This is a genomic window from Streptosporangium sp. NPDC002607, from assembly GCF_053592655.1.
Window position 1 is genome coordinate 1 of record NZ_JBSFWD010000044.1, and the last position, 57,192, is coordinate 57,192.

53 protein-coding genes (1 of these 53 only partly in view) are annotated in these 57,192 nt (G+C 69.3%); 27 read left to right on the top strand and 26 right to left on the bottom strand.

Translation table 11 applies throughout. The annotated features are described in order from the left end of the window. On the bottom strand, positions 1 to 982 hold a 982-nt coding region (locus ACWD3H_RS35825; protein ID WP_451958163.1), incomplete at its 3' end, for a transposase. 13 nt (positions 983 to 995) lie between these two features. Between ACWD3H_RS35825 and tnpA the strand changes: the two genes are divergently transcribed. The 3 genes from tnpA (at position 996) to ACWD3H_RS35840 (ending at position 3,439) form a co-directional block, all read left to right on the top strand. After that, on the top strand, positions 996 to 1,424 hold the full coding sequence (gene tnpA, locus ACWD3H_RS35830; protein WP_451958164.1) for an IS200/IS605 family transposase: 429 nt from the start codon (positions 996 to 998) through the stop codon (positions 1,422 to 1,424). A 423-nt stretch (positions 1,425 to 1,847) separates the two neighbouring features. Next, the gene (locus tag ACWD3H_RS35835) at positions 1,848 to 2,279 is read left to right on the top strand and encodes a hypothetical protein (protein ID WP_451958165.1); all 432 of its coding nucleotides are present in this window, start codon (positions 1,848 to 1,850) and stop codon (positions 2,277 to 2,279) included. Then, positions 2,276 to 3,439, top strand: a complete 1,164-nt coding sequence (locus ACWD3H_RS35840; RefSeq protein ID WP_451958166.1) for an epoxide hydrolase family protein — start codon at positions 2,276 to 2,278, stop codon at positions 3,437 to 3,439. Before ACWD3H_RS35835 ends, ACWD3H_RS35840 begins: the two co-directional genes overlap by 4 nt. Before the next feature lie 476 nt (positions 3,440 to 3,915). Here ACWD3H_RS35840 and ACWD3H_RS35845 read toward each other — a convergent pair whose 3' ends face one another. Continuing rightward, entirely contained in the window at positions 3,916 to 5,136 is a 1,221-nt protein-coding gene (locus ACWD3H_RS35845; RefSeq protein WP_451958216.1) for a helix-turn-helix domain-containing protein, read from the bottom strand. Positions 5,137 to 5,362: 226 nt separating this feature from the next. On the opposite strand from ACWD3H_RS35845, the gene ACWD3H_RS35850 reads away from it, so the two are divergent. From ACWD3H_RS35850 to ACWD3H_RS35860, 3 genes are all read left to right on the top strand, one after another. Then, a complete protein-coding gene (locus ACWD3H_RS35850; RefSeq protein ID WP_350926383.1) occupies positions 5,363 to 5,710 on the top strand; it encodes a bifunctional 3-phenylpropionate/cinnamic acid dioxygenase ferredoxin subunit in 348 nt (115 codons plus the stop codon). Positions 5,711 to 5,825: 115 nt separating this feature from the next. Continuing rightward, positions 5,826 to 6,956, top strand: a complete 1,131-nt coding sequence (locus ACWD3H_RS35855; protein ID WP_451958167.1) for an aromatic ring-hydroxylating oxygenase subunit alpha — start codon at positions 5,826 to 5,828, stop codon at positions 6,954 to 6,956. A 71-nt stretch (positions 6,957 to 7,027) separates the two neighbouring features. Continuing rightward, entirely contained in the window at positions 7,028 to 9,316 is a 2,289-nt protein-coding gene (locus ACWD3H_RS35860; RefSeq protein WP_451958168.1) for an FdhF/YdeP family oxidoreductase, read from the top strand. Here the strand turns inward: ACWD3H_RS35860 and ACWD3H_RS35865 are convergent. Then, positions 9,282 to 10,079, bottom strand: coding sequence for an IclR family transcriptional regulator (locus ACWD3H_RS35865; protein ID WP_451958169.1), 798 nt, complete (start codon positions 10,077 to 10,079; stop codon positions 9,282 to 9,284). The genes ACWD3H_RS35860 and ACWD3H_RS35865 overlap by 35 nt on opposite strands. Positions 10,080 to 10,211: 132 nt before the next feature. On the opposite strand from ACWD3H_RS35865, the gene betA reads away from it, so the two are divergent. The 6 genes from betA (at position 10,212) to ACWD3H_RS35895 (ending at position 19,498) form a co-directional block, all read left to right on the top strand. Further along, positions 10,212 to 11,852: a choline dehydrogenase gene (betA, locus tag ACWD3H_RS35870; RefSeq protein ID WP_451958170.1), complete on the top strand. Its 1,641-nt coding sequence runs from the start codon at positions 10,212 to 10,214 to the stop codon at positions 11,850 to 11,852. Positions 11,853 to 12,128: 276 nt separating this feature from the next. After that, positions 12,129 to 13,301, top strand: coding sequence for a quaternary amine ABC transporter ATP-binding protein (locus ACWD3H_RS35875; RefSeq protein ID WP_451958171.1), 1,173 nt, complete (start codon positions 12,129 to 12,131; stop codon positions 13,299 to 13,301). Beyond that, positions 13,298 to 15,295: an ABC transporter permease gene (locus ACWD3H_RS35880; RefSeq protein WP_451958172.1), complete on the top strand. Its 1,998-nt coding sequence runs from the start codon at positions 13,298 to 13,300 to the stop codon at positions 15,293 to 15,295. The genes ACWD3H_RS35875 and ACWD3H_RS35880 overlap by 4 nt, the downstream gene beginning before the upstream one ends. Before the next feature lie 68 nt (positions 15,296 to 15,363). Beyond that, positions 15,364 to 16,362 (top strand): ABC transporter substrate-binding protein, encoded by a 999-nt coding sequence (locus ACWD3H_RS35885; protein WP_350926371.1) that lies wholly within the window; start codon positions 15,364 to 15,366, stop codon positions 16,360 to 16,362. Positions 16,363 to 16,664: 302 nt separating this feature from the next. Then, complete coding sequence (locus ACWD3H_RS35890; RefSeq protein WP_451958173.1) at positions 16,665 to 19,091, top strand: GcvT family protein; 2,427 nt, start codon at positions 16,665 to 16,667, stop codon at positions 19,089 to 19,091. Next, on the top strand, positions 19,091 to 19,498 hold the full coding sequence (locus tag ACWD3H_RS35895; protein ID WP_451958174.1) for a zinc ribbon domain-containing protein: 408 nt from the start codon (positions 19,091 to 19,093) through the stop codon (positions 19,496 to 19,498). The genes ACWD3H_RS35890 and ACWD3H_RS35895 overlap by 1 nt, the downstream gene beginning before the upstream one ends. Before the next feature lie 136 nt (positions 19,499 to 19,634). Here ACWD3H_RS35895 and ACWD3H_RS35900 read toward each other — a convergent pair whose 3' ends face one another. From ACWD3H_RS35900 to ACWD3H_RS35970, 15 genes are all read right to left on the bottom strand, one after another. Further along, the gene (locus tag ACWD3H_RS35900) at positions 19,635 to 20,378 is read right to left on the bottom strand and encodes a S1 family peptidase (protein WP_451958175.1); all 744 of its coding nucleotides are present in this window, start codon (positions 20,376 to 20,378) and stop codon (positions 19,635 to 19,637) included. An 85-nt stretch (positions 20,379 to 20,463) separates the two neighbouring features. Continuing rightward, positions 20,464 to 20,775: a transposase family protein gene (locus ACWD3H_RS35905; RefSeq protein ID WP_355562939.1), complete on the bottom strand. Its 312-nt coding sequence runs from the start codon at positions 20,773 to 20,775 to the stop codon at positions 20,464 to 20,466. An 84-nt stretch (positions 20,776 to 20,859) separates the two neighbouring features. Next, positions 20,860 to 21,381, bottom strand: coding sequence for a GNAT family N-acetyltransferase (locus ACWD3H_RS35910; RefSeq protein ID WP_451958176.1), 522 nt, complete (start codon positions 21,379 to 21,381; stop codon positions 20,860 to 20,862). A gap of 247 nt (positions 21,382 to 21,628) precedes the next feature. Further along, positions 21,629 to 22,093, bottom strand: a complete 465-nt coding sequence (locus ACWD3H_RS35915; protein ID WP_451958177.1) for a BP74-related protein — start codon at positions 22,091 to 22,093, stop codon at positions 21,629 to 21,631. A 462-nt stretch (positions 22,094 to 22,555) separates the two neighbouring features. After that, complete coding sequence (locus ACWD3H_RS35920) at positions 22,556 to 23,359, bottom strand: SDR family NAD(P)-dependent oxidoreductase (RefSeq protein WP_355564521.1); 804 nt, start codon at positions 23,357 to 23,359, stop codon at positions 22,556 to 22,558. Between the two features lie 24 nt (positions 23,360 to 23,383). Then, the gene (locus tag ACWD3H_RS35925; protein WP_451958178.1) at positions 23,384 to 24,328 is read right to left on the bottom strand and encodes a carbohydrate ABC transporter permease; all 945 of its coding nucleotides are present in this window, start codon (positions 24,326 to 24,328) and stop codon (positions 23,384 to 23,386) included. Further along, the gene (locus ACWD3H_RS35930; RefSeq protein WP_451958179.1) at positions 24,312 to 25,190 is read right to left on the bottom strand and encodes a carbohydrate ABC transporter permease; all 879 of its coding nucleotides are present in this window, start codon (positions 25,188 to 25,190) and stop codon (positions 24,312 to 24,314) included. The genes ACWD3H_RS35925 and ACWD3H_RS35930 overlap by 17 nt, the downstream gene beginning before the upstream one ends. A gap of 80 nt (positions 25,191 to 25,270) precedes the next feature. Next, positions 25,271 to 26,629: an ABC transporter substrate-binding protein gene (locus tag ACWD3H_RS35935; RefSeq protein WP_451958180.1), complete on the bottom strand. Its 1,359-nt coding sequence runs from the start codon at positions 26,627 to 26,629 to the stop codon at positions 25,271 to 25,273. 46 nt (positions 26,630 to 26,675) lie between these two features. After that, positions 26,676 to 27,686, bottom strand: coding sequence for a dihydrodipicolinate synthase family protein (locus ACWD3H_RS35940; RefSeq protein WP_451958181.1), 1,011 nt, complete (start codon positions 27,684 to 27,686; stop codon positions 26,676 to 26,678). A gap of 118 nt (positions 27,687 to 27,804) precedes the next feature. Then, positions 27,805 to 28,548, bottom strand: a complete 744-nt coding sequence (locus tag ACWD3H_RS35945) for an amidohydrolase family protein (protein ID WP_355564536.1) — start codon at positions 28,546 to 28,548, stop codon at positions 27,805 to 27,807. After that, positions 28,538 to 29,425, bottom strand: a complete 888-nt coding sequence (locus ACWD3H_RS35950; RefSeq protein WP_350926348.1) for an amidohydrolase family protein — start codon at positions 29,423 to 29,425, stop codon at positions 28,538 to 28,540. Before ACWD3H_RS35950 ends, ACWD3H_RS35945 begins: the two co-directional genes overlap by 11 nt. After that, positions 29,422 to 30,528, bottom strand: a complete 1,107-nt coding sequence (locus ACWD3H_RS35955; protein ID WP_451958182.1) for a mandelate racemase/muconate lactonizing enzyme family protein — start codon at positions 30,526 to 30,528, stop codon at positions 29,422 to 29,424. Before ACWD3H_RS35955 ends, ACWD3H_RS35950 begins: the two co-directional genes overlap by 4 nt. Then, positions 30,525 to 31,283 carry an amidohydrolase family protein gene (locus tag ACWD3H_RS35960; RefSeq protein ID WP_355564543.1) on the bottom strand — a complete coding sequence of 253 codons (759 nt, stop codon included), beginning with the start codon at positions 31,281 to 31,283 and terminating at the stop codon, positions 30,525 to 30,527. The genes ACWD3H_RS35955 and ACWD3H_RS35960 overlap by 4 nt, the downstream gene beginning before the upstream one ends. Next, positions 31,280 to 32,014, bottom strand: a complete 735-nt coding sequence (locus tag ACWD3H_RS35965; protein WP_451958183.1) for a creatininase family protein — start codon at positions 32,012 to 32,014, stop codon at positions 31,280 to 31,282. Before ACWD3H_RS35965 ends, ACWD3H_RS35960 begins: the two co-directional genes overlap by 4 nt. Positions 32,015 to 32,061: 47 nt before the next feature. After that, positions 32,062 to 32,883, bottom strand: a complete 822-nt coding sequence (locus ACWD3H_RS35970) for an IclR family transcriptional regulator (protein ID WP_350926340.1) — start codon at positions 32,881 to 32,883, stop codon at positions 32,062 to 32,064. Between the two features lie 130 nt (positions 32,884 to 33,013). On the opposite strand from ACWD3H_RS35970, the gene ACWD3H_RS35975 reads away from it, so the two are divergent. From ACWD3H_RS35975 to ACWD3H_RS35995, 5 genes are all read left to right on the top strand, one after another. After that, complete coding sequence (locus tag ACWD3H_RS35975; RefSeq protein WP_451958184.1) at positions 33,014 to 33,667, top strand: bifunctional 4-hydroxy-2-oxoglutarate aldolase/2-dehydro-3-deoxy-phosphogluconate aldolase; 654 nt, start codon at positions 33,014 to 33,016, stop codon at positions 33,665 to 33,667. Beyond that, a complete protein-coding gene (locus ACWD3H_RS35980; RefSeq protein WP_355564554.1) occupies positions 33,660 to 34,607 on the top strand; it encodes a sugar kinase in 948 nt (315 codons plus the stop codon). The genes ACWD3H_RS35975 and ACWD3H_RS35980 overlap by 8 nt, the downstream gene beginning before the upstream one ends. Positions 34,608 to 35,007: 400 nt before the next feature. Then, complete coding sequence (locus tag ACWD3H_RS35985) at positions 35,008 to 37,518, top strand: hypothetical protein (protein ID WP_451958185.1); 2,511 nt, start codon at positions 35,008 to 35,010, stop codon at positions 37,516 to 37,518. Further along, positions 37,518 to 39,401, top strand: coding sequence for an FG-GAP-like repeat-containing protein (locus tag ACWD3H_RS35990; protein WP_451958186.1), 1,884 nt, complete (start codon positions 37,518 to 37,520; stop codon positions 39,399 to 39,401). The genes ACWD3H_RS35985 and ACWD3H_RS35990 overlap by 1 nt, the downstream gene beginning before the upstream one ends. Positions 39,402 to 39,493: 92 nt before the next feature. Beyond that, a complete protein-coding gene (locus ACWD3H_RS35995; protein ID WP_350926329.1) occupies positions 39,494 to 39,898 on the top strand; it encodes a RidA family protein in 405 nt (134 codons plus the stop codon). A 3-nt stretch (positions 39,899 to 39,901) separates the two neighbouring features. Here ACWD3H_RS35995 and ACWD3H_RS36000 read toward each other — a convergent pair whose 3' ends face one another. Continuing rightward, positions 39,902 to 40,075, bottom strand: coding sequence for a hypothetical protein (locus ACWD3H_RS36000; protein ID WP_451958187.1), 174 nt, complete (start codon positions 40,073 to 40,075; stop codon positions 39,902 to 39,904). A gap of 341 nt (positions 40,076 to 40,416) precedes the next feature. On the opposite strand from ACWD3H_RS36000, the gene ACWD3H_RS36005 reads away from it, so the two are divergent. Both ACWD3H_RS36005 and ligA read left to right on the top strand, forming a co-directional pair. Continuing rightward, a complete protein-coding gene (locus ACWD3H_RS36005) occupies positions 40,417 to 41,235 on the top strand; it encodes an HPP family protein (RefSeq protein ID WP_451958188.1) in 819 nt (272 codons plus the stop codon). 203 nt (positions 41,236 to 41,438) lie between these two features. Further along, positions 41,439 to 43,517, top strand: coding sequence for an NAD-dependent DNA ligase LigA (gene ligA / locus ACWD3H_RS36010; RefSeq protein ID WP_451958189.1), 2,079 nt, complete (start codon positions 41,439 to 41,441; stop codon positions 43,515 to 43,517). A 525-nt stretch (positions 43,518 to 44,042) separates the two neighbouring features. Here the strand turns inward: ligA and ACWD3H_RS36015 are convergent. After that, positions 44,043 to 46,670 (bottom strand): DUF7825 domain-containing protein, encoded by a 2,628-nt coding sequence (locus ACWD3H_RS36015; protein WP_451958190.1) that lies wholly within the window; start codon positions 46,668 to 46,670, stop codon positions 44,043 to 44,045. Between the two features lie 370 nt (positions 46,671 to 47,040). Continuing rightward, positions 47,041 to 47,259, bottom strand: coding sequence for a hypothetical protein (locus ACWD3H_RS36020; RefSeq protein WP_451958191.1), 219 nt, complete (start codon positions 47,257 to 47,259; stop codon positions 47,041 to 47,043). Between the two features lie 141 nt (positions 47,260 to 47,400). On the opposite strand from ACWD3H_RS36020, the gene ACWD3H_RS36025 reads away from it, so the two are divergent. Further along, positions 47,401 to 48,060: a tyrosine-type recombinase/integrase gene (locus ACWD3H_RS36025; protein WP_451958192.1), complete on the top strand. Its 660-nt coding sequence runs from the start codon at positions 47,401 to 47,403 to the stop codon at positions 48,058 to 48,060. After that, positions 47,991 to 49,031 carry a hypothetical protein gene (locus tag ACWD3H_RS36030; protein WP_451958193.1) on the top strand — a complete coding sequence of 347 codons (1,041 nt, stop codon included), beginning with the start codon at positions 47,991 to 47,993 and terminating at the stop codon, positions 49,029 to 49,031. Before ACWD3H_RS36025 ends, ACWD3H_RS36030 begins: the two co-directional genes overlap by 70 nt. Positions 49,032 to 49,093: 62 nt before the next feature. Here the strand turns inward: ACWD3H_RS36030 and ACWD3H_RS36035 are convergent, their stop codons facing one another. Beyond that, positions 49,094 to 49,627 (bottom strand): hypothetical protein, encoded by a 534-nt coding sequence (locus ACWD3H_RS36035; RefSeq protein ID WP_451958194.1) that lies wholly within the window; start codon positions 49,625 to 49,627, stop codon positions 49,094 to 49,096. 575 nt (positions 49,628 to 50,202) lie between these two features. Between ACWD3H_RS36035 and ACWD3H_RS36040 the strand changes: the two genes are divergently transcribed. Beyond that, positions 50,203 to 52,320, top strand: coding sequence for a ricin-type beta-trefoil lectin domain protein (locus ACWD3H_RS36040; RefSeq protein WP_451958195.1), 2,118 nt, complete (start codon positions 50,203 to 50,205; stop codon positions 52,318 to 52,320). Between the two features lie 77 nt (positions 52,321 to 52,397). Here ACWD3H_RS36040 and ACWD3H_RS36045 read toward each other — a convergent pair whose 3' ends face one another. Together ACWD3H_RS36045 and ACWD3H_RS36050 are read right to left on the bottom strand one after the other, a co-directional pair. After that, complete coding sequence (locus ACWD3H_RS36045; protein WP_451958196.1) at positions 52,398 to 52,562, bottom strand: 2-oxo acid dehydrogenase subunit E2; 165 nt, start codon at positions 52,560 to 52,562, stop codon at positions 52,398 to 52,400. Beyond that, positions 52,529 to 52,633 carry a hypothetical protein gene (locus ACWD3H_RS36050; protein WP_355564734.1) on the bottom strand — a complete coding sequence of 35 codons (105 nt, stop codon included), beginning with the start codon at positions 52,631 to 52,633 and terminating at the stop codon, positions 52,529 to 52,531. The genes ACWD3H_RS36045 and ACWD3H_RS36050 overlap by 34 nt, the downstream gene beginning before the upstream one ends. On the opposite strand from ACWD3H_RS36050, the gene ACWD3H_RS36055 reads away from it, so the two are divergent. After that, positions 52,584 to 52,730, top strand: coding sequence for a hypothetical protein (locus tag ACWD3H_RS36055; protein WP_451958217.1), 147 nt, complete (start codon positions 52,584 to 52,586; stop codon positions 52,728 to 52,730). The two genes, ACWD3H_RS36050 and ACWD3H_RS36055, sit on opposite strands and share 50 nt — an antisense overlap. A gap of 54 nt (positions 52,731 to 52,784) precedes the next feature. On the opposite strand, the gene ACWD3H_RS36060 is transcribed toward ACWD3H_RS36055, so the two are convergent. Then, positions 52,785 to 53,066: a hypothetical protein gene (locus tag ACWD3H_RS36060; protein ID WP_451958197.1), complete on the bottom strand. Its 282-nt coding sequence runs from the start codon at positions 53,064 to 53,066 to the stop codon at positions 52,785 to 52,787. Between the two features lie 108 nt (positions 53,067 to 53,174). On the opposite strand from ACWD3H_RS36060, the gene ACWD3H_RS36065 reads away from it, so the two are divergent. From ACWD3H_RS36065 to ACWD3H_RS36080, 4 genes are all read left to right on the top strand, one after another. Further along, a complete protein-coding gene (locus tag ACWD3H_RS36065) occupies positions 53,175 to 54,290 on the top strand; it encodes a MerR family transcriptional regulator (protein ID WP_451958198.1) in 1,116 nt (371 codons plus the stop codon). 379 nt (positions 54,291 to 54,669) lie between these two features. Beyond that, the gene (locus ACWD3H_RS36070) at positions 54,670 to 55,653 is read left to right on the top strand and encodes an alpha/beta fold hydrolase (RefSeq protein ID WP_451958199.1); all 984 of its coding nucleotides are present in this window, start codon (positions 54,670 to 54,672) and stop codon (positions 55,651 to 55,653) included. A gap of 55 nt (positions 55,654 to 55,708) precedes the next feature. Beyond that, entirely contained in the window at positions 55,709 to 56,251 is a 543-nt protein-coding gene (locus ACWD3H_RS36075) for a BRCT domain-containing protein (protein WP_451958200.1), read from the top strand. A gap of 129 nt (positions 56,252 to 56,380) precedes the next feature. Continuing rightward, complete coding sequence (locus tag ACWD3H_RS36080; protein WP_451958201.1) at positions 56,381 to 56,587, top strand: hypothetical protein; 207 nt, start codon at positions 56,381 to 56,383, stop codon at positions 56,585 to 56,587. A 56-nt stretch (positions 56,588 to 56,643) separates the two neighbouring features. Here the strand turns inward: ACWD3H_RS36080 and ACWD3H_RS36085 are convergent, their stop codons facing one another. Beyond that, on the bottom strand, positions 56,644 to 57,192 hold the 3' portion of the coding sequence (locus tag ACWD3H_RS36085) for an alpha/beta hydrolase (RefSeq protein ID WP_451958202.1). Its footprint extends 348 nt past the window's final position; the window shows 549 of its 897 coding nt (coding positions 349-897); its start codon lies beyond the right edge, outside the window; the stop codon is at positions 56,644 to 56,646.

A 57,192-nucleotide genomic window follows, 5' to 3' on the forward strand; every position in this document is an offset into this window, starting at 1 on the left:
TGCGAGGTGTAGGCCGGGTCCACGTGTACCAGAGCGACACCGGCACGGGCCGCCTTGTAGGCGATGAACCGGCCGAGCTGGTGGAAGCTCCATGAATGCAACGTGACCCGCTGGGGCTTGCGGAGCCGTACGTACCCGCTCGCGGATGCCCTGGAGGTCTTCGTCCGGTGCGTGCAGCCTCGGCCACGATGCTTTTGGAGATGCGGTGGTTGGTGTCGGCGGCGAAGCGCGCTTCTTTGCGGCGGCGTTTCTTCAGCAGCCGTTTCGCGGACTTGGTCTGCTTGGCCTGCAGGCGGCGGCGCAGCTCGCGGTGGCGGTGGCGGACCGCGTTCAGGCCCTTGCCGCTGTGGCGAACCCCGCCACTGGTGGTCGCGAGGTTCGCGATCCCCAAATCCACCCCCAGGAACCCGTCCGGGGTGGCGACCGGCCGGTCGGGAACGTCGCAGGTGGCGATGAGGAACCACATGCCATCGCGGTACAGAAGGTCCGATTCGCCCTTGCGGTAGGCGGCCAACGTCGTGAGCTGATCGGCCGAGGCGCTGAACGCCACGCTCTTCATCCGCCCGCACGTGGTCCAGATCGACACCGTCCGCGCGCCCATCTGCCAGGACAGACAGCGGTCGTCGAACGGCTGGGCCGCGCCGGGGCGAAAGACGATCGGCGTGGCCAAGGCCCGCTCGCGCCGCGCGGAGCCGGGCCTGCCCAGACTGCCGTTGCGGAGATTGGCGTGCAGCGTGGCGTAGGCGTCGGTGACCTTCTTGATGACATGCTGCGCGGCCTGAGCCGCCAGCCCGTAGTTGTCCTTGATCTGCCCGTAGGCGTGCTTACGCAGGTGGTAATTGCGAAATACCCGCTGGTGGTGGGCGAGCGCCGAGACCCAGGTGGCCGCGTCGTTGGCCGCGCGCAGGGTCGCCTCCAGCGCCGCCGCCTGCTCAGGCGTCGGCAGGAGTCTCACCTGCACCACCAGCTTCACATCGAACACTAGCGTTAGGTCCATGTCACCGAGATGGGAACCGAACCCCGACATAAGAAGAGGCCGAAGCGTTGTTTGCGCGCTTCACGTGCATTTGGTCTTCATCCCAAGGTCTCGGCGGGGTGTGTTCACCGACGAGGTTCTGCGTCGCTGCGAGGACGTCATGATCGAGGTGTGCGACAGCTTCGGGGCGGAGCTGGTCGAGTTCAACGGCGAGGAAGATCACGTGCACCTGCTCGTGCACTACCCGCCCAAGGTCGCCCTCTCGACGCTGGTGAACAGCCTCAAGGGCGTGTCCGCCCGGCTACTTCGCAAGGAGTATCCGGCACATATCGGCAAGTATCTGTGGGGCGGGCATTTCTGGTCGCCGTCGTACTTCGCCGCCTCCTGCGGCGGCGCACCCCTATCGATCATCAAGGAGTACATCGAAAGCCAGAGGCGCCCGGGCTGAGCCGCTCGACGGCCTACCGGTCACCGCACCGCTCGGGCCTTGGCGGCCCTGCCGCGCTGTCGTTTCCTCCCGGGCGTGAACGCTCGGGGTTCCACGCCAGATCACGCTGAACACCAGCAGCACCAACCGCCTGGCGAGCCCTGCAACCCCGCACACCGCGCCCGCAGAAAGGACAAGCCATTCCACACAACGTGCAGACTTCCACGGCCTGCGCGGCACTGGCGCTCATCGTGACCGCCGGGTGCGCCACAGTTCCACGGCCCTCCACCACCGCCCTCGCACCCCCAGCCGGCCGCAACGCGGACGATGGTGCAGCCGACCGCGTCCCGCCGGAGCTGATCAGGGTGGGGAACCCCGATATGTCAGGCCACCTTGACGTCAAGAAGGCTTGACGTCAAGGTAGCCTGACGAAATACTCGAACCATGTCCACTCCTGACGAGCTTGAACGCCGGTTCACGCTGCTGACCGCAGCCGCGCGCTACGACGCGCTACGCACCCGTGACGCCCTGGCCGCACCGGCCGACGAGGACGACTCCGTGCTCACGCCGCCCGACCCCGACGCGGAGCCCCTGACCTGGGGCGAGGCGCTGGAGCTTCTCGCGCTGGGCGAGGTGATCGCGCGGAAGGCGGGCTACGGACGCCAGCTCTCCGTGCGCTCCGCCCGCCAGGCCGGCGCTTCGTGGTCGCAGATCGGTGCCGCCCTGGGAACCAGCAAGCAGGCGGCGTGGGAGGCCCACAACCGATGGATCGACGAACAGGCCGGGGGACGCGACGGTCACTGGGGCTGGGACGAGAACGACGTGGCGGCCGCTCGCGTACTCGCCGGCGACCCCGAAGGCGAGAACACGGGATGAGCGAGCGTGCCGAGACCGCCGTCCGCCCTTTCGTCCTCGACATCGCGCAGGCCGACCTGGACGACCTGGCCGGCCGCCTGGCCGCGACCAGGTGGCCGGATGAGCCGGCCGGTGCCGACTGGTCCCAGGGCGTGTCGATGGCCTACCTCAAGGAGCTGACCGCATACTGGCGCACCGGCTACGACTGGCGGGAACACGAGGCACATCTCAACCGGTTCCCGCAGTTCACCACCACCATCGACAAGACCAACGTCCACTTCCTGCATATCCGTTCCGTTCGGGACGATGCGCTGCCACTGCTGATCACCCATGGCTGGCCAGGATCCATTGTGGAGTTCCTCGACGTCATCGGGCCCCTGACCGACCCCTGGGCTTACGGTGGCGACCCGGCCGATGCCTTCCACCTGGTGATCCCCTCCATTCCGGGATACGGACTGTCCGGTCCGACCCGCGAAGGCGGCTGGGATGTGCACCGGGTCGCCAAGGCCTGGGCCGAGCTGATGTGGCGCCTGGAGTACCCCCGCTACGGCGCGCAAGGCGGCGACTGGGGCCACGCGATCACCCGGGAGCTGGCCGCCATCGACCCTGACCATGTCGTCGGAATCCACCTCAACACCCTGCTCACGCCTCCTCCCAGCGACCCCGCCGAGGTCGCTGGGCTCACCGACGATGACAGGGGGCGGCTTGACCGGCTGGTCGGTGCGGAACCGGAGATGTCGGGCTATGCGAAGATCCAAGGCACCCGGCCGCAGACACTGGCCTACGCGCTCACCGACTCCCCGGTCGGGCAGCTCGCCTGGATCGTCGAGAAGTTCAGGGAGTGGACGGACTGCGTCGACGTGCCCGAGGACGCGGTCTCCCGCGACCGGCTCCTGACCAACGTGATGCTCTACTGGCTCACCGCGACCGCCGGGTCGTCGGCCCGCCATTACTGGGAGGCCTTCCATCCCTCCCGGCCGCCGCGTACCGGGCCGTTGGCGACGCCCACCGCGGTGGCGGTCTTCGCCGCCGACCTGGCCCGCCCCGTCCGGCAGCTCGCCGAACGCGACAACAACATCGTCCACTGGTCGGAGTTCGACCGAGGCGGCCACTTCGCCGCGATGGAGGAACCCGACCTGTTCACCGACGACGTCCGCGCGTTCTTCCGGCGGTTCCGCTGACGGACTCCGGGACAGGTCCGATTCCAGTGTCTCTGAAAGGTTGGCTGCGGGCGGGCCCGGCGGCCCGCTGCCGCGCCTGTCGTGCGATGGTCTCCTGCCGGTCGGTCTCGGCGCGCAGGGCCTCAAGGCTGTCGGCGTCGACCGTCCGTTCGGCTCCGGCGTGAAACGCCAGGGCGCAGAAGGGCCTCTCCCGGCTGGCCCACAGCCGACCGGCGTCACTGAGGATCAGCCGCCAGCCGGGAATGGTGGTGGATTCAGCATCGGTCATTGATTGGACCTCCATCCGATCAAGGGTCCGTCCGGTCGTTCGCATGGTTGAACAGGCCCGTTTTGTGAGGTGAGAAGGGTATGGAGGGGTGCGCCGTACGGGCCGGGCGGCCGGTACGAAGGCGGGGTGATCGCTGCGCGGTGCATGCGGACAGCGTGGCCGCCGCGGTGGACGGCGAAGTATCACAGGTTCGTGAAACCCGGATTCGCTACGGCAGGCCGAGCCAGCTCGCGAAGCCGCTGAGGCTTCGGGGGCGTCGCCGTTCGAGGTTGACGAGCATCCGGACGGTTTCGCGGACCATCGGATGGTTGCGGGTCTGTTGAGGGGCAGCCCGGCGGGCGGCGAGCAGTGTCTCCAGGGCCTTCTGGCGGTTGCCGTGGTAGAGCCAGCCGCGGGCCAGGTCGATGTAGTGGTGGCCGAGCCGGACCGGTGCGACCGATGGAGAGAGCACTGCGCGCTGAGCGCGGCGGATCGCTTCGCCACCGTCGTACATCTCCACGGCGGCCGCGACCTCGTGCATGATCACATTGGAGGGGCCGAATTCGAGGCCGTAGTGATTCTCGTTCCGGCCCAGCACGCCGGCGGCCTCGCGTGCGTGCTCGATGTGGTCGAACGCGGTCTGCCGGTCAGCCGCACGGGCAGCGAAGATCGCGGATCGGAGATGAGCCGCGCCGTACACGCTCAGTTCGGCGGCGGTCAGCCGGCCGAGGTCCTCGCCGATGTTCCGCCGCACCCGATCCAGGAGAATCAGGCCCTTGTCGTAGGTGGCCGTGGCCAGGAAGAGCGTCGAACGCTGCCACTGCGTGCGGGCGACACGCAGCGGGTCCTGTGACGCCTGGGCCGCCCATGCCACGCGATCCATGGCGAGGCCGCGCAGGTCGAAGTAGCCCAGCGTGTAGGCGATCGCCGTCACCCCGGTGTACGCCTCGGAGAGCAGCCCGAAAAGTTCGTCACGTCGGGCTCCCTCGCTGGCGTGAACGGCTCGCGTCAGCTCTTCCAGCAGGCCCGGAAGCATCTCCCCGAGCTGGATGTACCGGGCCTGCCTGCCCAGTGCGGACGCGCGCCGCACGTCCGCGCGGAGCTGCTCTGTCGGCGGCGGTGGGACGTCCTCGTCGGGAAGGTCCCAGGACAGGAGTGCTCGTCGGATCTCAGGGACGCACTCGTGGATTCGGTCCTCGCGCGTGCCGGGGTCACGGTACGGCTGGCCGGTCAGCTCACCGAGCTCGATCCGCAGGGTCCGCGCCACAGCGGTGATAAGGGCCTGCGTGGCCGGTTTGTGTCCCCGTTCGACCTGGGCGATCAGGCTCTTGGAACAGGGCACCCGGTCAGCGAGCTGCTGTTGCGTCAGACCGCGCAGCTTACGAGCCTGGGCAATTCGCCGCCCGATAGCCTCTTCGGCGGCTGGGCCATTCGTACTGCCGTCGCGCATGAGCAGGCCCCGCACGTATTCGTAATGGTCCTTACGACCTCAGGCTACGTGCGGAGCCTTTGGTGTGTCAGGGGAACGTCGTGCGGATCGGTTGAGCGGCGATGGCGGGTGCGCCATTCGGCCTTCGCGTGACCATGGGGAAGACCCTTGACAGTGGGATTTCCGGGGGTCACGCTGTTGCGTATAGCGCTGCTTGTTCTGCTTTACGAAACCGGGGTTTGTTGCGATGATCCCTGTCTGCCCCCTCACGGCCCTTCCTCCGGGTGAGGCCCATCGGCTCGACGTCGACCCGCCCATCGCTGTCTTCCACACCGAGGACGGCGAGATCTACGCCGTGGACGACACCTGCACCCACCAGGACGCCTCGCTCTCCGACGGGTGGCTGGAGGGGTGTGAGATCGAGTGCCCCCTGCACGCCTCCAGCTTCGACCTGCGGACGGGACGTCCGAGCAGCCCCCCTGCCAAGCTGCCGCTGCGCACCCACCGGGTGGTGGTCTCCGACGACACCGTCTACGTGGTGCCCTCCGAGGAGCCGCCGAACCTGCCGCCCGGCGTCCGCGCGGGTACGGCATGACGCCGATCGCCGTCGCCTCGCCGGCGCCGCCGACCCGCGTACCGTGCGGCGGGGAGTCCGCCGGGAAACCGGTGTCGCGCCGTGCCCCGTCGACACGGCACACCAAGGAGCGATCGTGACCGCGAGAAGCCTGCCGCCCAGCGTGATCGCCACCCTGCCCGGCGGCTACTACACCGACGAGAACGTCTTCGCCCTGGAGCAGGCCCGCGTCTTCGAGTCGATGTGGTTCTGCGTCGCCCGCGCCTCCGATCTGGGAAAGCCGGGGGCCTTCAGAACCGTCCAGGTGGGCCGGGAGAGCGTCCTGGTCACCCGGGCCAGGGACGGCTCGATCCGGGCCTTCCTCAACGTGTGCCGTCACCGCGGCGCCCGGATCCGCACCGAGGAGTCCGGCGAGGTCAAGCGGGCCTTCCAGTGCCCGTACCATGCCTGGACCTACGACCTCGAGGGCAGGCTGATCGCCGCGCCGAACCTGACGAAGATGCCCGACCTCGACCGGGTCGAGTACGGGCTGGTCAACGTGGCCGTGCGCGAGTGGATCGGGTATGTGTGGGTCTGCCTGGCCGACGAGCCGCCGTCGTTCGAGGCGGAGGTGATCGGCGAGGCGACGGCCCGGCTGGGTGACGAGCGGGCCATCGAGAGCTACGACATCGCCAACCTGGCGGTGGGCCGCAGGATCGTCTACGACGTGCGGGCGAACTGGAAGCTCATCGTGGAGAACTTCATGGAGTGCTACCACTGCGCCACCATCCACCCCGAGCTCACCGAGGTGCTGCCGGAGTTCGCCGACGGGTACGCGGCGCAGTCCTTCGTCGGGCACGGGGCGGAGTTCGGCGAGGAGGTCCAGGGGTTCACCGTCGACGGCTCGGCGGGGGTGGACCGCATCCCCGGAGTCGGCGAGGAGCAGGACCGCCGCTACTACGCGATCACCATCAAGCCGCAGGTCTTCGTCAACCTGGTGCCCGACCACGTGATCCTGCACCGGATGTTCCCGCTGGCGGCCGACCGGACGATCGTGGAGTGCGACTGGCTCTTCCTCAAGGACGTCGTGGACGCGGGCACCGATCTCGGCCCGTCCGTGGAGCTCTTCCACCGGGTCAACGAGCAGGACTTCGCGGCCTGTGAGAGGTGCCAGCCCGCGATGAACTCCCGCGCGTACGCCCGGGGCGGGGTCCTGGTGCCCAGCGAGCACCACATCGGAGCCTTCCACGACTGGGTGATCGGCAAGCTGGGGACCGGGTCCGGCTGACGGCGGGGAGGCGCCTATAGTGTGCCCGACCCGCAATTCACGGGGTCAGGGTGAGGGAAGGAGACGCGAGGATGGCCAGGAAGGCTCCGCGCGACGACGTCAACGAGGACGGCATTGAGATCGGGCCCCCCAAGGAGTGGGCAGCGGGCATACCCGGGGTGACCCGATCGCTACTGACCGCCAACGCCCAGATGGGCGTCGGCCGCACCCTTCTCACCCTGGCCGGGGTCAACCAGAAGGAAGGCTTCGACTGCCCGGGCTGCGCCTGGCCCGAGGGCGAGCACCGCAGCCCGTTCGAGTTCTGCGAGAACGGCGCGAAGGCGGTGGCCGAGGAGGCCACGGTCCGCAGGGTCACCCGTGACTTCTTCGCCCGGCACACCGTCGACGATCTGGCCGGGCACACCGAATACTGGCTGGGCCAGCAGGGGCGGCTCACCGAGCCGATGCACAAGCCCGAGGGCTCCGACCACTACGTGCCGGTGAGCTGGGATGACGCGTTCTCCCTGATCGCGCGAGAGCTGCGCGCGCTGGACAGCCCGGACGAGGCGCTCTTCTACACCTCGGGGCGCACCTCGAACGAGGCCGCGTTCGCCTACCAGCTCCTGGTGCGCAGGTTCGGTACCAACAACCTGCCCGACTGCTCCAACATGTGCCACGAGTCCAGCGGCTCGGCGCTCAACGAGACCTTGGGCATCGGCAAGGGCACGGTCTCGCTGGAGGACCTGTACCGGGCCGACCTGATCTTCGTGGTCGGTCAGAACCCCGGCACCAACCACCCGCGCATGCTCTCGGCGTTGGAACGGGCCAAGCGTGAAGGCGCCCGGATCGTCGCGGTCAACCCGCTGCCCGAGGCCGGACTGCTCCGCTTCAAGAACCCGCAGCGGCCGTCGGGGTTGGTGGGCAAGGGTACGACGCTGTCCGATCGGTTCCTGCAGATCCGGCTCAACGGTGACCTCGCGCTCTTCAAGGCGATGTCGCTGCTGCTGCTCGAAGCCGAGGAGGCCGCCCCCGGCACCGTGATCGACCGCGACTTCGTCGAGGCGCACACCCACGGCTTCGACGAATGGGCCAAGGACCTGCGTTCCCTGGACTGGGCGGAGGTCGAGGAGGCGACCGGGCTGGACCGCCCGGCCATCGAGGAGGTCGTACGGGAGGTGCTGGGTGCGAAGTCGGTGATCGTGTGCTGGGCGATGGGGCTCACCCAGCACAAGAACTCCGTCGCCACCATCAGGGAGGTCGTCAACTTCCTGCTGCTCCGTGGCAACGTGGGCCGCGCGGGCGCGGGGGTCTGCCCGGTCAGGGGCCACTCCAACGTCCAGGGCGACCGCACCATGGGCATCTACGAGAAACCGCCGGCCCGGTTCCTGGACGCGCTGCGCGACGAGTTCGGCTTCGAGCCGCCCCGCGAGCACGGCTTCGACACCGTGGAGGCGATCAGGGCGCTCCGCTCCGAGCAGGCGAAGGTCTTCATCGCGATGGGCGGCAACTTCGTGTCCGCCACCCCCGACACGGCGGCGACCGAGGAGGCGATGCGCCGGGCCAGGCTGACGGTGCAGGTCTCCACCAAGCTGAACCGCTCGCACGCCGTGTGCGGGCGTGAGGCGCTCATCCTCCCCACGCTGGGGCGCACCGAACGTGACGGCGATCGTTTCGTCACGGTCGAGGACTCCATGGGCATGGTGCACGCCTCGCGGGGCAGGCTGCGGCCCGCCTCCGACGACCTGCTCTCCGAGGTGGAGATCGTCTGCCGGCTGGCCGTGGAGCTGTTCGGCGACGACCCGCACGTGCCGTGGCAGGAGTTCGCGGCCGACTACGACGCGATCCGCGACCGCGTCTCCCGGGTGGTGCCCGGATTCGACGACTTCAACGTCCGGGTCCGCGCTCCCGGCGGCTTCGCGCTGCCCAACGCGCCCCGCGACGAGCGCCGCTTCCCGACCGTGACGGGCAAGGCCAACTTCACGGTCAACGACCTGGAGGTGTTGCGGGTGCCGCCGGGGCGGCTGCTGCTCCAGACGGTCCGCAGCCACGACCAGTACAACACCACGATCTACGGCATGGACGACCGCTACCGGGGCGTGCGCAACGGCCGCCGGGTGGTCTTCGTGCACGCCGACGACCTGGCCGAGCGGGATCTGGCCGACGGGGACATGGTGGACCTGGTCAGCGAGTGGCCCGACGGGGAGCGCAGGGCGGAGTCCTTCCGCGCGGTCGCCTACCCGACCGCGCGCGGCTGCTGCGCCGCGTACTTCCCGGAGACCAACGTGCTCGTGCCCCTCGACTCGGTCGCGGAGACCTCCAACACTCCCACCTCCAAGAGCGTGGTGGTCAGGCTCGTCCGGCGTACCCCAGGCGATGGCTGATGTCGCGGGCGCCGGCGATCACGAGCGGTGCCAGCTCGTGCAGCCGGTCCTCGCCGAAGCGGTACGCGGGGCCTGACGCGCTGACCGCGGCGACGATCTCACCGTCGTAGGAGCGGATGGGCGCGGCGATGGCGTTCAGGCCGATCTCGTACTCCTCGACGGTGACCGCGTAACCCCGCTCGCGGGCCTGGAGAAGCTGCTTCTCCAGGGCGGCGGCGGAGGTGATCGTGCTCGGGGTGTAGCGCTCCAGGCCGGCCGCGGTGACCAGCCGGGTCCGGTGCGCCTCGTCGAGGTAGGCCAGCAGGACCTTCCCGCTGGAGGTGGCGTGCAGCGGGGTGAGCTGGCCGACCCAGTTGTGCGTGGTGACCGCCGCGGGCCCGCGTACCTGGTCCAGGTTGACCGCGTAGTGGGAGCGCAGCACCGCCAGGTTGACCGTCTCGCCGAGTTCCTCGGCGAGACGGCGGCAGACCGGGCGGCTCTGCTGGGTCAGGTCGAGCCGGGAGGCCACCCCGCCCGCGAGGCGGATGAGGCCGAAGCTGAGGCGATATTTTCCCCGGTCCTCCGCCTGCTCGACCAGGCCGCGCGCCTCCAGCGCGCCCAGCAGCCGGAACGCCGTCGACTTGTGCACCGATATCTCCTGGGCTATCTCGCTCACCCCGGCCTCGCGGCGCTCGGCGAGGATCTCCAGGATGGTGATGGCCCGGTCGACGGACTGGACTCCACCGCTGCTGTCGGTGCGACCGCCGAGAGGATCGTTGCCCATAGCGCAACTGTAGGTGCTGGAAAGGGAACGAACGTCATCGGGGATGACAATATCCGTTGCGAATAGTGCACCTTATTGCGCCATTAGCTACAATTTCGAACACTGTTCCTGCTTGAGCGAGGCGAGGCGGACATGTACGACTTTGTCATCGTTGGAGGTGGCTCGGCCGGAAGCGCCCTCGCCAACCGGCTCTCCGCCGACCCCGCCAACCGGGTGCTGGTGCTGGAGGCGGGTCGCCCGGACTACCCGTGGGACGTCTTCATCCACATGCCGGCCGCGCTGCCCTTCCCCATCGGGAACCGCCGCTACGACTGGAAGTACGCCTCCGAGCCCGAGCCGCACATGAACGGCCGCCGCATTTACCACGCCCGGGGCAAGGTGCTGGGTGGCTCAAGCAGCATCAACGGCATGATCTTCCAGCGGGGCAACCCGCTGGACTACCAGCGCTGGGGCGCCGACCCCGGCATGGAGACCTGGGACTTCGCCCACTGCCTGCCGTATTTCAAGCGCATGGAGAACTGCCTGGCCGCCGACCCCGCCGACCCGATGCGCGGGCGGGGCGGGCCCCTCGTGCTGGAACGCGGACCGGTGCGCAATCCGCTGTTCGGGGCCTTCTTCGAGGCGGTGCAGCAGGCCGGATACCCGCTGACCGACGACGTCAACGGCTACCGCCAGGAGGGCTTCGCCCGGTTCGACCGCAACATCAGCAGGGGGCGCCGGCTGTCCGCCGCCCGCGCCTATCTGCACCCGGTCGCCAACCGCCCCAACCTGGAGGTCAGAACGCGGGCGTTCGTCACCGGAATCCTCTTCGAGGGAAAGCGCGCCGTCGGCGTCGAGTACGACGGCCGGACGGTCCGCGCGGGCGAGGTCATCCTCTGCGGCGGCGCGATCAACTCACCGCAGCTGCTCCAGCTCTCCGGGGTGGGCGACGCCGCCGAGCTGGGCGCCCTCGGCGTCGACGTCGTGCACGACCTGCCGGGCGTCGGCGAGAACCTCCAGGACCACCTGGAGGTCTACATCCAGTACGGCTGCAGGCGGCCGGTCTCCATGCAGCCCGCGATGAAGTGGCGCAACCGGCCGTGGATCGGCGCACGCTGGCTGTTCGCGCGGAGTGGTCCCGGTGCGACCAACCACTTCGAGGCGGGCGGCTTCACCCGGAGCAACGACGATGTCGACTACCCCAACCTGATGTTCCACTTCCTGCCCATCGCGGTCCGCTACGACGGCTCGGCTCCGGCGGGCGGGCACGGCTACCAGGTGCACATCGGGCCGATGTACTCGGACTCCCGAGGCTCGGTGAAGATCAGGAGCACCGACCCCCGGGTCCACCCGGCGCTCCGTTTCAACTACCTGTCCACCGCGCAGGACCGGCGCGAGTGGGTGGAGGCGGTCCGCGTCGCCCGAGACATCCTCAACCAGCCGGCCATGGACGAGTTCAACGCGGGGGAGCTGTCGCCGGGGCCCGGGGTCGAGACCGACGAGGAGATCCTCGACTGGGTGGCCAGGGACGGCGAGACCGCGCTGCACCCCTCGTGCACCGCGCGGATGGGCGTCGACGACATGTCCGTGGTGGACCCGCTCTCCATGCGGGTGCACGGCCTCGAGGGACTGCGTGTGGTGGACGCCTCGGTGATGCCGTACGTGACCAACGGCAACATCTACGCGCCGGTCATGATGGTGGCGGAGAAGGCGGCGGACCTGATCCTGGGCAACACCCCGCTCGCCGCCGAGCACGTCGACTTCTACCGGCATCGCGACGGCTCCGCCCGCTGACCGTAAGCCCGTTCGGTCCGCTTTCACCTGGCATGTCGGACTCTCGCTGGGGTGCCGCTCGCCCGCGCCCTGAAGAAGTCGTTCGGGTAGCCGGCCGTCGCGCCCGTTCACCGATCAGGTAATGGCGGGGGTGGGTTTCTTACGATTGGGCTGGCATGGTAACGAAGCTCGTAAAGCCTTGACTGAGTGAAGGAAAAGGGTCGATTCTGTTCCTCGCTAAGCGTTCCGATGCGCCATACGCAACGAGCTACGCGATGACCGGAAGGATGTCCCTTCGTGTCAGATCTCCACCTCGACGGCGACAGGAGAGATCTCGTCGCGGAGGATCAGCGGGCCGTCCTCGACGTGCGCGGTCTCTGGAAGGTCTTCGGCCCGCGTGCCGGCAAGGTCGTCGGAACCCCGCTCCAGGAGCTCTCGCGGAGCGAGCTGAGGGCCAGGACGGGCTGCGTGACCGCGATCCGCGACGTCTCCTTCACCGTGCGGCCCCAGGAGGTCTTCGTCGTCATGGGCCTGTCCGGCTCGGGCAAGTCCACCCTCGTACGCTGCCTGACCCGGCTCATCGAGCCGACAGCCGGTGAGGTGCTGTTCGACGGTGCGGACATCCGCAAGGCCGGTGACAGGCAGCTGCGCGAGCTGCGCCGCCACCGCTTCGCCATGGTCTTCCAGAACTTCGGGCTGCTGCCGCACCGGCGGGTCCTGGACAACGTGGCCTACGGGCTGGAGATCCGCGGGACCCGGAAGGAGGCCCGCTACGAGCGGGCCAGGCAGATGGTCGAGCTCGTCGGGCTCTCCGGCTCCGAGGACTCCTACCCCGACCAGCTCTCCGGCGGCATGCAGCAGCGCGTCGGGCTGGCCAGGGCGCTCGCGGTGGATCCCGACGTGCTCTTCTTCGACGAGCCGTTCTCCGCGCTCGACCCGCTGATCAGGCGGGACATGCAGAACGAGGTCATCCGGCTGCACCGCGAGGTGGGCAAGACGATGATCTTCATCACGCACGACCTGAGCGAGGCGCTCAAGCTCGGCGACCGCATCCTCATCATGCGCGACGGCGAGCTCGTCCAGCTGGGCACGCCTGAGGAGGTCGTCGGGGCGCCCGTGGACGACTACGTGCGCGAGTTCGTCAGGGACGTGCCCCGCTCGCACGTGCTCACCACCCGCTGGATCGCGCGCCCACCCCGGCCGGACGAGCCCCTGGACGGGCCACAGGTCGGGCCGGACGTCGTGGTGCGCGACGCCGTGCACACGGTCCTGCGCGCGACGAGCCCGGTCAGGGTCGTCGACGGTGGCGAGCTGCTGGGCGTCATCACCGCGGAGGAACTCCTGGGAGTACTCACCGAACCCTCTCCCGACGAGACCCCCGCGGCACCCCCGCGGGAGACCCCCGCGGTGCTCACCGAGGAGATTTCCGGCAGGCCCGCCGCGCCGGCCAGGTCAGGGGAGCAGGGGTGACGGCCACCCGGGCCACCCCTGCCGGTGGTCTGCGGCGCCTGCCCGCCTGGCCGCGCCGCTACCTGCTGGCCGCCGTCGTCGCGGCCTGGGTGCTGGTCTGGGTGTTCGTCCAGGGGCGCGACACCTTCCAGCTCGGCGGCGCGGAGCTGACGCCGCTGCACGTGCGGATCAACGAGGCGAGCGAGGTCGTCGACAACAGCAGGAACGACAGTCCGTTCTTCCTGTACTTCGTCAACTACATCCGGCTCTTCCTTGACGAGGCCGTCACGTTCGTCCAGGCGCTGATCAGCCGGCCGTCCTTCGGGCGGCCACTGCCGGTCATCGGCTGGCTGGGCGTGGTCACCGTCGCCACGGCGGTCGCGCTGCTCTGGGGCAACCTCAGGGTCGCGGTGCTGACCGCGGCCGGTTTCGCCTCCTTCGGCCTGCTGGGCCTGTGGGAGGAGAGCATGGACACCCTCGCCCTCACCCTGGCCGCGGTCGTGATCTCGCTGCTGATCGGCATCCCGCTCGGCGTCTGGGCCGGGGTGAACGACCGGTTCAACCGCCTGGTCACCCCGGTGCTCGACTTCATGCAGACGATGCCGACGTTCGTCTACCTCGCGCCGCTCACCCTGTTCTTCCTCATCGGCCCGGCGAGTGCCACCGTGGCGACGGTCATCTACGCCGCACCGCCCGCGATCCGCATCACCGCGCACGGCATCCGCGAGGTGCGCCCCGCGATCCTGGAGGCCGGCACCTCGCTGGGCTCCACCGCCTGGCAGCTGCTGAGCAAGGTACGGCTGCCGCTGGCCAAGCGGACCATCATCGTCGGTGTCAACCAGACCATCATGGCCGCGCTCTGCATGGTCACCATCGCCGCGCTGATCGACGCCCCGGGGCTGGGCAAGACGGTCATCAAGGCGCTGGAGACCCTCGACGTCGGCAGCGCCTTCAACGCGGGCCTGGCCATCGTCATCATGGCCATCGTGCTCGACCGGGTCACCTCCGCCGCCGGCAGGCGTGTCGAGATCCGGTACCGGGCCGGCCGCTCGCGGGGGCCCGGCCGCCGCCGTGCCGGGATCGGCGCCGTCCTGGCGGGCACCGGCGTGCTGGTCTATCTCTCCCACACCTACGTGTGGGCCGCGGAGTTCCCGAGCGAGGCGAACCTGGGGCCGTACGTCCGCCGGGGCGTCGACGCGGCGACCCTGTGGGTGCAGGACAACCTGGCCGCCTACACCGGCGCGTTCAAGAACGCCGTCTCCTACGGCCTGCTCAACCCGTTCGAGGCACTGCTCACCGACTCGCCGTGGTGGCTGGTCGCCGCGGTGGTGATCGCGTTCGCCGCCATCCTGGCGAACGTCAGGGTCGTGCTGGTCACCGCGGCCTGCCTCGCCCTGCTGGTGCTGCTCGGCCTGTGGCAGGACAGTATGGTGACGCTGGCCTCGACGCTCGTGGCCACGGTCCTGGTGATGATCCTCGGGGTGGCGTTCGGCGTCTGGATGGGGCGCAGCGACCGCGTCGACCAGCTGGTGCGGCCCGTCCTGGACGCCGGGCAGACCATGCCGCCGTTCGTCTACCTGGTGCCGATCCTCGGTCTGTTCGGCGCGACCCGGGTCACCGCGATCATCGCCGCGGTCGTCTACGCCGCGCCGGTCGCGATCAAGCTCACCGCGGACGGCATCCGCGGCGTCTCCCCGAGCGCGGTGGAGGCCGCCACGGCGGCGGGCTCGAACACCTGGCAGCTCATCACCAAGGTGCAGCTGCCGATGGCACGCAGCGCGGTGACCCTCGCGGCCTGCCAGGGACTCATCTACGTGCTGGCCATGGTCGTCGTCGGCGGCCTGGTCGGCGCGGGCGCGCTCGGCTACGACGTGGTGGCGGGCTTCTCCCAGCTGCAGTTACGAGGCAAGGGGCTCGCGGCGGGCGTGGCGATCGTGGTACTCGGGATCATGCTGGAGCGCATCACCAGGACGGCGGCGCGGCGGGCGGACGCCGAGGCGCACGGCGTCCACTGAACACGACGGACAGCGATCCCGTCGCCCCGACACGGTGGCGGGCGGACTCGTATACAGGAGGACCTGTGGTGACAGTTTCGAGGATCGGGCGACCACGGGCGGTGGCGCTCCTGGTGGCCGGCGGCCTCCTCGTCTCCGCGTGCGGCGGGGCGAAGGTCGGCGAGAGCAGCGAGGGCACAGCCGCCCCCGCCGCCTCCGGCGCGGAGGGTAAGAAGCCCTGCGGCGCGGTCAACATCGCCATCAACCCGTGGGTCGGGTACGAGGCGACCGCGGCGGTCATCGCCCACGTGGCCGAGAAGGAACTCGGCTGCGCGGTCACCAAGAAGGACCTCAAGGAGGAGGTCGCCTGGCAGGGGTTCGCCACCGGTCAGGTCGACGCCATCGTGGAGAACTGGGCGCACGACGACCTGAAGAAGAAGTACATCGAGGAGCAGAAGGTCGCCGTCGCGGCGGGTTCGACGGGCAACAAGGGAGTCATCGGCTGGTACGTGCCGCCGTGGATGGCCGAGAAGTACCCCGACATCACCGACTGGAAGAACCTCAACAAGTACGCCGAGCTGTTCAAGACCTCGGAGTCGGGTGGCAAGGGGCAACTGCTCGACGGCGACCCGTCCTTCGTGACCAACGACGCGGCCCTGGTGAAGAACCTGAAGCTGGACTACAAGGTCGTCTACGCGGGCAGCGAGGCGGCGCTCATCACCGGCTTCCGGAAGGCCGAGAAGGAGAAGACCCCGCTGCTCGGCTACTTCTACGAGCCGCAGTGGTTCCTGGCGGAGGTCAAGCTCGTCAAGGTCAACCTGCCCGAGTACACCGAGGGCTGCGACGCCGATGCCGAGAAGGTGGCCTGCGACTACCCGCTCTACGACCTCGACAAGATCGTGAGCAAGAAGTTCGCCGACTCCGGCAGCCCGGCGTACGAGCTGGTCAAGAACTTCTCCTGGACGAACGAGGACCAGAACCTGGTGGCCAAGTACATCTCCGAGGACAAGATGACGGCCGAGGAGGCCGCGGAGAAGTGGGTCGGCGACAATCCCGACAAGGTGAAGGCCTGGCTCCCCACCGGCTGAGCGGGCGGCGGTCCCGGCGGCTCGACGGCCCGCTCGCACCGGGCGACACCGGGCGACAGGGATCGGTGCCGGCGGAGTGCGACAGGCATCGGGCGCCGCGCGAAGTGACATGGCGCCGCGTCACGCGGAGCGGCGCGGATCGGGCACGGCGCGGACGGCGACAGCGTCCGCGGCGTGCTCCGATGCCGTGCCCGGACCCTTCACCGGCGGGTACGGCCCGTTCTTGACAGCGCCACCCGCAAAGGGAGAATCTGTTGCGGGAAGCGCACCGCGTTCCGGACTGTGCAACGACGGAGGTGTGTATGGCGGGCCAACGCGTTGTCATCATCGGAGCAGGTGTCGTCGGGGCGGCCCTGGCCGACGAGCTCTCGGCGAAGGGCTGGGACGACATCACGGTCGTCGACCAGGGCGCCGTGCCCGCCACCGGAGGGTCGTCCTCCCACGCGCCGGGGCTGGTGTTCCAGACCAACCCGTCCAAGACCATGACCGAGCTGGCCCGCTACACGGTCGAAAAGCTCGTCGCGCTCGACTGCTTCCTCCAGGTGGGCGGCCTGGAGGTGGCCACCACGCCCGAGAGGCTCGCCGAACTGCACCGCCGCCACGGCTGGGCCACCGCCTGGGGGGTCGAGGCGCGCCTGCTCACCCCCGAGGAGTGCGTGGAGCGCCACTCCCTGCTCGACAAGGCCAGGGTCCTCGGCGGGCTGTTCGTCCCGACCGACGGCCTGGCCAGGGCCGTACGCGCCGTCGAGGTCCAGCTGGAGCGAGCACGGGAGCGGGGCGTGCGCGTGCTGGACCGGCACGAGGTGCGAGACATCCGGGTCGAGGACGACCGGGTGGCGGCCGTCGTCACCGACCGGGGTGAGATCCCCGCCGACCTCGTGGTCTGCTGCGCCGGCATCTGGGGCCCCAAGATCGCGGGCATGGTCGGCATGGCGTTGCCGCTGACCCCGCTGGCCCACCAGCTCGCCTGGACCGGCCCCGTCCCCGCGCTCAGCGGGCAGAGCGCGGAGGCCGTCCGGCCGATCCTGCGCCACCAGGACGCCGACCTGTACTACCGGGAGCGGTTCGAGCGGCTCGGCATCGGCTACTACGGTCACCGCCCGATGCCGATCGCCCCGGAGGAGATCCTCCCGGTCGCCGACGCCGAGGTCATGCCCTCGGTGCTGCCGTTCACCGGCGACGACTTCGCCCCCGCCTGGGCCGAGACGCGGGCGCTGCTGCCCGCCACCGAGCAGGCAGCGCTCGAAGAGGGCGTCAACGGCCTGTTCTCCTTCACCACCGACAACATGCCGCTGCTCGGCCGGTCGCGCGACGTGCGAGGCTTCTGGGTGGCCGAGGCCGTGTGGGTCACCCACTCGGCGGGGGTGGGCCGGGCCATGGCCGAATGGCTGGCCGACGGCCACTGCTCCTCCTTCGACCTGCACGAGTGCGACGTCAACCGGTTCGAGGCCCACCAGCTGGCCCCCGAGTACGTGCGCACCCGCGACTGCCAGAACTTCGTCGAGGTCTACGACATCATCCACCCGCTCCAGCCGGCCGAGAACCTGCGCCCGCTGCGCACCAGCCCCTTCCACGCCCGCCAGCGCGAGCTGGGCGCGTACTTCCTGGAGGCCGCCGGCTGGGAGCGCCCCCAGTGGTACGAGGCCAACGCCTCCCTGCTCGAAGGCCGCGACATCCCCCGGCCGAACGACTGGGCCGCCCGTTACTGGTCACCGATCGTCGGCGCCGAGGCCCAGGCCTCGCGCGAGGCCGTCGCGCTCTACGACATGAGCGCGCTCAAGCGGATCGAGGTCGCGGGCCGGGGGGCCGCCGCCTTCCTCCAGCGGATCTCCACCGGCGACGTCGACAAGTCCGTCGGCTCTGTCACGTACTGCCTGCTGCTCGACCACGACGGCGGTATCCGCAGCGACATCACCGTGGCCAGGCTGGGCCGCGACCTGTTCCAGGTCGGCGCCAACGGCAACCTCGACCTCGACTGGCTCCACCGTCACCTGCCCGCCGACGGATCGGTCACCGTCACCGACGTCACGCCGGGCACCTGCTGCGTCGGGGTCTGGGGCCCGCGGGCCCGCGACGTCGTGGCCCCGCTGGCCGGTCCCGGGTTCGGTCCCGGTGGCTTCCGCTACTTCCGCGGCGCGCGCGCCCACGTCGGCACCGTGCCCGTCACCGCGCTGCGGCTCTCCTATATCGGGGAGCTGGGCTGGGAGCTCTACACGACCGCCGACATGGGCGCCAAGCTGTGGGACACCCTCTGGGAGGCCGGCCAGGCGCACGGGATCATCGCCGGGGGCCGGGGCGCCTTCAACAGCCTGCGGCTGGAGAAGGGCTACCGTTCCTTCGGCACCGACATGACCTACGAGCACGACCCCTACGAGGCCGGCCTCGGCTTCGCCGTGCGCAAGGCCGACAGGGGTGACTTCATCGGCCGCGCGGCCCTGGCCGAGCGCGGCGCGGCGACCCGGCGCCGGCTGACCTGCCTCACCGTCGACGACCCCGCGGCCGTCGTCATGGGCAAGGAGCCGGTGTACGACGGCGCGTCCTGCGCCGGATACGTCACCAGCGCCGCCTACGGCTACACGATAGGCAGGGGCATCGCCTATGCCTGGCTGCCCGCCGAGCTGTCCGTGCCGGGGCGAGAGCTGCATATCGGCTACTTCGACCGGCGGGTGAGTGCCGTCGTCGCCGAGGAGCCGCTCTACGACCCGGCGATGGAGCGGCTGCGTGGTTAGTGCGCCGACCGGGAACTCCCCGGCGCTCGAACGCGACGGGGCATGCCTGCAACGCCGCCGCGACCAGGGCCACCGAGGTCGCGTTCGCCCTGGAAGACCTCTCGGGCATCCGGGAGCCGGTCACGGTTCGCAAGGCTCAGCGTGCCGACCTGCACTCCTGGGGTTTCCACCAGCTACGGACGTTCGTGACGTACAAGGCCGCCCTGGCCGGGGTAGCGGTGCGGCTGGTGGATCCGCGTAACACCTCCCGCACCTGCCCTGAGTGCGGTCACATCGACAGGCGGAATCGTCCTACCCGGGATGAGTTTCGGCGTGTTTCGTGTGGGCTCGTCGGCCCGGTGGATTACTTTGCGGCGATCAACATCGGTCGCCGGGCAGTGCGTCACGCCGCCGACGACGCGGCCTGAACCGTACCTGCCAGGTACGGCGAGAAGCTGACAACGTCGGAGTCACACCGCCGTCATCCTGCATCGTGTGACTCACCGTCACCACCGATTTCACGCCAGAGCCGTTTACTGGTCAGGCCCGGTCCGCCTCACCCGTTCAGGGAAGCGTGACGAACTTTCCGAGGAAAGCCCGGGCCGAAGGGGTGTCCAGGCGGTAGTTGTAGTTGGTCGCCCTGCACGCCTCGTCGTCTCCGCTGATCGTCGTGGCCACGAGCAGGTCCGAGGTGGACCCTCCCAGGAAGTTCGGGCCGCCCGAGTCGCCGAAGCAGGTTCCGCCGTCGCCTTTGGAGAGGTTCGGTGACAGTTCAAGCCATCTGCGGGTGAGGTCCTCAAAGGAGATGGATGTCTGGTTGCGGGTGTCGGTGTAGGTCAGCCGCATCCCGTGCTTCCCCTTGGTCGAGGCCAGGGCGCCGTACCCGACCGGGGTGAATCGCGTCGCCTTCAGGCCGCTGCCGGCTTCGAGGCGGTTGAGCAGACCCTCGGTGGGCAGCCTGGCGGGCTTGATGTCCGGGACGGCCGTGTCGAAGACGACGACGGCCAGGTCATGAAGGGCGGACTCGTCTTTGTATCGCGAGTCGAGGACGTAGCGGCCGGTGTAGACCTTGTCCCCGGGCCGGTAGTGGCTGGAGAACGAGACCCGAGCGGTCTTCTGCCCCGGTTCCGCGCAGTGGGCGGCGGTGAGGAAGACGGTCGGCGAGATGAGCGTGCCGGTGCAGTAGGACCACGTGCCATCGCCGTTCGGTTTGTCGCCGATGACGGCTCCCACCTGCGGGTGGGCTGTCAAGTCGGGCGAGCCGTTCGTGATGGCCCACGCGGGGGACATGGCGGTCGCGATCAGCATGACAGGAATCATGACAAAAGGTATAAAACGCACAGGGGAACTGTAGCCACTCGAGGGTTGTACTTGACGCAAAGCGCGAAGAGATCTACTCGACGCTTGCCGAGCCGCCGTCGGCGGAGCCGTCCCGGTGCTGCTGGACGGGGGTGTCCGGCGCGGCCTGGGTGATCTTTCCGATACGCCAGGGATCGAGGCTCACCCGGCGTAGGGCCTTGAATGTGACGGTGAGCAGGGCGTTCGCCCGTTCGCCGACTCCTCGCAGGCCGCGGAGCAGCTTGTTGTAGGTGTGCTGGTCATGGTCGAGTTTGGGCTGGCCGGCCTTCTTCTTGATCGGGTCGACAGAACCAGCTACAAAGCCACAATCAACATCGACATCCTGACCACCCGCACCCCTTGACACTGAACACCCGCCCCTAACTACACGGCGTTGTGGCTAGTACTCCAGCCGTTGAGTTCGTGCCGGCCCCGCCAGTAAGATCACAAACTAGATCTTGATCCAGTAGCGCCGTGCGGGACCGTACTCGGTGTCCCGTACGCTTTCGAGGACGCCGCCGTTGTGCTCGATCGTCCTCACCGAGGCGAGGTTGTCGACTTCGCAGACGATCAGCACCCGGTCCAGAGCGAGTGCCCGCGCCTCGTCGAGCATCCGGCCCAGTGCCCAGGTGGCCAGCCCACGCTGACGTGAAGAGGGTCGGACACCGTACCCGATGTGGCCGAACTGCAGCACGTAGTCGTTGAGCCCGTGCCGCAGTGCGATCCCGCCGTGCACCCGGTCGCCCTCGACGATCCACCGATACACGCACCTCATTCGGCCGGCCTCCACCGGCTTCGCCGGATTCGACTCCTCGGCCAGTCGTGCCACCCAGGCCGCGAATCCGTCCGGCGAGTCGACCTCGTCGGACGGCCCCAGCCCGAATCCGTCCTCGTGGAGGCCGGGACCCCACTCGTGATGCGCCTCAAGCCAGGCGGAGTGCAAGCGTGTGGTGGGCGCGATCAGTTCTGGCATACGGCGACGGTACTCATTCAGACCGTCACGATCTACGGCTGGAGTACTGGGCGGTGGTTCCCGGGCCCCGGTCCTGAATCTGGCTGGAGCGACCACGGATCCGGCCGGGAGTCGCGGTCACCGCGACGGCGGACGTAACGCCTGCCGTTCGTGGGCGGCCGGGCGAGGAGGCGGGCCACTGTCCGTCCCGTGGACGTGGCCCTCGCGCCTCTCCCCGGGCGGTGACCACCCGGCAGTGCGGACGCCGTTACGGCGCGGGGACCTCCTTCACCAGCTTCGAGCTCCAGGGGCACCAGAGATTTCCGGGCAGGAACGCGCCGCCCGCCTCGTCGAGGTGGTCCTCGACGTATGTCATCGTGGCGTCGCACACCTCGATGGCCACGTCGAAGAAGCCCAGCGTGGCCGGGTCGAAGTGGTAGCTCCAGCCGGGGTTGAACGGAGCGGGACGCTTGATGATCCGGCCCAGCAGGTGGGGCCTCTCCCTGTCCGCGCCGCTCACCAGGTCCCTGGCGTGCTTGATGTCCACCTCTTTGTCGATCTTGACGATGAACGACCTCCTGCTGATGTCGGTCATCTCGAAGTAGGCCGGTGGGTCGGCGGCGCCGCGCCGCGCCGCACCGTCGAACTGCTCGGCCTGGGCGGGCTGGATCCCGGCGAGGGCGAGCATCGCGACCGCCGCGCAACTGCCGATCTTGGTGAATACGCGTCGCATGGAGCATCCTCCTGTGTCGGTTGGGCCGTGATCACAATCACTGGTTGCGCAGTGTATTGAATCAATGACCCATGGTCACAGAAGGCTCTCGGTGTGCCCGCCTCCTCGACGTCGGGCACGAGGAGGCGGCCGACATGCTTTGCCCCCTCGCCCGAACCGTCAGGTCCCCTGTATCGACCTGCCCGACATCGCCCGCCTGTAGCGTGGTCCGCTCGGGTTCCTCCGAGCCGACGATCCGCACGCCCGGGCTCTCGGCCTTGGCCCGCCTGGAGCCCGCCGGCCACCAGCGGTGACGTCTTCGCCGAGACGCTGGAGGAGGCATCGCCTTCTCTGAACCGACACCTGTCTCCGGGGCGTCCGTCCACCGGACAGCAGGATCCAGCCGGGAACCGCTGGACGCTGACGAGACGACCAGCGGTTCACGACCCTCACCGGCCTCCTCGCGAACGAGGCGTTCTCGTGTTACCCGGCGTCGACGACGGCCGCGCCGATGTCCACGGCCATGGCCCGGCTTCCGGCCAGGAGACCGCCGTCCACGGGCAGGTCGATCCCGTTGATCCACGATGCGCGGTCGCCCGCCAGGAACGCGACGGCCTCGGCGACGTCGTCCACGGTGCCGACCCGTCCCATCGGATACCACGAGGCGGCCTTGTCCAGGGCGTGCGGATCGGTCGCGAGCCGCTCCTCCCAGATCGGGGTGGCGATCGTGCCCGGCGACACCGAGTTGACGCGCACGCCGTACGGTCCGTACTGGGCGGCCAGGCCGCGGGTGAGGTTGAGCAGCCCGGCCTTGGCCGCGCTGTAGGTGTCGTTGCCGAAGTAGCGATGGCCGTTGACCGAGGCCACGTTGACCACGGCTCCCCGCCGGGCCTCGCGCATGCCGGGCAGGACCGCCTGGCACAGGCGGATCGCCCCGCCGAGGACGACGTCCACGTCGACCGACCAGACCGGTTCGGGCACGGACTCGAACCCGAGGTTGCTGCAGACGGCGGCGTTGTTGACCAGGACGTCCACCGGGCCGTGGCGCGAGGTGATCGAGCCGATCGCCGAGCGGACGGACTTCTCCGAGCGCACGTCGAGGTGGACCGGCTCGGCGCCCTCGATGGTGTCCGCGGTCGCGCGCGCCGCGTCCAGGTCGACGTCGGTGACGATCACCGTGGCGCCGCCGCTGTGCAGGACCCGCGCGATCGCCGCCCCGATTCCCCCGCCGGCGCCGGTGATCAGCGCGCGGCGCGGTGAAGTCGCGTCCCGAGGACCAGATGACATGGATCTCCCTTTCTCCGCTGTGGCTCAGCCCTTGAGCGCGCCGGCCGTCAGCCCCTTGGTGATCTGCTTCTGCAGTACGGCGAATCCCAACAGGACGGGGGTGACCGTGATCATCATCCCGGCGAACAGGGTGGCCCAGTTGGTGCCGTAGTCGGCGGCCTGGCCCAGCTGGAACAGCCCGAGCGGCAGGGGCATCTTCTCCGGCGAGTGGATCAGCAGCAAGGCGTAGAAGAACTCGTTCCAGTTCTGCAGGAAGCTGATGATGGCGACCGACGCCAGTCCGGGCCCCATGAGGGGGAGGATCACCGAGATGAACGTGCGGGCCGGGCCGGCCCCGTCCATCGCCGCCGCCTCCTCCAGGTCGTACGGCAGGGTCTTCATGAAGCCGACCAGGACGAAGACGTTGAACGGCAGGTTGTAGGTGGCGTAGACGAGAACGAGCCCGAGCCGGCTGTCGAGGAGACCGAGATCCTGCATGATCAGGTAGAGCGGCGCGAAGGTGACCATCCACGGGATCATCAGCCCGAGCAGGAACGTGCTGAGCACCACGCCGCTGAACCTGAAGGTGATCCGGGCCAGCGGGTAGGCGGCGAACACGGCCAGCACGACGCCGATCGCGGTGGAGGCGACGCTGATGACCACGCTGTTGCCGAAGAACAGGCCGATGTTGGCCTGGTTCCAGGCGTTGACGTAGTTGTCCCAGCGCCAGGCGTCGGCGATCTGCCAGGGGGGTGAGGAGATGAACTCGCGGTTGGTCTTCATCGACACGTTGAAGACCCAGGCGTAGGCACTGATCGAGGACAGCGCGACCCCGCCGAGCAGCAGGTAGAAGAAGAGGTGGTGCGGGCGGAAAGGGGCGCGGGGCCGGGATGGGCCACCCCTGCGCCTCGGGGTGGGGACGGGCGGGCGGGGTGTGGCCGCGGGGCCGGCCGGGGCGGGGCGCTCGGTCAGATCAGTACTGGAGGTCATCGCGCTTCATCACCTTGTTGAGGAGCTTGGCCACCGTCAGCATGACCACCACGAGTACGACGCCGATGGCCGCGGCATAGCCGAAGTCGGCCCGGTCGAAGGCGACGCGGTACATCAGGGTGCCGACGGTGTCGGTCGAGCCGAAGGGACCGCCTCCGGTCATGATGTAGACGAAGGCGAACGTCTGCAGGCTCTGAACCACCCACAAGATGGCGAGCATGCGCATGAGGTCGAGCATCATCGGCAGCATGATGCTCCAGAACACCCGCCACTCGCCCGCCCCGTCGATGCGCGCGGCCTGCAGGACGTCGACAGGCAGTCGTTCGAAGCCGGCGCACAGCAGGACGATCCAGATGCCGATGCCGTGCCACACGGACACGAACGTCACGGCGGCCAGCGCGGTGGAGGGGTCGCCGAGCCAGATCTTGGCCAGGGCGCCCAGTCCCATGGACTCCAGCGCGGGATTGATCAGGCCGAGGGTGGGGTGGTAGAGGAACTTCCACATCAGCGAGACGACGGCGACCGACAGGACCACCGGGGCGAACACCACGAACCTGAAGAAGCGCTCACCGTGGATCCGCTGCGACAGGGCCCAGGCGATCGCCATGGCGGGCGGGAACAGCATGCCGCTGCCGATGAGGGTGAGCAGGAACGTGTTCTTGAGCGAGTTGAAGAAGGCGGGATCGCCTGTCAGCAGGCGATACTGGTCGAGCCCGACGAATCGCATCGTTCCCGTGCGGGAGAACTCGTTCAGCGACAGGTCCACCGTCTTGATCAACGGGTAGAGGAAGAAGACCCCCAGCAGTGCGAGCGCGGGTATCAGGAATGGGATGATGATGCGTCGCTGGGCCGCCTTGAGCATGTGGCCTCCCGGGGTTCACACCCGTCCCGCGGGCTCCGGCGCGGGAGCGGGGCACGTGGGACGGGTTCGGTTGAGGGGTTTCAGTTGCCGTGGACCCGGCGCAGTCCCTTGTCGAGGTTGTCGAGGGTCTGCTGGGCGTCCTGCTTGCCGAACAGCAGCTTGGCGATCTCGGGATAGACGATGTCCTTGGCCTTGGACTCCATCAGGCCGTAGTGCCTCGCCTGGAGCCGGTCGGCCTTGGCCACGATGTCGGAGATGCCCGGCAGCCCGGGAGGGCTCGCCACTCCCTTGACCCCGGAGACCTCGCCGATCTCGTTGGCCCTGCGGGTCTGGGTCTCCACGCTGGTGACCCGGCGGATCCACTCCAGCGAGAGCGGGATGTTCTCGCTCTTGGCGGACACCGACATCAGCTGGGCGCCGGCGAGCATGCTCGCCTGGTCGCCGGTCCCGCCGGTCACGGTCGGGAACTGCAGGACGCCCAGCTCGAAGTCCTTGGGGATCACGTCGGCCATCTCGCTGACGAGCCAGCTGCCCATGAGGATCATGCCGGCTTTGCCCTGGAAGAACTGGGCCTGGGCGGCGGTGAAGTCGGTGCCCTCGAACCCCTTGAGGAAGCCCTTCCTGTCACGTAGGTCCTGGAGCATCTGGAGTCCCTTGAGGAACCCGGGGTCGTCGGTGATGTTCCCCTTGCCCTCGGTGAGGACCTGGTTGGTCTTGTCGTATCCGACGGTGCGCAGCCAGATGTTGTCGCTCCACATGCCCATGTAGGGCTCGAACAGGCCGGTGACCGCGATCGGGTCCACACCGGCGGTCTTGAGCCCGTCAGCGGCCTGGATCAGTTCGTCCCAGGTGGCGGGCGGGGTGATGTTGTGCTTCTTGAAGAGCCCCGCGTTGTAGAACAGCACCTGCAGGGACAGCTCGGAGGGGACGCCGTAGATCTTCTTGGTCTCCGGGTGCTGCATGAACTGCATGACCGCCGGGCTGAACTGGTCCAGCCAGGGCTTGCCGGTGGCCGGGTCGACCTGGTCCAGGTAGGGCTTGAGGTCGAGCAGGGCGCCGCTGTCGGCCCACTCCAGCAGCGCCGGGTTGGTGCCGTCGAACATCGTGTAGTCGACGTCCAGCCCGTCGCCCGCACGCCACCTCTGCTCCAGGGCCGGGCGCGCCTTGGTGTTGGCGAAGGTCGTCTTCAGGTCGGCGCCGGCGTGGTCCTTCTCGATCCCGGCGGCGATGTCCTCCATGAACTTCAGGGAGGGGGTGCCGACGGCGGGGAGCACGCCGACCTCGATCGGCCCGCCCTTGATGTCCTGCTGCCAGCTCTTGGCGTCGGGGGCCTGCTGGGGGGCCTGGTTCGCGCCGGTCGCGCCGCCTGTGCCGCACGCGGTCAGAACCAGGCTGGGCACAACGATCAAACCGACCAGTACCTTACGTGCTACTTTCACCGAGAAACCTCCATTCCTAGTGATATCTGGTTTAGTGTCGTTGTTTCTAGATTTCTGTCTCATTTGCCGGGCCTCGTCCGGATAGATCGGGCAGCAGGTCCGCGAACTCCTGGAGAAAGACCTCGATCCGGCGCAGTTCCTCGGCGTCGAGCAGGTGGGCGGGCTCGCGGCAGTGGGCGCTGTCGATGAGGCCCCGGCGGAACGAGATCTGCTTCTCGGCGGCGATGATGAGCTCGGTGTCGAGCATCCAGTACGAGATGTAGGGCAGCAGCCGCCGGTGCAGGTCCTCGCCACCGGCCTCGTCGCCCGAGGTGAGCCGGCGCCAGATCTCGACGTAGATCTCGGTGAACGAGCATCCGGGCTGGCTGCCCACCGCGCCGCGCCGCCAGGCGTCGGGGAGTTGCACTCCGGCGTAGCCCTCAAGCGAGGTCACCGGCGGGTCGAGGGCGGCCAGTTCGCCGATGAGCCGCCCGGGTGGGTTGGACTCCACTTTGATCAGCCGGAGGTTCGGGTGAGTGCGCACCAGAGCGGCGATGGTGGCCGCGTCCAGGCTGGTTCCCGTCTCGTTCGGGGCGTACTGCAGCACCACCGGGGTCGGGGCGACCGCGTCCAGGACCGCCGTCACGTGCTCGATCTGGGAGCGGCGTGAGGGGCTGAGGAAGTGCGGTGCCAGCAGGTTGATCAGGTCGGCCCCGGCGGCCACGACCTCGCGGGCCCGTGCCGCGGCCATCCGGGTGGTGTGGTCCTGCACCGCGACGATCGCGGCGAGGTCATCCCGGTGGGCGGTTCGCCGCAGCAGGATCGCGGTCAGCTCGCGGCGCTCGTCCTCGGTGAGCTTGTAGTACTCCGAGGCGAACCCGGGAAACATCACGCTCGTCACGCCGGTGCTCAGGACGTGATCGACGACCCGGCCGAATCCCTCGAAGTCGACGTCTCCGGCGTCGGTGAACGGAACCGCGAGAACGGGCGAGATCCCCCGAACCAGGTCCGAGGCGTCGCCGTGGCCGTGGCCGTTGAGGGAGGCCGCCGCGGGAGAGGCACTCGTCTGGATGTTCATTCGCCCTCCTACCTTGATGGGACTTAGTATTCGAAATACCGAAAACATTTTCTTAAATAGGAACGATAGACGCCCAAGTCCTCCCACGACAAGGGGTCGTGGGAGGAAGAGGCGGATGTCAGCCGAGAGAGGGGCCCAGAAGGCGCATGATGGTGCCGCCGAGTACGTCGCGTCGCGCGTCGCCGTCGATCGGCCAGTCCAGCACCCGGCCCAGCTCGGAGCGCGGCACCGCGTAGGGCGCGTCGGTGGAGAAGACCAGCCGCGACGGGCCGATCTCCGGATCCCGGCCCAGCTCGACCAGGACGGTGTCCCACGGCGCGTAGCTGGTGTCGCCGTAGAGGTTCGGCGCGTAGCGCAGCGCCGGTGCCGCGTCGATCCAGAAGTCGGTGGCGCCGCTGCGGCCCATCACGAAAGGCGTCTCCGGCCGGCGTCTGGCCAGGCTGGCCAGGGGCAGTGGCAGCGCGCTCGGGGGAGTGCCGGTACGGACGTAGACGGGCCACCCCGCCTCGGCCGCGAAGTCCAGCAGCGGATCGAGGAGCCCGTCGAGAAGGTCGAATCCCTGAAGCACGCTGTCCACGTTGAGGGCGCGGGCCCCGGCGTCCCTGGCACGTTCCAGCTCGTCGACGGCAGCTGGTCCACGCCACGGATTGGCGACCGCGTACGGGATCAGCCGCCCCCCCGACGCGGCCGCCGCCGCGGCGACATGCTCGTTGCCGGCCCGGTTGTCGTAGGCGATACAGCGTTCGTCCGGCGCCACCAGCGCCACGTCGATGCCCAGTGAGTCCATCGTCGCGATCAGCTGATCGGCCTCCAGGCAGACCTCGCGTCCCCGCCCCAGCCGTACATGCGCGTCAACGATCAACGGGTTCTCCCACGGTCAGGCCGAGGGCGGAGAGCGCGTCGGCGTGGATGATCTGCTCGATGAGTTCGGCCGGTACGCGCGGCAGCGCGGTACCCTCCAGGATCCTGTTGACGCCGCGCAGCCCCGCCATCGCCTCGCCGGTGTTGGCGATCGGGTAGTCCGAACCGAGCAGGAGCTTGTGCGTGCACCCCCATTCGACCGCGGCCAGCAGCGACTCGTAACAGACCCACGGCCGCAGATAGATCGAGGAGACATCGGCGTAGACATGGGGGTGCTTGCGGATCGTCGCCACGGTCTCCTTACCCCAGGGATGGCCCATGTGGGCCATGACGATGCGCAGCTCGGGGAAGCGCAGCGCGACCTCGTCGGTCACCAGCGGGTAGGTGTAGCGCAGCGGCGCCGCGCGGATCGGCGACGCCCCCTGATGGAAGAGGATGGGCAGCGCGTTCCGCTCGCAGTAGGCGTAGAACGCCAGCGCGGGCTCCCCGAGCGGATCGAAGTTCTGGTAGTTCGGGCCGAGCTTGACGCCGACGAGCCCCATCTCACGACATCGCTCGGCCTCCTCCAGGCAGTCGGCGGACGTGGGGTCGACGGACATGAACCCGATGCGGCGGGCGGGATCGTTCGCCACGAACTCCGCGGTCGCGTCGTTGGTACGTTCCGGAGCGTGCGGTATGCCGGTCGCGGCGGCCGGGTCGGCCACCGCGATGTTGAACACGATCGCGACATCCGCCGCGGACATGGCGCTGTCGAAGTCGGCCCAGCTGTTCGTGGTGACGACGGGACGATCGGTGCGCCAGGAGGTGAAGACGCACACCTCCTCGGCCGGCACCGTGTCGCGGTGGGTGGGAGTATGGGCATGAACATCGACGATCATCGAAATTCCTTCATTAGGTCCGCTCGTGGCCGGACCCCCAGTCCGGGGGAGTCGCCGAGCCTGACGCGACGGCCGTCGCTGTCCAGCGGCTCGGCGAGGATGTCCTCGGTGTAGTAGTGCGCGCCGATGATGTCGGAGGGGAACTCCCGCGACAACACCGGCAGCGCGCAGGCGACATGGAGTTGCGCGGCGGCACCGATCCCCAGCTCGCCGTTGGAGCCGATGAGCGTGTCGACCCCGAAGGAGGAGGCGAGCAGGCCCATCGCCACGGCGCGCCCGGGCCCGCCGCTCTTGCCCACGTAGAGGCTGACGCAGTCGGCGGCCTCCGCCCGCACCAGCGCGGTCAGGTCGGCCAGGCCGAAGACGGACTCGTCGGCGATCACCGGCAGGCCGAGGTTCCGCAGCTGCCGCATGCCGTCCAGATCGGCCGGCGCGACCGGTTGCTCGACGAACGCGACACCCTGTTCGGCCAGCGCGGGGATCGCCCGGACCGCCTGGCTGCGCGTCCACCCTCCGTTCGCGTCGGCACCGAGGAAGGCCGATGGGCCCGCGAGCCCGCGGGTCCGGGACACGCGGGCGACGTCGTCCGCGACGCCGAGCCCGACCTTGACCTTGAACGCCTGGAATCCGGCTGCCGTCGCCGTCCGGAAGACCGAGTCCAGCACGGGCCCGTCGCCGGACAGGGAGAGCTTGATCGGGACCTCGTCGCGGTACGGGCCGCCGAGCGCCACGGCGAGCGGGACGTCGAGAGTCCGGGCGAATGCGTCCCACAGCGCGATGGACACGCCCGCCTTGGTGAACGGGTTGCCCGCGAGCAGCCGGTCCATCAGGAGCTCCAGGCCGCCGACCGGCGCGAGCGGCCGGCCCACCAAGGCGGGGGCCAGGATCTCGCGGATGAAGTGGGCGGCGCTGACGCCGTCCTCGCCGCTCCACAGCGGTGTCGCGCTGACCTCGCCGTACCCTTCGACGCCGGTGCTGGTCACCACGCGAACCAGCAGGAAGTCCGAACGGGCGTGGGTTCCCCTGGCGCCGGTGACGACCAGGCCCGGGTGTACCTGGAGGCTGATCGCCGCGGTGTGGACCGCGACGACGGTCGGTCTCACCGCCCCGCCAGCAGTGCGCGGGGGTTGTCGACCAGCATCGCCCGGCGCTGCTCGTCGGTGATCCCCCACCCGTCGATCTCGGCCACCCGGGCCACCGCGTAGTCCTGGCTCTTGCGATCCGACAGCCCGGCGTCGGTGCCGAACAGGACCTTGTGGGAGGGCGCCCGGGAGAGGATCTCGCGCGCCGCGTAGGGCGGTGTGCCGCAGATGCAGATGTAGAGGTTGGGGGTCTCGATGGTGAGGGCGAGCGACTCCCGCCAGGTGTCGTGCAGCCCGGCGTGCCCCAGGACGACCGGCAGGGAGGGGTGCCGCCGGGCCAGGGCCGCGATCTGACCGCCGGTGGAGTAGGGCGGTGTCCCGTCATGGCTGAGCAGGATGCCGCCGCTCTGGGCGAGGACGTCACAGATCGGGTCGAGCGCCGACTCGTGCATGCTGAAGCCCTGCAGCCACGGATGCAGCTTGAGGCCGCGCAGCCCGAGCTCGTTGAGCATTCGGTCGACCTCTCCGGGGGCGTCCGCGCGACGCGGGTGCACGGTCCCGAAGCCGGCGAGCCGCTGCGGGTACTCCCCGACGAAGGCGGCGAGGTCGTCGTTGGTCTCGGGAGTGGCGTCGAAGAGGCCGTCGTGGCTGAGGACCACTGCCTGGTCGATGCCGGCCGAGTCCATGAAGGCGACGAACTCGTCCGCGCCGAACGTGACGCCGCCCAGCCAGCTGGTGGTGCGCCAGGTGGGGGTGTGGGTGTGGAAGTCGATCACAGGACGCCCGCCAGCTCGACCAGGCGGTCCGCCGCCCGACCGACGAGGTCTTCCAGCCGCCGTTTACCCTCGTCGGCCTGGGCCAGTTCGGGCCGGTCGGTGAAGCCGTCGATCCGGCGCCACACGGCACCGGAGTGCAGGTCCACTCCCTGGACGGTCACGACCTCGGGCACCTGGGGCCGGGGGGTGCGCGGGCCGACCAGGTCGGGCCGGAGGGCCAGGACCATCGAGGTCTCGAACTCCCCGGCATGTCCCGGCACCGGAGGCTCGCCTTCGGTGTCGGCGAGCCGCCAGTAGTCCAGGTGCGCGACGGACAGGTCGAACCGGGTCGAGCCCGCGGCGGCCGCGGCGTGGCAGACCCCGACGTTGCCGCCGTGCCCGTTGAGCAGGACCACCCGCCGCCCGCCCTGCGCCGCGATCGAGCGCAACAGGTCGCAGATCACGGCCAGCAGCGTCTCCGGTGACAGGGAGAGCGTCCCGCCGTAGGGCAGGTGGTGATCCGAGGCACCCCAGTCGATCGTGGGGGCGACGATCAGCGGCCTGTCGCTACGGCCGGCCGCCGCCGTCGCCGCACCGTCGGCGACCGCGGCGGCGATGAGGGCATCCGTCGAGGTCGGCAGGTGCGGCCCGTGTTGCTCGGTCGCACCGACCGGGATGATGACGACGGCCTCGGGCAGGTGCCGCCTTAGCCGGTCACGATCCGTTTCGGACCATCGCAGAGCTATCGACACATCAAACATCCTTCGATATATCGTATTTATTTCCGATACATCGAATCTTAGGAGCCGACGAACTCGGATGGCAATGACCCGCTCCGACATCCGAGCCGCCGGGAGATCACGATGCCGAGATGGACGACGCCCGCCGCGGCGGCGTCGCGCCGGTCGCCGACGAAGTCACGGGCGAAACCGGTCACCCCGACCGCCCCGGTGATCCGGCCCTCGGCATCGAAGAACGGCGCGGCCAGGCAGGAGATCTCGGCCTGCTCCTCTTCCTCCTCGATGGCGTAGCCGTCGGCGCGCACCCTCTCCAGCAGTTCCATGAACGCCTTCGAGCTGGACTCCCGGGCCCGCGGTCCCTGCCCGGCCGCCAGTCGCGGCAGCAGGACGGCGAGTTCGTCGGCGGGCAGGTGGGCCGCGATGGCCCGGCCCAGCGCGGTCAGGTCGAAGGGCGCGACCTTGCCCGGATAGGTGTCGAACTGGATGAAACCCGGGGTCGCGGCCTTGGCCACGTAGACCACCGACGCGCCGTCCAGGACCCCGATGTGGACGGGCATCCCCAGCTCCTCGGCGAGCGCGCGCATCTCGGCGGTCGCGATCTGCGACAGGTCGACCTTGCGCACCAGCTGGCTGGCCAGACTGTAGAGCCGCAGCGTGGGACGCCAGAAGTGACTGCGCCCGACCACCCGGCGGGTGGCGTACCCGCGATGCTCCAGGGTGTAGACGATGCTCGCGCAGGTCGCCAGCGGGATACGGGTCACCTTGGCCAGCGCCGTCAGCGTGAGATCCTCGTCGGCCGTCACCAGCTGCTCAAGAACGGTCAGCGTGCGGTCCACACCCGGAGACGCCGGGCGCTCCGCCCCGCTGCCACCATCAGACATCGATCGGTCCTACCTTTCGGCTCGTCGTTCCCGTGCTTCACGGCACCGGCGTCGGTGGCTGCCCTTCGGAACGGGGTTCGATATTCTGGCATTCCGATAATAGTTTCATTATATCGAAAGTATGGGATTCATGGGCGCCGAACACACGAACCCGGGACCAGCCGTTTCCGGTGTCGTAGCCATCATCCGCCTGCGTGAGGGTGAACCCGACGACGCCATCGCGACCGCCCTGCTGGACGGCGGGGTGGACGTCATGGAGGTGACCCTGCCCACCCCCGGGGCCCTCGCCGCCATCCGCCGCTGGAACACGCACCCCGACATTCTCGTCGGGGCCGGAACCGTGCGCACCGCCTGCGACGCCGACGCCGCGATCGCCGCGGGCGCCCGCTTCCTGGTCACCCCCACCACCATGCCGGACGTCCTGGCCGTCGCCCACGCCGCCGGCATACCGGTGGCGTGCGGTGCGCTCACCCCGACCGAGATCGACCTGGCCTGGCGGCACGGCGCCGCCGCGGTCAAGGTCTTCCCCGTCTCCGCCCTCGGTGGCGTCGGCTACCTGCGGGCCGTGCGCGAACCGCTCGACGACGTTCCCCTGCTGCCGACCGGCGGGGTGAGGCTGGAAGACCTCGCCCCGTACGCGCGGATGGGGTGCGTCGGCGTCGGCGTCGGCGGCGCGCTCGTCTCGGCGGACCTCGTCGCGGCCCGTCGCTGGGCGACGATCACCGAACGCGCAGGCGCCTTCGCCGCGGCGTGGCACGAAGGGCTGGTACGGCGAGATGCCTGACGTCCTGACACTCGGTGAGGTCATGGCCTGCCTGCGGGCCGACGGCCAGGTCCGGCTCGGGGGAACCGCCCGCATCAGCGTCGCCGGCGCCGAGGCCAACGTCGCCATCGGCCTGACCCGGCTCGGGCACGACGTCGTGTTCGTCGGCGCCGTCGGGCCCGACCAGCTCGGGGAGCTCATACGGCGCACGCTGCGCGCCGAGGGGGTCGGCACCCAGGCGATCCGCGCCGACCCGGCCCCGACCGGCATCGTGGTCTTCGAACAACGCCTGGCCGGGGTGATGCGGGTGGACTACCACCGCCGCGGCTCGGCCGGCGCCGCATTGTGCGTCTCCGACGTGCGCGAGGCGTTCGCGGCGTTCGCGGCCCCGCCGCTGATCCTGCACGTCACCGGGGTGACCCTGGCCCTGGGCGTGGGCCCGGCGCAGGCCGTACGCGCCGCGGTGGAGCTGGCCAGGGCCGTCGGCACGCGGGTCTGCCTGGACGTCAACCACCGCAGCCGGCTGTGGCCCGAGGCCGAGGCCCGCCAGGTGCTGACCGAAGTGGCGGCCCAGGCCGACATCGTCATCGCCTCCGACGACGAACTCGCGCTCGCCGCGCCCGGCGACGACGAGGCGAGCCGGGTACGGTCGCTGCTCGCCGGGGGAGCGTCCGAGGTCGTCGTCAAACGCGGGCCGGCCGGCGCCACGGCGTTTACCGCAGACCAGGCGCTCACCCTTCCGGCCAGGCCCGTCACCGCCGTCGATGTGATCGGCGCCGGCGACGCCTTCGTCGCCGGATACCTCTCCGGCCTGCTGGACGGTCTGCCGCTGGACGGGCGGCTGGCGCGGGCGATCACCACCGGGGCCTTCGCGGTCGCCGGCCACGGTGACTGGGAGGGAGCGCCGACCCGCGCGGAGCTGTCCATGCTCGACCTGCCGGACGGCACGGCGGTCCGGTGAGGGCAGGCCACACGAGGTAAAGCACGGCCTTGGCAGCCGGCGGTCGCGGACGGGCGCCCACGTCGCGGGCGATCCCGGACTCCGGCGACACGGCGCGCCTCAAGCCCGCCAGGGGAGGGCCGCCGTGCGGCGCCGCCGATTCGCGATGCCGCCGGATCCGCCTGCTGTCACCGGATCCTGACACTGCTCAGTGCGAGTTTCATGCCGTCCGTCTGACAAATCCCATCGCGGGCGAATTGTTGCTTACCGTGACGCACCCCCTTGCCTTTCCGGGATACCGGTGCCACAGTTTCCAATTATCGATACTCCGAATATATTTTCGGAATGCCGAAAAATCTCCCCCCCTGTCATCACGTCCGGCACCGACGCTGTGCGAGTGCCGTTCGAGGAGGCTGTCCAAGTGACTGAACCATCCAGGCGCCGAATGCTCCAGATGACCGGCGGAGCCGTCGTCGCCGGAGGCGCGTTGGCCGCCACGACCCCCCTGACCGGACCGTCGGCCGCGCACGCCGATACGTTCGTGCCGACCCCCTTGGCCGCGACCGACCCTGAGCCGAACATCGAGCGCTCCAAGCACTGGTGGCCGGCGCAGCGCAACGTGTGGACGCCCATCGGCTGGAAGGGCCACCTCTTCCGGTTCAACGTCGTCTACAACGGAGCGCTCATCTGCGACCCCAGCTGGGTCTTGGCGGCCAAGCCCAACACCCAGCCCTGGCACGGGAAGAACTTCCAGACGACCGTCGTCATGCCCATGCGCGGCGGCGGCTTCCGGCCCTTTCCGACCTTCCAGTACGAGGTCTGGGACGACGACCTCGGCCAGGGCAAGCAGGGCTGGGAAGAGGACAGCGACACCCCGGTCCTGTGGACCGAACACCGCCGCCAGGAGGGCCTGGTCATCAAGCAGTCGGTCTTCGCGCACGTCCCGGGGGAACAGGCCGTCCAGACGGCGACCGAGCCGATGTACTCCTGGACCCGCTTCGAGGTCACCCACGTTGACCCGGTCAGCGCGGTGAAGGACTTCGTGTTCCAGCTCTGGCTCAGCGGCTCGTACATGAAGCCCGCGGGGCCGTACCAGGACGAGGACGGCGTGCCGCTCACCGTCTTCCCCGAGACGGCGCCGATCCTCGCGGGCCTGACGATGGGCCGGGTGTGGAACCCGACCGGCAAGCCCATCACGGTGCCCATCACCGACAACGAGGGCAACGTCAAGGTCATGGTGACCACCGCCGACAAGGGCTCCATCGCCATGACCGAGAACAAGGTCAAGGGTGTGTACGACCTGCGGCTCGGCCTGCCCGCGACGGTCGGGGCCTACATCGACGTGCTGATTCCGATGATCCCCGCGCCGCTCGCCGACGCCAAGGCCGAGGCCGCGCTCGGCCGCGACGCGGCGCTCGCCAAGTGCCAGGCGTTCTGGAAGGAGAACGCGGCGTCCATCGCCGTGGTCGACACCCCGGAGAACTACATCAACCAGGTCATGCGCCGCGGTCCGCAGCTCGCTCAAGTGGTCGCGGAGAAGAGCCCCGACACCGGGTTGTTCACGTTTCTGTCCGGCTCGTACGCCTACGACGTGCTGTGGAGCACGCCGACCTCCATGGTCAGCCACATGTTCATGGACCGGCTCGGCTACCACGACGTCGTCGAGAACCACATCGAGATCTACGCGGCCACCCAGGGAACGCGGACGCCGCCCGGCGCGGTCTTCGCCGGGGGAACCTACCCGGGATACCTGTCGACTCCGAAGACGCTGCAGGCCATCGACTGGATCAGTGACCACGGCGCGATCCTGGAGATCCTGTCGGTTCACGCGCTGCTGACCAACCGGCCGGCGTTCATCGCCAAATGGACCGACGTCATCGTCAAGGCCTGCGACTACATCGTCCAGGCCTGCGGGCTCACCAACCACAGCGGCGTCCAGGGCCTGATGCCTCCCGGTCACTCCACCGACGAGGGCGTCGAGACCCAGGGCTTCATCAGCCAGTGCTTCACCTACAAGGGGCTCGCCTCCGCCGTCGAGTTCCTGCAGCGGATCAAGCACCCCCGGGCCGCCGAGTTCGCCACGTTCGCGAACACCTTCCGTACGACGTTCGTCCAGGCCGTTCGTGATCTCGCCGACCGGTCGGCGAAGTGGACCGACGCCAAGGGCAAGCAGTGGCCGGTCTTCCGGCCGCAGTTCGCGGGCGAGGGCGTCTGGGACGCCTTCACCATGCTCGACACCGGCGCCCTGATGTCGGTGTGGGCCGGACTGATGCCGGCCTCCGACCCGATGATGAAGTCGTTCGTCGAGTTCTTCCGGGTCGGCCCCAACACCCTGGTGTTCGACGCGGTGCACCACAACGCGCTGGACCGCGCCGTCCTCGACCACGAGCAGTCCTCGGCCGAGCCCTGCTACAGCTGGAACATGTTCCACACCTGGCAGCTGGGGGAACGGGCGCCCTTCATCGAGGGGTTGTACGGCCTGCTCACCGGCGGCCTCTCGCAGGACACCTACATCTCCAGCGAGCACCGCAACGCGATCTACGGCAACCTTTTCTCCCACCCCATCATCACCTGGTCGCTCCTTCACGCGGTCATCGACGACAGCCTTGTCCCGAACCAGCTGCAGCTGCTGCGGCTCTGCCCGCTGGAGTGGCTGTCGGGCAAGAAGCAGACCCGCTTCGAGAAGGTCCCGACCAAGTTCGGGCCGGTCACGTTGCGCTTCAAGCTGGAGGGCGGCCGCGGCCGCGATCGGGACGACGACCGCCACGTCGACGACGACCGTAGCGGTCACGACACGCTCAAGGTGGAGTTCCGCGGGGACTGGCACCACAAGCCGGGGCGCGTGATCGTCGAGACACCGCCGCTGCCGGGACTGAAGTGGATCGTCGTGAACGGAAACAGGTACCGCGCCGGAAGAAGGATTGAACTCTGATGACGACGTCGATTCGCGCGACCGCGGTCGCCGCGGCCCTCGCCCTCGCGATCCTCACCATCGCCCCGGCTGCGCACGCGGCACCCGGCGACGACCGCAAGCGGCCTGCCCCCGGCCCCACCGAGCCCTACCACTCCGGCAAATCCGGTAAGCCCAGCAAGCCTGGCAAAACCAAGAAGTGGGATGTCAGCGGCATTCGCGCCAGAACTCTGGCCGCGGCCCCCGAGCCGGCCGCCCGCTCGGGCCCGTCCCGCACCGCCGCGACCCCGTCGCCGGCGGCGAACGACGTCACCGGCGACGGCCGGGCCGACCTGGTCACCCAACTGTCCGGCGCCGACGCCGGAGCGCTGCGCGTCTACACCGGCAACGGGGCCACCACCTCCAATCCGTGGGAGACGACCTACACCGCGACGCCGCCGCAGTGGGAGTTCGCCGACACCCTGATCGTCGCCGACGTCACCGGCGACAACCGCGCCGACGTCGTCGTGCGCGACCCTTCGGCGAACAACGGCACGCTGTACATCTACCCCAACGACGGCTCCGGCTCGGCGAACCCGTGGCCCAACCGTTTCGCCGCCGGCACCGGATGGAACATCGTCGACAAGATCCTCGTCGGCGACGTCACCGGCGACGGCAAACCCGACCTGCTGGCGCGCAACCCCACCGAGGCCAGCGGAACCCTCTACGTCTACCCGAACAACGGCTCGGTCGCCTCCAACCCGTGGACCCAGGCGCCGATCTGGTCGGGCAACGGGTGGAACCTCGCCCAGATGATGATGCTCGACGACGTCACCGGCGACGGCAAACCCGAAATCGTCGCCCGCGACACCACCGGAGCCCTCCTGGTCTACCCGCACAACGGGTCGACCACGTCGAACTTCTGGACCTCGATCGTGTACGGGAGCACCGGCGGCTGGAGCAGCGCCGACCGGCTGTCCATGGACGACGTCACCGGCGACGGGCATCCGGACGTGATCTCGCGGGACCCCTCCGGCGCCCTGTGGATTCACCCCTGGCAGAGCGCCACGGCGGGCTCGATGTGGTCGCCGACGACCCGCTTCGCCGCGGGCACCGGCTTCGAGTACGCGCTCGACGTCGTGACCGGCGACGTGACCGGCGACGGCAAGCCTGACCTGGTCGCCCATGTCGCCCGCAGTGGCGACCTCTGGCTCCTGCCGAACACCAAGGCGGCCACCGGCAATCCCTGGCCCGACAGGGTCAGTGCCGGCACCGACTGGGGCTTCGCCTCGCAGATCCTCCTCGCCGACGTCAACGGCGACCGCCTTCAGGACGTGCTCGCGGTCGACAAACGCCTGTCCAACGGCACCCTGTGGATCTACCTCAACAACGGGTCCACGACCGGCCTGCGCTGGACCAACCGCTACTTCGGCGGAACCGGCTGGAACATCTTCAACCACCTGATGGCCGGGGACGTCACCGGTGACGGACGTGCCGACCTAGTCGGACGCGACAACACCGGCGACATGTACGCCTACCCCGGCAACGGATCCACCACCGCCTTCCCGTGGACACCGCGCGCGTGGGTCGGCAGCAACTGGCAGACGGCCACCCGGCTCGCCCTGGGTGACGTGGACCGCGACGGCATCGCCGATCTCGTCGACCTGGAGAACGACGGGTCCCTGTGGGTCTTCCCGACCGGCGCGTCAACCGATCCGATCGTGGTGCCGGGCAACTGGACCGGAACGCGGTCGCTCGGCCTGGGCCACGTGACCGGGGGCTCCGGGCCGGACCTGGTGGTCGGCGACGCCTCCGGCGGACTGTCGATCTACGCCAACAACGGCGCCACCTCGGGCAACCGCTGGTCCAGCACCCCCAGATCGGGCGGCACCGGTTTCCAGGGCGCGCTCTCCCTGGTGCTTTAGGGACCCGTGACACGACCCTTGCCGGGAAAACCGGTCGCGGCGATACCCGGTCGATCTTCGGAGCCGGCACCGGCCATCGAGAGGAATCAGGCATGACAGATCATATGAAGGTGGGTATCCACACCGACCAGGCTCCGCCCCCGCGAGGCGCCTACTCCCAGGCGGTCGTCGTCGGAGATCTCGTCCACACCGCGGGCTTCGGGCCGGTCGACCCGGTGACCCGGACGATCGTCGGTGACGACGTCGCCGAGCAGACCCGCCAGACGCTGCGCAACGTCGCGGCCGCGCTGCAGGCCGCGGGCTCGGACCTGCAGGACGTCGTCAAGGTGACCGCGCACCTGGCCGACATCGACAACGACTGGGACGGCTTCGACACGGCCTACCGCGAGTTCTTCGACGAACCGCGCCCGGCCCGCACGACCGCCGGATCCAGCCTCGGCGGAATCCTCGTGGAGATCGACGTCGTCGCGGTCAAGGGCAGCCGCCGACGGTCCTGATCCTCACGACGCGCGCGCCGAGCCGGCCTCGGGGCCATCGGCGCGCGCGGTGAGGAGGGCCAGGCGGACACGCTCGACTCGGTCCAGCGTGTCCGGCCAGGTCCGCGACCGCTCGAAGACTCCGCACACCACCTCGGCCTCGTCCGTCGGACACCCGGCCCATGGATCGCGGGTCACGGCCCGCCGGTCACCGCCGCCGTCGTGGGACAGACGGCCGTCGGGCGCTCGCCTCCGCCGGCGAGTCGTCCCCGGGTCCATCGTCCAGGCCGGGGCCGTCATGCCGAAGGACGCCGCGACCTGAGGGGAGACTCCCCAGCTCGGGTACGGCGCCCGAAAGCACCTGATCTGGACCGGACCTCCGGCCGACAGCGGGGACGTCCTGACCGTGCGCCTCGTCGACCAGTGCCGTATCAGGCAACGTTCGCCCGGTGACCAAGCGTTTTCGCTGACCTTCAAGTGAGGTACAAGTACGTTCTGCGATCTTTGGCCACCGATGCCGAGATCGCAGGAGATTTTCCATGGGGGTTCGCAACTTCTTCCCGGCCGGCCGGATGCGCAGGTGGACGACGCCGTTCCCGCCGTACGCGTCCGGACCGGGAAGGGGCCTGGAGCTCGCGCGGCTCGATCCGCGGGCCATCAGGGACACGGAGGAGATCTCGCCGGGAGAGAGGACGCACTTGAAGGCCACACCGGATCTGGAGACCCAGGTGGAGCCGTCGCGGCCCCCGCGGATCGCCCATGTGGCGTACTCGGGTGCCTTCGGCAAGGACGAGGAGAAGGCGACCTTCGTCTCGCCGATGAGCGGGAAAGCCGGGATGTCCGACGAGACCACCGCGACGGACGCCTGGCAGTGCCTCAGGAGCCGCGCACCCGCCCGGCCGAAGACGGCGGCCATCGCCGTCTTCACCGCGGGCGCCACGATCGCCCTGGTCACCCTGGTCGCGTTCGGCACCGTGCTGGACCAGGTCTGGCTGATACCCCCGCTCGTCGCCAGCGCCGCCCTGGTCTTCGGCGCGCCGACCCTGCCGCTGGCGCAGCCGCGCAGCGTGATCGGCGGTCAGCTGCTGGCGGCGCTCACCGGATTCGCCGTACTGGCCGTCGCCGGCTCTTCCGTCTGGGCCGCCGCCGTCGCCGGCGGCCTGGCCCTCGGGGTCACGGCCCTGACTCGTACGCCGCACTCGCCCGCCGCCGCCACCGCGACGGTCGTGGTCGCCCAGCAGCAGCCCCTGGTGCCGTTCCTGCCGATACTCGTCGCCGCGACCGTCGTCCTGGTGCTCGTCGGCATGCTCATCGGACGCAGCGGAGTGACACCGCGCTACCCCACCTACTGGTGGTGACGACCACCGGCTCTGCCGTTTCGCCCAGGAGGCCACGGTGACCGGTCGCCATGCCCTGTGCTCGTATTCACTCCGCCGGGACGCGACAGACAGCAGCAGCACGGCAGGCACCTTTCCGACGGCCGCACCCGGGAGGGACGTTCTGGTTCGGGGTCGCGTTCCGCAGGCCGAAAACTGTCGGTGCCGGACGAGATGATGGGATCATGACCGACGCACTCCCCAGCACTCTTCTCGCTGATCAGACTGCCTACGCCGAAGCCGTTCAGCTCGCTCTGGACGCCGCCGCGGCCTATTACGGAGACGGCACGTCCGCGCTGGACGACGACGCCTACGATCGGCTGGTCCGGGGCATCCAGGCCTATGAGGCCGAGCATCCCGATGAGGTGCTGCCGGCCTCGCCGACGGGCAAGGTGGCCGGTGGCGCGGTGGTCGGCGATGTGCCGCACACGGTGCCGATGCTGAGCCTGGACAACGTCTTCGGTGCCGAGCAGCTGGTCGACTGGGCCGCGTCGCTGGAGCGCAGGCTGGGCCGGCCGGTCACGGCGTGGAGTGTGGAGCCGAAGCTCGACGGGCTGGCGATCACCGCGCGTTACCGAGGCGGGCGGCTGGCGCAGCTGGTCACCCGGGGGGACGGCACGGCGGGTGAGGACGTGAGCCATGCGATCGGCACCATCGTGGGGTTGCCCGCCAGGCTGGCCGAGCCGGTCACGGTGGAGCTGCGCGGTGAGGTGATGATGACCACCTCGCAGTTCGAGCAGGCGTGCGCCAAGCGCCGCGCACACGACGGCACCACGTTCGCCAACCCGCGCAGCGCCGCCGCCGGCACGCTGCGTGCCCAGGACCGGCCGTACGTGTGTGAGCTGACGTTCTTCGGCTACGGCGCGCTGCCACACCCCGACGACGCCTCCGAGCCGGCCGTGCGGCTGCGCGGGCTGCCGCACAGCGAGGTCATGGCCTGGGTCGCCGGACAGGGCGTGCAGACTCCCGCCGTCACCGACGTCGGCGGGATCGTCGCCGCCACCCTGGAACAGGTTCAGGAGCGGGTCGAGCAGATCGCCGTCAAACGAGCGGATTTGGCGTTCGGTATCGACGGCATCGTGATCAAGTGCGATCTCGCCGCGGACCAGGTACAGGCCGGCTTCAGCTCGCGCGCGCCCCGGTGGGCGATCGCCTACAAGCTGCCCGCCACCGAAAAGATCACCAAGCTGATCGGTGTCGAGTGGAACACCGGCCGCACCGGCGTCATCGCTCCGCGCGCCGTGCTGGAGCCGGTCGAGCTCGACGGCAGCGTCGTCACCTACGCCACGCTGCACAACGTCGCCGACATCACCCGCCGCGGCCTGATGCTCGGCGACAGCGTGGTCGTCTACAAGGCCGGAGACGTGATCCCCCGGGTCGAGGCCCCGGTCGTGCACCTGCGCACCGGAGCCGAACAGCCGATCGCGATCCCGCAGGTCTGCCCGTCCTGCGGCGACGCGATCGATGCCTCCCAGGAGCGGTGGCGGTGTGTACGCGGGCGTGCCTGCCGGGCGATCGCCTCCATCGGCTACGCCGCCGGCCGCGACCAGCTCGACATCGAGGGCCTGGCCGAGAACCGCATCCAGCAGCTACTGGACGCCGGGCTGATCGCCGACTTCGCCGACCTGTTCTATCTGACCCGCGAGCAGGTGCTGGGCCTGGAGCGGATGGGCGCCACCAGCACCGACAACCTGCTGGCCGCCATCGAGCGCGCCAAGGCCCAACCGCTCAGCAGGGTGTTCTGCGCGCTGGGCGTGCGCGGCACCGGCCGTTCCATGAGCCGCCGCATCGCCCGGCACTTCGGCAGCATGGACGCCGTCCGCGCGGCCGACGCCGAGGCGATCCAGGCGGTGGAGGGCATCGGTGAGGAGAAGTCACCGGTGGTGGTGGCCGAGCTGGTCGAGCTCGCCGGCCTCATCGACAAGCTGGTCAAGGCCGGGGTCACCATGACCGAGCCGGGCTGGAGGCCACCCGCCGACCCCGGCGCCGACCCCGAGGCGAGCGGCACGTCCGAGCTGCCGCTGGCCGGGATGTCCGTGGTGGTCACCGGTGCGATGAGCGGGGCGCTGGAGGCGCTGACCCGCAACCAGATGAACGAGCTGATCGAACGCGCCGGAGGCAGATCCTCCTCCGGCGTCTCGAAGAAGACCAGCCTGCTGGTGGCCGGGGAGAAAGCGGGCTCCAAGCGCGCCAAGGCCGAGAGCCTGAACGTGCGGATCGTCGGCCCCGAGGAGTTCGCCGACCTCGTCGGCGAATTCCTCTGATCGGGACCGGAGCCATAGAAGCGGGGACCGGAGAGCAGATCAGCGGCCATAACCGTCAACCACAGGTCGGTCAGCTCACTCACGGGAGGCGTCTGCTCACCGTGATGACATGTGGACTGCCTGCCACGCCGGGGGCCGCCGTTCTCATGTCACGGAGCCACGCCCACTAGCTGGGGAAACTCGTACACCACCTCCGTGGACGCAACCCCACCGGCGCGGCAGTGACGGCCAGCCTACTTGCCTTACGTGCCTTAACGACCTTCAAGCTGCTGACCAGCTAGTTCGCTTGACAACCCCAGATAACGATCGTTTACAGGGAGTGCGGTAAGCGGCGAGGTAGAAGGCGAGACTGGTGGCGGCCGCGCCGGCGCTGGCGCCGGCCATGGCCCTGAACGGTGATTGCCTACGACCTGGCCGGGACCGGCCCTGCCCCGGCCGCCCGGCCGGATGATCTCACGCTACTGAGCTCGGTGACCTCGGGGGTGGGCGGCCGGAAGGTGCGCTTCCGGATTGGGCGGGCGCCTTTCACGAGGAGATAGCCCCGTGCAGGCGGCGGGCCTCCTGGAGGACGAGGCTCGACCCGGTGCGTGCCGCCAGCTCCGCCAGCCCCGGTATCTCGCCACGCGCCCCTGCCAGGGCCGCCGCCCAGGCGGCGACGCCCAGGAGCTCACCCAGCCCGTTCCGCGTCCTTTCGCCCGCCTCCGTCGGCAGCAGGAGCCGGACGGTCACGGCGAGGGCCTGCCAGATCTCGGCGTGCGCCCCGGCCGCGACCAGGTCGGCCAGTGCCGCCGTGATCCGTTTGAGCGTGATGTGCTCGGCGCGGACCAGCATTGCGACGGCCCAGCCGAGGTCTGAGGCCGGGAGCTGCCCGCGTACCGCCAGGGTGATCAGAGCCTCAGCGGCGGCGGCGCGCTGGGCGGGCCGGGGGTGAGCCAGGCAGGCGGCGATGGTGATCGCGGTCGCCCTGCCCACTGGGCCGTCGCCGTGGGCCAGAGCCGCCACGGCGTCCACGCGGGAGCCGCTGCGGCTGGCTATCCAGGGCAGGCACTGCACCATGTACGCGGCCACGACCTCGCGATGGGACGGCATGATCGTCGGCCACCACGCCACCTCGTCGGGGTAGGCGGCGTATCCGTTGGCGGGCCGCACCGCGCACAGCTCGTGCAGCCAGGCAGGCAGGCCTTCGGGTGGCACGGCCCGGGTGTGCACCTCGTACGGGGAGGGGCGGGAGTGGTTGGCCCTCGGTGTCTGCCTCACCTCGCAGTGCACCACCGGATCGGGCAGTGCGCCGTCGCGCAGCCAGTCGGCGAGCCGCCGCCCCGCCTGCGTGAGTAGCTTCTCCGCCCGAACCAGCAAGGACTCGTCCACGTGCCGTGGCAGTCGCAACAGCGCCTGCTGGAAATCGGCTTCGAGCGGTTCGGTGTCGCCCAGCCGCTCCATGCGGTCGATCAGGGTCTCGGTGTCGAGATGCCCGGTGGCGGCGGTCGGGGTGGCCAGCAGCACGGGGATCGTCGCGCCGCGTTCGAACAGGGATATAACCTCGCGCAGGCGCTGCTGGACCAGACGCTGAGGCAGCAGGTTGAGGATGAAGTCATAGCTCGGGTCGGCGCGCTCGGCCAGCGCGGCGGTGAGCTCGCGGCTGACATTGGGCAAGGTCAGGGCCAGCACGCAGCGGTTCAGCAGGAAACGGGGATCGCGATCACTAGTGAAGTCCGCGTAGGCATAGACGTTGGCCTGCCCCCAGCGTTCGCGCCACGTCGGCTCCAGGACGGCCAGGACCCCGTCACGGTCACGGTGCGTCAGCTCGACCATGGCGGCAAGGACGCGCTCGTACTGGCCGGGATCGTCGGGCCAGCCCACCGTGTCGAGCTCGTCGGCCAGATCGGCCACCGCGGTGATGGGCGGCGCGAGGGCGGGCAGCGGCGGCGCGACGAGCACCGGGACGGCAACCGGTTGTGGCTCCACTACCGCCACAACCGCGCCGAAGACTGCGGCCACGCGATCGCGTAGTTCGGCGGGCAGGCGGCTCGCCGCCTCGCGGATAGCCTCCCGTGCGGCGTCATCCGTGTGCGGGGCCAACTTGACGGCCAGCCGCACCGCGCGTTCGCGAAGTGCCGGGGTGTCCACGTCGAACACGGTGGCCAGCGCGGCCGCCGCCCCACCACCCCTGGACGCGGGTGCCTTCGCGAGCCACTTCACTGCTGCCGCGACGTGCTTCTTCTCCGGCCGGAACACCAGCGCGCCGATCGCCTCGGCGAACAACTCATCCTCCAGCGCTCCGGCGGCCTCGGCCCGGTGCAGCTCGTCCAAGGCGAGCTGCACGAACGGTGAGGACCCGGACGGAAGAAGACGGACGAAATCGAGCACCGGGACGTCGGCCACCGTAGTTTCCAGGAGCCGCCACAATTTCACGAACGGGGCGATGTCCGCGGCCTCGCCGCCTGCCATGAACCGACTCGCGCACCCGGCGACCAGCGCCTGCCGCGAGAGCCGTCCTGTTTGGGCGAGGGCGGCCAGTTCGCCGGCGATGCTCTCGCCCGCGGTGAGCGCGGCGGCCACGCCCTGGGCGTGAAACAGGCGTGGGACCAAGTGGTCGAGCAACGGGTCGGCGGCCAGGACCGGGCGCCCGTGGCTCTCGCGCTGCCGCGCAGCCACCCGCCACGCCCAGCCCGCGGTGAACGGGTCGCTGTCGGGCGGCTCGACGCCGGTCTCGATCACCAGCGCGGCGGCCAGGCCCCAATCAGGCAGGCCCTGCAGCCGCGACCAGGTCGGACCCGCCGGCGGGCGCAGCCGCTGCACCAGTCGCATGGCGAGGTCTCGCCGCCACGCCTCGGGACGGCACCGCAATACGGACATGATGGTCGCGGCGTCGCGCTCGTGGTCACGCGTCCCGCGCAGTTCTCGGCGGTTCAACCAGACCGCCACCTGGGCGGCCCCGCCCATGCAAGCCGCGCCGGCGAGCCGATAACCGGAGGTCAGCTTCTGCACGCGTAATTGGTTGACGACGCCATCGGCGAACCGCTCGACCAGGTGATCGGGCAGCCGGGCGGCCACCTCGCGCCGGTCCGCGTCGCTGAGGCCGTTCAGGACCTCCGCCAAGCACTCGTCGTTCTCCGCCTCGATGCAGGCAAGGACTTCGTTCCACGGGTTCATGCCGCCATCACCTCGAGACTGAAAGAGCGCGGGGTGAGCGGCGCGGCGGCGTGGGCGAGGGGATGCGCCCGCAGGCAAACGATCATGTCCGGGACCTTACTGGTGCGCACCGACAATCATGATCTCCCCCCGCCAACGATGCCCTGAAGCACGGCCTCGGGGAACAAGGGAACAGCCAGTAGCCTGGTCAAGGGCCCTTCCGATTCGACGCTTGACCCGGTTTATTACGGGTCAGAAAGCCCCTGGCACGACGGGCGCGCCGCCGCTGGGCGGCGCGGCGGTCGGCGACGCGCAGCACCGGCGCGAGCTCCTCCCCGGTGACCCCGGCCTGGCGGGCCGCATCGATCAGGTCGGGCTCGGCGTCGGTCGGTCAGTCCCGCAGTGCCGCCAGCAGAGTGAGCCCGGCCAGCGCCTCATCGCCGGTCAGGGTGTGGTTGTCCTGAGCCGGTCCGGCGAACTGCAGCAGCGAGGCCAACTGTTTGGTGTAGATGGGCTCGCTGCCGGCGAGCTCCACCCGCGGGGTCGTCGTTGAGGAACCGCCGGGCGTCGTCGCGCTCGATTCGGGCTCCGGCTTGTCGAACGCCACCATTCAGCAGCGGATCGTGCCGGTGAGGCTGTTCTACGACCACCTCATGGAGGAGGGCTGTGGGACTCCAACCCGGTCGGCCGAGGACGCTTCACACCGGGCCGGCGCGGCGGCGGGTCTCGGGGCGGGCATCAGCGTGGTCTGGTGCCCAGGGTGACGAAGCTGCCCTGGATTCCCACTGAGCAGCAGTGGAGGAAGGTCCTGTCGGTCGCAGCGCAGGAACCGATCCGTAACCGCGTCATGCTCGCCTTGGCCTACGACGCCGCGTTGCGGCGCGAAGAGCTGTGCTTGCTGCGCACCGACGACCTCGACCCCGCGCACCGCACTTTGCGGATCAGGGCGGAGACCACGAAGAACCGGCTGGAACGTGTGGTGCCGTACTCGGCGGCGACCGGTGTGCTGTTGTCGAGATATCTGGCGCACCGGGCGCGGATCAGCAGGGCGCGCGGGCCGTTGTTCCTGTCGGAATCGCGGCGCAATCACGCCCAGCCGTTGAGTTTGTGGACCTGGTCGAAGGTCGTACGCCGGATCGTGCCGGCCGCCGAGGTTCCGCGGTTCTCCACCCACACCACCAGGCATCTGTGCCTGACCGACCTGGCCCGGATGGGCTGGGAGTTGCACGCGATCGCGACGCTCGCCGGGCATCGCCATATCGACTCCACACTGCAGTACATCCACCTGTCCGGCCGAGACCTGGCCGACAAGCTGCGCTGCGGCATGAAGCACATCCATGCGTGGCGCATCGCGATGCTCACCGGCATCGACACCCCCGCGGCGGCCGCGACGACGGGCACATCGCGGTGACCGTCGCGCTGCCCGGGGCCGCCGAGGCTCCCGCGCCCCGCCGGTGCTCACCCCTTGCTGGTCACCGCTTCGACACGACGGTTGAGGTTCGCTCTGTCGAGATACAGGGCATCGCCGAACTCGGTGTCCGTAACCTGCGGCGGCTGCAGTATCACAACCGGTCCGCGCCCGGCTGGACGGCGATCGGACGGCTGCTGCGTCCGCTGGAGATCCTCAATGCCGGGCTGGACGGCCCGGTTACGCAACATCGGCGACGCGCCATGCTGGATGTCGTCGCGCTGTTGCTTCTGTGCTGCGCCGAGGAGGGCCGGACCTTCTGGGGCTGGACCAAGGACGAATGGGTCCACCTGCTCGGCCGTGACCAGACCGGCTTTCATCGCAACGCGCCCGCTTGGGCCGGTGACGAGGTCCGCCCCTACCTGGCGGCGCACGCCTACCTGTTGGGCTCGTTCACCGGCTTCGATCGCCTTGGCAGCTTCCAACGCCTCACCCTGGCCCGGCAGATCTTCGGGCGCGCTCGGTTGAGTAACGAGATCGCCCAGGTTCGAACCGTCCTGGACGAGTGGGGTTACCGGCTCGGCCGCGACGACGACACGCTGCTGCCGATGGTGGCCTGTCGGCTGTTCCTGCTCAACCGCAGCCCTCACGTTGACGAGCTGACCACTGAGCTGTTCGATCGCGTCCGGCGCGAGCGCCTGCTGCCGGGCACACAGATGAACACCTTGCACGCCCTGCAACGGGCGGTGAGCGCGCTGGGGTACCGGATGGCTTGCGCCAAGTGTGACTTCTACCCCCCGAAGGACTCCTCCAAGGCCCTGCTGCTGGAGGCCAAGGACAACCTGCAGCGCATGCTCGCCGCCGTCCCGCTCACCGACGACGAACGGGCCGCCGTCGACGACGGCCAGGCTGCCTTGGACCGGCTGCTCGGCCAACTCGCCGACGTGCCCACCCCTGCCGGGCCCACACCCTGACAAATCAGCACCCCGGCCCAGGCGATCCTGCTGCCGGTCGTCGAGATCAACCGGAGGCCGACCTAATCAGGCTGCGCGCCACAGCCCAGCCGGTGCCGCACGAAATCCGGATGGGCCTCGCCGACATCGATGCTGTTCTCATCAAGACCGTTGCCGATGTGGAAACGGCCCGCATCGAAGACGAACTCCACAGCGATGGTGCCGCCCGCCACGTCATGACGCGACGATGGATGCCACTCGAGCAGAGCGACCTCGCGGAGTTCCTGGCCGACGAACGACTCGAGCCGCTCGTCGGTGCTGGACCACGCCGGCGTGAGCTCGTCGCATTCCCAGCCGCTGATCGCGGCCGTCGTGTCGATGGTGTTCCAGCTGATCGACAGCTCATCGAACTTCCAATGGCTCATCTCTACCTGGACACCGTCGAAGTTCAAGACGACGGGGCACTCGGCATACCATTCCCCGTCCTCGACGAAACGCACGAGCGCGAACCCAGTCAGACGCTGGCCACCAAGCGCGGCCAGGCTCGGTCCGTGTTCCTCGCGGACGGCTTCGAGTCCGACGAGAAAGGTCGGCTCGAAGCCGGAGATCCCCATCACGATTGCCGATTGTCCAGGTTGTTCACGGAGTCGGCCAGCCGATATCTGCGGCAGGAAGGCTTCCAGAGGGCAGGCTTCGCCCGGGACGGGGTGGGGGTACTACACAATGAACCTCTACGGTCGCTTCTGTGACGATCATGTTCTTGGTCGAACGAGATCATCACGAAGCGGCCGTAGTCCTGTCCGCTCCGTTACGGGATCGCGATCACCCTCTCGCCGATGTCACGGTCCGTGATCCGATCACAGACTTCGCGCCGGAGCCACACGCACCTGGCCGTTGACAGCATTGCACACCGTCCCGTCGAGCCTGGTGGGGGCGATGTGCAGCCGCTCGCAAGCGAACCTCCAGGTCAAAGCCCCGGCCGAGTTTTCGGGCGTCACAGGCGGCATATGAACTGGTGCTGCTGGCTCGGAGTCGATTCCGTGCACCTGCGTCGAACGGAGATCGCTATTGAAAGGCGCTCCACCCGACGTCATGAGATCAATCATTAGTAAAGTTTCCTATTGACAGGGCGCCATACGGGCATGTTACATGCGTCTTAATTTAAGAAGTGAACGAGCCAGAAGGGCCCCCCATGCGCCTGCAACGCGCCCGATTAGTGCTCGCTCTGACAGCCGGGTTCGCGCTCGTCGCGACCACCCTCACCCTCACCCCCGCCTCCGCCGCCGTCGGCCAGATCACCGGGTACGGCGGCAAGTGCGTGGACGTGGCCGGCGCCAACCCGGCCAACGGCACCCAGATCCAGCTCTACACCTGCAACGGCAGCAACGCCCAGCAGTGGACCACCGGCACCGACGGCACCATCCGGGCCCTCGGCAAGTGCGTGGACGTGGCCGCCGCCAGCACCGCCAACGGAACCCGGGTGCAGCTCTATGACTGCAACGGCACCACCGCCCAGGTCTGGACCGCCCAGGCCGACGGCACCCTGCGCGCGCTCGGCAAGTGCCTGGACGCCACCGGGCCCAGCTCCGCCGACGGCACCCCGCTCCAGATCTGGGACTGCTCCGCCGGCGCCAACCAGCGCTGGACCCTCCCGACCCCGCCGCCGACCGGATCCAACCCCGACCTCGGGCCGAACGTGAGCATCTTCGACCCGACGATGTCCGCCTCGACCATCCAGTCCCGGCTGAACACCGTCTTCAACCAGCAGCAGAGCAACCAGTTCGGCGGCAACCGCTTCGCGTTGCTGTTCAAGCCCGGTACGTACAACGTGGACGTGAACGTCGGCTTCTACACGCAGGTCCTCGGGCTCGGGTTGCTGCCCGACCAGGTCACCGTCAACGGGCCCGTCCACGCCGAGGCCGACTGGTTCCAGGGCAACGCCACCCAGAACTTCTGGCGTGGGGTCGAGAACCTGTCCGTCACCCCGCCCGGCGGCAACGACCGGTGGGCGGTGTCGCAGGCGGCGCCGTACCGGCGGATGCACCTGCGCGGGAACCTCCAGCTGGACGACGGCGGCTGGTCCAGCGGCGGGCTCTTGGCCGACACCCGGATCGACGGGCAGGTCCGCTCGGGCACGCAGCAGCAGTGGCTGACCCGCAACACCGAGATGGGCAGCTGGACGGGCTCCAATTGGAACATGGTCTTCGTCGGGGCCACCAACGCCCCCGCCGGGAACTTCCCCAACCCGCCGTACACGCGGGTGGCCACCACCCCGGTGGTCCGGGAGAAGCCCTTCCTGTACATCGACCAGGCCGGGAACTACCAGGTCTTCGTCCCGGCCCTCCGGGCCAACTCGACCGGCACCTCCTGGTCGGGCGGGAACCCCTCGGGGACCTCGCTCCCGCTCAGCCAGTTCTTCATCGTCAAACCCGGGCACACCGCGGCCAACATCAACGCCGCGCTGGCCGCCGGGCAGGACCTCCTGGTCACCCCGGGCGTCTACCACCTCAACGACACGATCCGGGTCACCCGGGCCAACACCGTCGTGCTCGGGCTCGGCCTGGCCAGCTTCATCCCCGACAACGGCGTCACCGCGATGACCGTCGCCGACGTGGACGGGGTGAAGATCGCCGGGATCCTCTTCGACGCGGGCACGGTCAACTCGCCGATACTCCTCCAGGTCGGCCCGGCCGGGTCCACCGCCGGGCACGCAGCCAACCCGACCTCCCTCCACGACGTGTACCTCCGCGTCGGCGGCGCGGCGGTCGGCAAGGCCAGCCAGAGCCTGGTCGTCAACAGCAACAACGTGATCGGCGACCACCTCTGGATCTGGCGCGGCGACCACGGCTCCGGCATCGGCTGGAACAGCAACACCGCAGCCAACGGGCTGACCGTGAACGGCAACGACGTCACCATGTACGGGCTGTTCGTCGAGCACTACCAGCAGTACCAGACGGTCTGGAACGGCAACGGCGGGCGGACGTACTTCTACCAGAACGAGATGCCCTACGACCCGCCCAACCAGGCCGCATGGATGAACGGCAGCACCCAGGGCTACGCGGCCTACAAGGTCGCTCCCTCCGTCACCACCCACGAGGCGTGGGGTCTGGGCAGCTACTGCTACTTCAACGTCAACCCCGGCGTGGTCGCCGCCCGCGCCTTCGAAGCGCCCAACACTCCGGGCGTACGGTTCCACAACATGGTCACCGTCTCGCTCGGCGGCGTGGGGACCATCCGCAACATCATCAACACCACCGGCGGCCCCTCCAACTCGACGACCAACGTCGCGAACCTGGTCAACTACCCCTGACCAGCGCTTAACCACCCTGCCCGCCGCCCGAGCAATCCTCGGGCGGCGTGCTCACGCGACGCCTTCACTGTCGAAGGCTAGAGTCGCGGCGACCAATCGTCGGCTTCCAGGAATTGCTTGACGCGGCTGATGAATCCCGCCGCGTAGGCGCCGTCGAAGGCGCGATGGTCGAACGACAGCGAGAGGCTGCCGACCGGGTAAATCGTGATCACCTCTCCCGCCCCAGGGACTTCCAGCACCACCGGCGCTTCCTGATGCCATCGGTGGAAAGAATGGCCACCTGCGGCTGGTTGATGATGGGGGCGCTGATCAAGGTGCCGAACGGTCCGGGGTTGGTGATCGTGAAGGTGCCGCCGTGGCGGGCGCTGATCGGCCGGGAGCTCCACCCGGCCCAGCAATCCTGCACATGACCACATCCAACCTGCCGTACGGGGAGCCGTCAGGCTCCAGGCGTCGACTCGTGATCAGGGCTCACCGCCCGTTCGAGCTCCGATTCGGTCGAACGAGGGGACTCCGAGAAACACCTTCGATGACCTGCGCTCCTGGCGGGCATCGAGCTGAGCGATCTTCTCTGCTGCCCCAGCGAGGCTGATCCGTAGCCCTTCGATCTCGTCGAGCCGGCCTTCGCGTTCGGCCTCGGCGATGCGGGCGATCAGGTTGTCGCGGATGTCGGCAAGTCGTGTCCGCTGGGCCGGGTCCGGTCGAAGGAGTGAGCATCTGACACAAGCTTCTCTGAACCAGACCATCGCTCTGGCTTGCCGGAGTCGCCTTGGACCGCTGCTTCGCGTTCGGCTCTTGCTGCCGTGAGTGAGGCTCTTGACCCTCACGTGGCGTCAGGCTGCATAGTCGGTGGCGTGGAGGATCACTGGACCGTGGGACACGTGGCCGAGCTGGCCGGCGTGAGCGTCCGCACGCTGCATCACTATGACGAGATCAGGCTCGTTCAGCCGTCGGCGCGGACCGCGGCCGGGTACCGGGCCTATTCGGCGGGCGACGTGGAGCGGCTGAGGGAGGTGCTGGCCTATCGGCGGTTGGGCTTCGGGCTGCGGGAGGTTGCGGAACTGGTCGGCGACCCGTCCACCGACGCGGTCGCGCACCTGCGCCGACTGCGCGTCCTGCTGCTGGAGCGGCGTGATCGCGCTGACGCCATGGTGGCGGCCATCGACAGGGAACTTGAGGCACGGGCGAAGGGACTTAAGGTGGCACCGGAGGAGCAACTGGAGATGCTCGGTGCACGGCTGTACAACGCGATCGGCGGCGCTTACACCGCGACACGACGTACCGAGCCGCGGATCGCCGCGCAGATCTGGGACGCGCTCGGGGACGCGCAGACGGTGCTGAACGTCGGGGCCGGCACCGGCTCCTACGAGCCTGCTGATCGCGACGTGACCGCGGTGGAGCCATCGGCGGTCATGCGGGGGCAGCGGCCTGCCGGCTCGGCGCCGTGCGTGGCCGCCGCCGCGGAGAGCCTGCCGTTCGAGGACCAGTCCTTCCACGTCGCGATGGCCGTCTCCACCGTTCACCACTGGGGGGACCCGATAGCGGGGCTGCGCGAGATGCGGCGCGTGGCCCGCCGCGTGGTGGTGCTCACGTTCGACACCGACGAGCCCGGATGGCAGGACCGGTTCTGGCTTACCCGCGACTACCTGCCCGAGTTCGCCGCCGTCCTCGCGGAATTTCCCTCGCTTGCTGGGATGGCCGACGCGATCGGCGCCCGCGCTGAGCCGGTGCCTATCCCGTGGGACTGCGCTGATGGCCTGTTCGAGGCGTACTGGCGCCGACCGGGGGCGTATCTGGAGGATCACGTGCGCCGTGCGATGTCGGTGTGGGCGAGGGTCGGGCCGGAGGCCGAGCAGCAGGCGGTGCGAAGCCTCAGCGACGACCTCGAGTCCGGCCGGTGGGCCGAGCGCAACAGCGACATCGCCGACCTCGACGCGGCAGATCTCGGCCTCCGCCTGCTCATAACTTGAACCGCGTCGCAGCGTCAGCGCCATGGCGGCTCCTGGACGGCCCGCCGGTCATGTGCGGCGCAGGGCATCAATGCGATTCGGCCCTTGAGCAGCAACCGACCGGCCAGTGACGTTAGCGAGCCGTCGGGGCTGGGGTTATCGCCACTGCCGGTTCGGATGCGGGTGGTCGCGGCCCTGATGTGGCAGGGGAACGAGAAGTGACGCTGGGGAACTTGGGCGGGCCACATCGTGGAAGTTGCTGATCCGGCAACAGGATTTAGGCGACTGGCCAGGTCAGCGGGATGATCGGTGGTAGCGCCCGCGGAGCAAAAGGGGACGCGGAGCGGGGGACAAGAGCACTGCCGCTGGCAGAAGCGGGCACGCCATCTGGAGGAGACCCATGTCGCAGCACGTCGCAGAGATCACGCATCGTTCGGTGTCCGTGTCGGGCGGCCGGATTCATGCCGCGGAGCAGGGGAGCGGACCGCTGGTGCTGCTCGTCCACGGCTTCCCCGAGTCCTGGTACTCCTGGCGCCGTCAGCTCCCGGCGCTGGCGCAGGCCGGTTACCGGGCGGTCGCGCTCGACGTCCGCGGCTACGGCCGATCCTCCAAGCCGGCCGCGGAGGACAGCTACCGGATGCTCGCTCTGGTGGAGGACAACGTCGCGCTGGTGCGCGCCCTGGGCGAGGAGTCCGCAGTGATCATCGGCCACGACTGGGGCTCGAACATCGCGGCCACGTCCGCCCTGCTGCACCCCGAGGTCTTCCGCGCGGTGGGGCTGCTGAGTGTGCCCTACGCGCCGCCCGGTGGCCCCCGCCCCACCGACATCTTCGCTCAGATGGGCGGTGACCAGGAGTTCTACGTCTCCTATTTCCAGGAGCCGGGCCGCGCCGAGGCCGAGATGGAACCCGACGTGCGGGGCTGGCTCGCGGGCTTTTACGCGGCGCTGTCCGCCGAGACCATGCCCGGCCCCGATGCCCCCGACCCGCACTTCGTCAGCCCCGGCGCAACGCTGCGCGACCGGTTCCCCAGCGGCCGGCTGCCTTCCTGGCTCGCCGAGGACGACTTGGAGGTGTACGCCGGGGAGTTCGAACGCACCGGCATGACCGGCGCGCTCAACCGCTACCGCAACATGGACCGCGACTGGAAGGACCTCGCCGACTTCAACGGCGCCCCCATCAAGCAGCCCTCCCTGTTCATCGGCGGCAGCCTGGACGCCTCCACGACCTGGATGGCCGACGCGATCAACGCCTACCCGGCCACCCTTCCCGGGCTGGTCTCCTCCCACCTCCTGGACGGCTGCGGCCACTGGATCCAGCAGGAACGTCCCGAGGAGGTCAACCGGTTCCTGACCGAATGGCTCACGGCCCTGCCCGCCGCATAAAGGCCCCTCTGCCGCGCCCGCCCAGGCTCCCTGGCGCGACCTCTCGTTCGCTGCCATGTCAGGGCCGTCAGAGTTCAGCAGGGTGTTCTGCGCGCTGGGCGTGCGCGGCACCGGCCGTTCCATGAGCCGCCGCATCGCCGGGCACTTCGGCAGCATGGACGCCGTCCGCGCGGCCGACGCCGAGGCGATCCAGGCGGTGGAGGGCATCGGTGAGGAGAAGTCACCGGTGGTGGTGGCCGAGCTGGTCGAGCTCGCCGGCCTCATCGACAAGCTGGTCAAGGCCGGGGTCACCATGACCGAGCCGGGCTGGACGCCACCCGCCGACCCCGAGGCGAGCGGCACGTCCGAGCTGCCGCTGGCCGGGATGTCCGTCGTGGTCACCGGTGCGATGAGCGGGGCGCTGGAGGCGCTGACCCGCAACCAGATGAACGAGCTGATCGAACGCGCCGGAGGCAAACCCTCCTCCAGCGTCTCGAAGAAGACCAGCCTGCTGGTGGCCGGGGAGAAAACGGGCTCCAAACGGGCCAAGGCCGAGAGCCTGGGCGTGCGGATCGTCGGCCCGGAGGAGTTCGCCGACCTCATCGGCCCGTTCATCTGATCGACGAGCTCGGAGCAACTGCTTAGCATTCTCTTCGCAGAGGCCTACGCGGGAAGAGAGTCATCATCACGTACTCGTCGATCATGGGGAACGAGTCGGTCACTGTGAAGTCGCAATGATGGAGGCGGCATGATCTCGGTCTGGCGCACGATCTTCCTGGTCGGCTGCGTCCTGACCACGTTCGCCACGGGCATGTCGTGGGTGGCGTTGCCCCAGCGGGCGCCGGGCGCTTTTCCGATCTTCGTGATCGGTGCGGTCTTCACGATCGTCGGCGCGCTCAGGCAGCTCATCGCCAAGAAGGAAGGCGAGAACGATCACGGGCGCGACGTGGACTGAACCGGACGATGACGGCGGTGGCCGGCTCGGTGAGACCATTCGGAGTCCTGGGATGATCACCGTGATCGGTCCTGTCGGCCGATCCACTCCGCGATGCGGTGCAGCAGGATGGTGGCGATGGGAAGCGGGGTGGCCGACATTACGGTGGCGTGGAAGGCGTGGGGCATGCCGTCGTAGATGTCGAGACAGACGTTTCCTCCGGCGGCGGAGACGGCTTCGGCGAAGCGCCGCGCGTCGTCGAGCATCACCTCTTTCGAGCCCACCGCGAGCAGCAGCGGCGGCAGCCCGTCGAGCTCGCCGTGGAGGGGAGACTGAGGTGCTCGGTCCGGCTGTGCCCCGGCCAGATACTGGGTGCGGACATGGTCGAGTACGGCCCGGTTGACGAAGTCCTGGCCGTCGTTTGCGTCGATGGACGGGCTGGACAGGGTGAGGTCGGTCTGCGGGGAAATGGCCACCGCCGCCGCGGGGAGGGGATCGCCTGCCTGCTTGAGCACGAGCAGCGCCGACAGCAGCAACGTGCCCCCGGCGGACTCACCCGCCAGGATGATCCGTGAGGCGGGCACGTCCTGGTCCAGCAGGCTTCGATAGGCGGCCACCATGTCGTC

Bases quoted from the DNA above. Each gene is read 5' to 3' on its own strand.
- ACWD3H_RS36015 (WP_451958190.1), bottom strand. From the start codon at position 46,670: ATGAACCCGTGGAACGAAGTCCTTGCCTGCATCGAGGCGGAGAACGAC.
- ACWD3H_RS35920 (WP_355564521.1), bottom strand. From the start codon at position 23,359: ATGTCATCTGGTCCTCGGGACGCGACTTCACCGCGCCGCGCGCTGATC.
- ACWD3H_RS35925 (WP_451958178.1), bottom strand. From the start codon at position 24,328: ATGACCTCCAGTACTGATCTGACCGAGCGCCCCGCCCCGGCCGGCCCC.
- ligA (WP_451958189.1), top strand. From the start codon at position 41,439: ATGACCGACGCACTCCCCAGCACTCTTCTCGCTGATCAGACTGCCTAC.
- ACWD3H_RS35940 (WP_451958181.1), bottom strand. From the start codon at position 27,686: ATGAACATCCAGACGAGTGCCTCTCCCGCGGCGGCCTCCCTCAACGGC.
- ACWD3H_RS35930 (WP_451958179.1), bottom strand. From the start codon at position 25,190: ATGCTCAAGGCGGCCCAGCGACGCATCATCATCCCATTCCTGATACCC.
- ACWD3H_RS35840 (WP_451958166.1), top strand. From the start codon at position 2,276: ATGAGCGAGCGTGCCGAGACCGCCGTCCGCCCTTTCGTCCTCGACATC.
- ACWD3H_RS35910 (WP_451958176.1), bottom strand. From the start codon at position 21,381: ATGCCAGAACTGATCGCGCCCACCACACGCTTGCACTCCGCCTGGCTT.
- ACWD3H_RS35990 (WP_451958186.1), top strand. From the start codon at position 37,518: ATGACGACGTCGATTCGCGCGACCGCGGTCGCCGCGGCCCTCGCCCTC.
- ACWD3H_RS35835 (WP_451958165.1), top strand. From the start codon at position 1,848: ATGTCCACTCCTGACGAGCTTGAACGCCGGTTCACGCTGCTGACCGCA.
- ACWD3H_RS36070 (WP_451958199.1), top strand. From the start codon at position 54,670: ATGTCGCAGCACGTCGCAGAGATCACGCATCGTTCGGTGTCCGTGTCG.
- ACWD3H_RS36075 (WP_451958200.1), top strand. From the start codon at position 55,709: ATGTCAGGGCCGTCAGAGTTCAGCAGGGTGTTCTGCGCGCTGGGCGTG.
- ACWD3H_RS35950 (WP_350926348.1), bottom strand. From the start codon at position 29,425: ATGATCGTCGATGTTCATGCCCATACTCCCACCCACCGCGACACGGTG.
- betA (WP_451958170.1), top strand. From the start codon at position 10,212: ATGTACGACTTTGTCATCGTTGGAGGTGGCTCGGCCGGAAGCGCCCTC.
- ACWD3H_RS36040 (WP_451958195.1), top strand. From the start codon at position 50,203: ATGCGCCTGCAACGCGCCCGATTAGTGCTCGCTCTGACAGCCGGGTTC.
- ACWD3H_RS35980 (WP_355564554.1), top strand. From the start codon at position 33,660: ATGCCTGACGTCCTGACACTCGGTGAGGTCATGGCCTGCCTGCGGGCC.
- ACWD3H_RS35865 (WP_451958169.1), bottom strand. From the start codon at position 10,079: ATGGGCAACGATCCTCTCGGCGGTCGCACCGACAGCAGCGGTGGAGTC.
- ACWD3H_RS35860 (WP_451958168.1), top strand. From the start codon at position 7,028: ATGGCCAGGAAGGCTCCGCGCGACGACGTCAACGAGGACGGCATTGAG.
- ACWD3H_RS35900 (WP_451958175.1), bottom strand. From the start codon at position 20,378: ATGCTGATCGCGACCGCCATGTCCCCCGCGTGGGCCATCACGAACGGC.
- ACWD3H_RS35845 (WP_451958216.1), bottom strand. From the start codon at position 5,136: ATGCGCGACGGCAGTACGAATGGCCCAGCCGCCGAAGAGGCTATCGGG.
- tnpA (WP_451958164.1), top strand. From the start codon at position 996: ATGTCACCGAGATGGGAACCGAACCCCGACATAAGAAGAGGCCGAAGC.
- ACWD3H_RS35970 (WP_350926340.1), bottom strand. From the start codon at position 32,883: ATGTCTGATGGTGGCAGCGGGGCGGAGCGCCCGGCGTCTCCGGGTGTG.
- ACWD3H_RS36005 (WP_451958188.1), top strand. From the start codon at position 40,417: ATGGGGGTTCGCAACTTCTTCCCGGCCGGCCGGATGCGCAGGTGGACG.
- ACWD3H_RS35975 (WP_451958184.1), top strand. From the start codon at position 33,014: ATGGGCGCCGAACACACGAACCCGGGACCAGCCGTTTCCGGTGTCGTA.
- ACWD3H_RS35890 (WP_451958173.1), top strand. From the start codon at position 16,665: ATGGCGGGCCAACGCGTTGTCATCATCGGAGCAGGTGTCGTCGGGGCG.
- ACWD3H_RS35850 (WP_350926383.1), top strand. From the start codon at position 5,363: ATGATCCCTGTCTGCCCCCTCACGGCCCTTCCTCCGGGTGAGGCCCAT.
- ACWD3H_RS36020 (WP_451958191.1), bottom strand. From the start codon at position 47,259: ATGGTGGCGTTCGACAAGCCGGAGCCCGAATCGAGCGCGACGACGCCC.
- ACWD3H_RS35915 (WP_451958177.1), bottom strand. From the start codon at position 22,093: ATGCGACGCGTATTCACCAAGATCGGCAGTTGCGCGGCGGTCGCGATG.
- ACWD3H_RS36060 (WP_451958197.1), bottom strand. From the start codon at position 53,066: ATGGTCTGGTTCAGAGAAGCTTGTGTCAGATGCTCACTCCTTCGACCG.
- ACWD3H_RS36080 (WP_451958201.1), top strand. From the start codon at position 56,381: ATGATCTCGGTCTGGCGCACGATCTTCCTGGTCGGCTGCGTCCTGACC.
- ACWD3H_RS35995 (WP_350926329.1), top strand. From the start codon at position 39,494: ATGACAGATCATATGAAGGTGGGTATCCACACCGACCAGGCTCCGCCC.